At 42.7% G+C, this 57,671-nt stretch carries 43 protein-coding genes and 5 pseudogenes (2 of these 48 cut by a window edge); 20 read left to right on the forward strand and 28 right to left on the reverse strand.

Annotated elements, in window-relative coordinates:
• Window positions 1-143: the final stretch of an isochorismatase family protein gene (locus tag J5O05_RS19080; protein WP_208845196.1), read on the forward strand. 385 nt of this gene lie to the left of the window's left edge; 143 of the gene's 528 nt are visible here — the last part of the coding sequence; its start codon lies beyond the left edge, outside the window; it ends in the stop codon at window positions 141-143.
• A 7-nt stretch (window positions 144-150) separates the two neighbouring features.
• Complete coding sequence (locus J5O05_RS19085) at window positions 151-546, forward strand: DUF1294 domain-containing protein (RefSeq protein WP_208845197.1); 396 nt, start codon at window positions 151-153, stop codon at window positions 544-546.
• 63 nt (window positions 547-609) lie between these two features.
• On the opposite strand, the gene J5O05_RS19090 is transcribed toward J5O05_RS19085, so the two are convergent.
• From J5O05_RS19090 to J5O05_RS19140, 11 genes are all read right to left on the reverse strand, one after another.
• Window positions 610-2,763, reverse strand: a complete 2,154-nt coding sequence (locus J5O05_RS19090) for a cation:dicarboxylate symporter family transporter (RefSeq protein ID WP_244370170.1) — start codon at window positions 2,761-2,763, stop codon at window positions 610-612.
• Window positions 2,764-3,162: 399 nt separating this feature from the next.
• Window positions 3,163-3,597 carry a hypothetical protein gene (locus J5O05_RS19095; protein WP_244370171.1) on the reverse strand — a complete coding sequence of 145 codons (435 nt, stop codon included), beginning with the start codon at window positions 3,595-3,597 and terminating at the stop codon, window positions 3,163-3,165.
• Between the two features lie 454 nt (window positions 3,598-4,051).
• The gene (locus J5O05_RS19100) at window positions 4,052-5,035 is read right to left on the reverse strand and encodes a Gfo/Idh/MocA family protein (RefSeq protein WP_341874738.1); all 984 of its coding nucleotides are present in this window, start codon (window positions 5,033-5,035) and stop codon (window positions 4,052-4,054) included.
• Between the two features lie 340 nt (window positions 5,036-5,375).
• Window positions 5,376-6,425 (reverse strand): linear amide C-N hydrolase, encoded by a 1,050-nt coding sequence (locus tag J5O05_RS19105; RefSeq protein ID WP_208845198.1) that lies wholly within the window; start codon window positions 6,423-6,425, stop codon window positions 5,376-5,378.
• A gap of 163 nt (window positions 6,426-6,588) precedes the next feature.
• Window positions 6,589-7,395, reverse strand: a complete 807-nt coding sequence (locus J5O05_RS19110; RefSeq protein WP_208845199.1) for a DUF4785 family immunoglobulin-like domain-containing protein — start codon at window positions 7,393-7,395, stop codon at window positions 6,589-6,591.
• On the reverse strand, window positions 7,364-7,687 hold the full coding sequence (locus J5O05_RS19115; protein ID WP_208845200.1) for a DUF4785 domain-containing protein: 324 nt from the start codon (window positions 7,685-7,687) through the stop codon (window positions 7,364-7,366). The genes J5O05_RS19110 and J5O05_RS19115 overlap by 32 nt, the downstream gene beginning before the upstream one ends.
• A 9-nt stretch (window positions 7,688-7,696) precedes the next feature.
• Window positions 7,697-8,554: a hypothetical protein gene (locus J5O05_RS19120; protein ID WP_208845201.1), complete on the reverse strand. Its 858-nt coding sequence runs from the start codon at window positions 8,552-8,554 to the stop codon at window positions 7,697-7,699.
• Window positions 8,555-8,873: 319 nt separating this feature from the next.
• Complete coding sequence (locus J5O05_RS19125) at window positions 8,874-9,314, reverse strand: hypothetical protein (protein ID WP_208845202.1); 441 nt, start codon at window positions 9,312-9,314, stop codon at window positions 8,874-8,876.
• Between the two features lie 16 nt (window positions 9,315-9,330).
• Window positions 9,331-9,468 (reverse strand): hypothetical protein, encoded by a 138-nt coding sequence (locus tag J5O05_RS19130; protein WP_208845203.1) that lies wholly within the window; start codon window positions 9,466-9,468, stop codon window positions 9,331-9,333.
• A 215-nt stretch (window positions 9,469-9,683) separates the two neighbouring features.
• Window positions 9,684-10,001 (reverse strand): hypothetical protein, encoded by a 318-nt coding sequence (locus J5O05_RS19135; RefSeq protein WP_208845204.1) that lies wholly within the window; start codon window positions 9,999-10,001, stop codon window positions 9,684-9,686.
• A 133-nt stretch (window positions 10,002-10,134) separates the two neighbouring features.
• Entirely contained in the window at window positions 10,135-10,623 is a 489-nt protein-coding gene (locus J5O05_RS19140) for an aldolase/citrate lyase/malate synthase family protein (protein ID WP_208845205.1), read from the reverse strand.
• Window positions 10,624-10,750: 127 nt separating this feature from the next.
• On the opposite strand from J5O05_RS19140, the gene J5O05_RS19145 reads away from it, so the two are divergent.
• A complete protein-coding gene (locus tag J5O05_RS19145) occupies window positions 10,751-12,262 on the forward strand; it encodes a DUF3612 domain-containing protein (protein ID WP_208845206.1) in 1,512 nt (503 codons plus the stop codon).
• 98 nt (window positions 12,263-12,360) lie between these two features.
• Window positions 12,361-12,828, forward strand: a complete 468-nt coding sequence (locus tag J5O05_RS19150) for a hypothetical protein (protein ID WP_208845207.1) — start codon at window positions 12,361-12,363, stop codon at window positions 12,826-12,828.
• Between the two features lie 170 nt (window positions 12,829-12,998).
• Here J5O05_RS19150 and J5O05_RS22775 read toward each other — a convergent pair whose 3' ends face one another.
• From J5O05_RS22775 to J5O05_RS19160, 3 genes are all read right to left on the reverse strand, one after another.
• A complete protein-coding gene (locus J5O05_RS22775) occupies window positions 12,999-13,817 on the reverse strand; it encodes a cyanophycinase (protein WP_341874739.1) in 819 nt (272 codons plus the stop codon).
• Window positions 13,709-14,371, reverse strand: a complete 663-nt coding sequence (locus tag J5O05_RS22780; protein ID WP_341874740.1) for a PPC domain-containing protein — start codon at window positions 14,369-14,371, stop codon at window positions 13,709-13,711. The genes J5O05_RS22775 and J5O05_RS22780 overlap by 109 nt, the downstream gene beginning before the upstream one ends.
• A 359-nt stretch (window positions 14,372-14,730) precedes the next feature.
• A complete protein-coding gene (locus tag J5O05_RS19160; protein WP_208845208.1) occupies window positions 14,731-16,419 on the reverse strand; it encodes a cyanophycinase in 1,689 nt (562 codons plus the stop codon).
• 518 nt (window positions 16,420-16,937) lie between these two features.
• On the opposite strand from J5O05_RS19160, the pseudogene J5O05_RS19165 reads away from it, so the two are divergent.
• The 3 genes and pseudogenes from J5O05_RS19165 to iadA all read left to right on the forward strand — a co-directional run bounded on the left by J5O05_RS19165 (window position 16,938) and on the right by iadA (window position 22,608).
• Window positions 16,938-19,854, forward strand: a pseudogene (locus J5O05_RS19165) (TonB-dependent receptor domain-containing protein).
• Window positions 19,855-20,022: 168 nt separating this feature from the next.
• Window positions 20,023-21,429, forward strand: a complete 1,407-nt coding sequence (yfcC, locus tag J5O05_RS19170; RefSeq protein WP_244370173.1) for a putative basic amino acid antiporter YfcC — start codon at window positions 20,023-20,025, stop codon at window positions 21,427-21,429.
• Between the two features lie 6 nt (window positions 21,430-21,435).
• The gene (iadA, locus tag J5O05_RS19175; protein ID WP_208845209.1) at window positions 21,436-22,608 is read left to right on the forward strand and encodes a beta-aspartyl-peptidase; all 1,173 of its coding nucleotides are present in this window, start codon (window positions 21,436-21,438) and stop codon (window positions 22,606-22,608) included.
• Between the two features lie 169 nt (window positions 22,609-22,777).
• Here the strand turns inward: iadA and J5O05_RS19180 are convergent, their stop codons facing one another.
• The 6 genes and pseudogenes from J5O05_RS19180 to soxR all read right to left on the reverse strand — a co-directional run bounded on the left by J5O05_RS19180 (window position 22,778) and on the right by soxR (window position 28,931).
• On the reverse strand, window positions 22,778-23,203 hold the full coding sequence (locus J5O05_RS19180) for a hypothetical protein (protein ID WP_208845381.1): 426 nt from the start codon (window positions 23,201-23,203) through the stop codon (window positions 22,778-22,780).
• Between the two features lie 91 nt (window positions 23,204-23,294).
• The gene (locus tag J5O05_RS19185; protein ID WP_208845210.1) at window positions 23,295-23,993 is read right to left on the reverse strand and encodes a hypothetical protein; all 699 of its coding nucleotides are present in this window, start codon (window positions 23,991-23,993) and stop codon (window positions 23,295-23,297) included.
• A gap of 4 nt (window positions 23,994-23,997) precedes the next feature.
• Window positions 23,998-24,336 carry a DMT family transporter gene (locus J5O05_RS19190; RefSeq protein ID WP_208845211.1) on the reverse strand — a complete coding sequence of 113 codons (339 nt, stop codon included), beginning with the start codon at window positions 24,334-24,336 and terminating at the stop codon, window positions 23,998-24,000.
• Window positions 24,337-24,570: 234 nt separating this feature from the next.
• On the reverse strand, window positions 24,571-26,349 hold the full coding sequence (locus J5O05_RS19195) for an ATP-binding protein (protein WP_208845212.1): 1,779 nt from the start codon (window positions 26,347-26,349) through the stop codon (window positions 24,571-24,573).
• A 292-nt stretch (window positions 26,350-26,641) separates the two neighbouring features.
• Window positions 26,642-28,416: pseudogene (locus J5O05_RS19200) on the reverse strand (DUF885 domain-containing protein).
• On the reverse strand, window positions 28,413-28,931 hold the full coding sequence (gene soxR / locus J5O05_RS19205) for a redox-sensitive transcriptional activator SoxR (RefSeq protein ID WP_208845213.1): 519 nt from the start codon (window positions 28,929-28,931) through the stop codon (window positions 28,413-28,415). The pseudogene J5O05_RS19200 and the gene soxR overlap by 4 nt, the downstream one beginning before the upstream one ends.
• 176 nt (window positions 28,932-29,107) lie before the next feature.
• Between soxR and J5O05_RS19210 the strand changes: the two genes are divergently transcribed.
• Entirely contained in the window at window positions 29,108-29,557 is a 450-nt protein-coding gene (locus J5O05_RS19210) for a flavodoxin family protein (RefSeq protein ID WP_208845214.1), read from the forward strand.
• A 22-nt stretch (window positions 29,558-29,579) separates the two neighbouring features.
• Here J5O05_RS19210 and J5O05_RS19215 read toward each other — a convergent pair whose 3' ends face one another.
• The 3 genes and pseudogenes from J5O05_RS19215 to J5O05_RS19225 form a co-directional block, all read right to left on the reverse strand.
• On the reverse strand, window positions 29,580-29,786 hold the full coding sequence (locus tag J5O05_RS19215) for a zinc ribbon domain-containing protein (RefSeq protein ID WP_208845215.1): 207 nt from the start codon (window positions 29,784-29,786) through the stop codon (window positions 29,580-29,582).
• Window positions 29,787-29,965: 179 nt separating this feature from the next.
• Window positions 29,966-31,465, reverse strand: a pseudogene (locus J5O05_RS19220) (dipeptidase).
• A 199-nt stretch (window positions 31,466-31,664) separates the two neighbouring features.
• A complete protein-coding gene (locus J5O05_RS19225) occupies window positions 31,665-33,527 on the reverse strand; it encodes a DUF885 domain-containing protein (protein ID WP_208845216.1) in 1,863 nt (620 codons plus the stop codon).
• A 492-nt stretch (window positions 33,528-34,019) separates the two neighbouring features.
• Here J5O05_RS19225 and J5O05_RS19230 point away from each other — a divergent pair, with 492 nt between their 5' ends.
• From J5O05_RS19230 to J5O05_RS22130, 6 genes are all read left to right on the forward strand, one after another.
• A complete protein-coding gene (locus J5O05_RS19230) occupies window positions 34,020-35,219 on the forward strand; it encodes an EAL domain-containing response regulator (RefSeq protein ID WP_208845217.1) in 1,200 nt (399 codons plus the stop codon).
• Between the two features lie 247 nt (window positions 35,220-35,466).
• Window positions 35,467-39,477 carry a PAS domain S-box protein gene (locus J5O05_RS19235; protein ID WP_244370174.1) on the forward strand — a complete coding sequence of 1,337 codons (4,011 nt, stop codon included), beginning with the start codon at window positions 35,467-35,469 and terminating at the stop codon, window positions 39,475-39,477.
• A gap of 59 nt (window positions 39,478-39,536) precedes the next feature.
• A complete protein-coding gene (locus J5O05_RS22125; protein WP_244370175.1) occupies window positions 39,537-40,007 on the forward strand; it encodes an Hpt domain-containing protein in 471 nt (156 codons plus the stop codon).
• A 40-nt stretch (window positions 40,008-40,047) separates the two neighbouring features.
• Complete coding sequence (locus J5O05_RS19240; RefSeq protein ID WP_208845218.1) at window positions 40,048-41,223, forward strand: response regulator; 1,176 nt, start codon at window positions 40,048-40,050, stop codon at window positions 41,221-41,223.
• A 206-nt stretch (window positions 41,224-41,429) separates the two neighbouring features.
• The gene (locus J5O05_RS19245) at window positions 41,430-41,876 is read left to right on the forward strand and encodes a DUF6841 family protein (RefSeq protein WP_208845219.1); all 447 of its coding nucleotides are present in this window, start codon (window positions 41,430-41,432) and stop codon (window positions 41,874-41,876) included.
• A 298-nt stretch (window positions 41,877-42,174) separates the two neighbouring features.
• Window positions 42,175-42,318 (forward strand): hypothetical protein, encoded by a 144-nt coding sequence (locus J5O05_RS22130; RefSeq protein ID WP_244370176.1) that lies wholly within the window; start codon window positions 42,175-42,177, stop codon window positions 42,316-42,318.
• Between the two features lie 373 nt (window positions 42,319-42,691).
• Here J5O05_RS22130 and J5O05_RS19255 read toward each other — a convergent pair whose 3' ends face one another.
• Together J5O05_RS19255 and J5O05_RS19260 are read right to left on the reverse strand one after the other, a co-directional pair.
• Window positions 42,692-43,204, reverse strand: coding sequence for an MgtC/SapB family protein (locus J5O05_RS19255; RefSeq protein WP_208845221.1), 513 nt, complete (start codon window positions 43,202-43,204; stop codon window positions 42,692-42,694).
• A gap of 208 nt (window positions 43,205-43,412) precedes the next feature.
• A pseudogene (locus tag J5O05_RS19260) lies at window positions 43,413-45,657 on the reverse strand (TonB-dependent receptor).
• Window positions 45,658-45,919: 262 nt separating this feature from the next.
• Here J5O05_RS19260 and J5O05_RS19265 point away from each other — a divergent pair.
• The 4 genes and pseudogenes from J5O05_RS19265 to J5O05_RS19280 all read left to right on the forward strand — a co-directional run bounded on the left by J5O05_RS19265 (window position 45,920) and on the right by J5O05_RS19280 (window position 50,769).
• On the forward strand, window positions 45,920-46,924 hold the full coding sequence (locus J5O05_RS19265) for a LacI family DNA-binding transcriptional regulator (RefSeq protein ID WP_208845223.1): 1,005 nt from the start codon (window positions 45,920-45,922) through the stop codon (window positions 46,922-46,924).
• 196 nt (window positions 46,925-47,120) lie between these two features.
• On the forward strand, window positions 47,121-48,359 hold the full coding sequence (locus J5O05_RS19270; protein ID WP_208845225.1) for an MFS transporter: 1,239 nt from the start codon (window positions 47,121-47,123) through the stop codon (window positions 48,357-48,359).
• 2 nt (window positions 48,360-48,361) lie between these two features.
• Window positions 48,362-49,852: pseudogene (locus tag J5O05_RS19275) on the forward strand (trehalase family glycosidase).
• A gap of 443 nt (window positions 49,853-50,295) precedes the next feature.
• Window positions 50,296-50,769, forward strand: coding sequence for a DUF1203 domain-containing protein (locus J5O05_RS19280; protein WP_208845227.1), 474 nt, complete (start codon window positions 50,296-50,298; stop codon window positions 50,767-50,769).
• A gap of 59 nt (window positions 50,770-50,828) precedes the next feature.
• Here the strand turns inward: J5O05_RS19280 and J5O05_RS19285 are convergent, their stop codons facing one another.
• From J5O05_RS19285 to J5O05_RS19295, 3 genes are all read right to left on the reverse strand, one after another.
• The gene (locus J5O05_RS19285) at window positions 50,829-52,163 is read right to left on the reverse strand and encodes a GGDEF domain-containing protein (RefSeq protein ID WP_208845229.1); all 1,335 of its coding nucleotides are present in this window, start codon (window positions 52,161-52,163) and stop codon (window positions 50,829-50,831) included.
• A complete protein-coding gene (locus J5O05_RS19290; protein ID WP_244370177.1) occupies window positions 52,160-53,158 on the reverse strand; it encodes an ABC transporter substrate-binding protein in 999 nt (332 codons plus the stop codon). Before J5O05_RS19290 ends, J5O05_RS19285 begins: the two co-directional genes overlap by 4 nt.
• Before the next feature lie 274 nt (window positions 53,159-53,432).
• The gene (locus tag J5O05_RS19295) at window positions 53,433-55,256 is read right to left on the reverse strand and encodes a DUF885 domain-containing protein (RefSeq protein ID WP_208845231.1); all 1,824 of its coding nucleotides are present in this window, start codon (window positions 55,254-55,256) and stop codon (window positions 53,433-53,435) included.
• 196 nt (window positions 55,257-55,452) lie between these two features.
• Between J5O05_RS19295 and J5O05_RS19300 the strand changes: the two genes are divergently transcribed.
• Together J5O05_RS19300 and J5O05_RS19305 are read left to right on the forward strand one after the other, a co-directional pair.
• Window positions 55,453-56,223 (forward strand): tetratricopeptide repeat protein, encoded by a 771-nt coding sequence (locus J5O05_RS19300; RefSeq protein WP_208845233.1) that lies wholly within the window; start codon window positions 55,453-55,455, stop codon window positions 56,221-56,223.
• Window positions 56,224-57,671: the 5' portion of an FG-GAP repeat domain-containing protein gene (locus J5O05_RS19305; protein WP_208845235.1), read on the forward strand. Its footprint extends 103 nt past the window's final position; the window shows 1,448 of its 1,551 coding nt (coding positions 1-1,448); the start codon lies at window positions 56,224-56,226; its stop codon lies off the right edge, out of view.

Consider the following 57,671-nt stretch of genomic DNA (forward strand, 5'->3'; position numbering starts at 1 on the left):
GTGACAGCGGACATCGGCAGCAAGCACTCAATCAACTCCACGCGCTAGGTGCTTGGGTTTTGCCCTTGGAGAGCGTCGCCTTTATGTGGTTGGAAAACTGCCATCATCCAGAATTTAAATCTATTCTAGCATTAATTAAGTGAGTTTATTTTGAGCGCCGTAATCTACCCAAAGACATTGAAATTCATCAAAGGGTTGCAGCTAATTACGACAATTTGGATTGTGTTGTTTTTTACGCTTAAGAGTGTATCTGTTTGGCAACCCTATTTAGTCTATTTAATGCTGATAAACTTTGTTGTTATTACCTTGTTTTGGCTCGATAAACGCCGTGCAGTCAGCAAGCCTCAAGCCCGTATTTCAGAGCGAATGCTCGTGGCTGTCAGTTCATTTGGGCTTTTTATTGGTACTTTGGTCGCAAGAAAGCTGTTTAAACACAAGTCGATTTCTTTGAAGTTTAATATGAAGCTTCTTGCTGCTCAGTTAGCTGTAACGCTGTTCACGGTCGGTCTGGTCTATTTCAGACTTGTTGAGTTGCCATCGCTTTAGGACATCTTGAGTGCGATGCATTATCGGACTCAAGATGATTTCCTGTCCCAATTTTGATGTGGACTACTCACGCCACTCATCAATTAATGACCAACGTTTTACTCTGGTTTGGCTATTTTGACCAAGGATCCAGTAATTGTAAGTGTTTGAAACCGTGCCATTGGCTTTTTGAATTTCCAGCCACCCATTGATGTAACTCAGCAAATCTTGATTGTATCGTGCTACAGCAAGTCCAATAGGATAATGACGTTCAGCACCTTTAGGCACAATGACGCCAAACTCTGGATAGAACATACTCCAAGCAAATCCGGCTTCAGCACTGACTACGAGGGCATCATACTTTTCAGGATGATCAAAGTACGCTTTGATGTTGGGGATGCTCACAGGCTTGACTTGCGGGTAGCTGTTTTTAATTTTACTGAGTAAGGCTCCATATTCTACATGTGCGAGTTTTAACTCTTTGTGATTTAGTACATCATCGCGCTTTGCAAATCGCTTTAATTCATGATCTTTCGCAACGAGGGCGAGTTGTAAGGTCATAACTTGATTTGAGAAACGTACTCTTGCTAGATCTTTGACGTTTATCTCCAACCCAGACATTGCTACGTCGAAATACCCTTTGTTCAAGTATTCTGTCAAATCCGGTTTTTTGAATGGAATAAACTCAACCTTTACACCTAAATCTGCGGCAAGTTTATGTGCCAAGGCAATATCAAATCCAACCAACTCGCCTTTTTGATTAAAGTATGAAAAGGGAACGTTATCAGTGAGATACCCAATACGTAGAAGTCCTCGCTTTTGGATAACATCCACATTGGTCAGCGCCATATCGCCAAATTGATAAGATTTTGGTACATGATTCAATACAGCTGCGGGGACAGTATCGGCAACCACCATGTTGGCAATAACTTCATCTGCAGCCTGTGTATTTTTTGCCAACCACTGATTTGCTGTAAAACTGGCAAACATACATGCAGGTAAAAGAGCAGCCAATAGACTGAGATAATAAAAAGAGCGAATGCGTTTTAAGTGTAATTGTTTACGCACATAAAAAATGGTCATAAAGACGAATGCGAAGATGTATACCACCGTAGTTGGTGAAACGACTTTTGCGCTCAAGACAGACATAGAAAGATAAAGTTGGTAGCTGTCAGCTGGGATTTTAAGCACATCGAGCAAATAGGGAATGGCTATATGGACGTTAGCAAAATAGCTCAGCATTGCACTTAAGGTAATGTTGGGAATTTGTTCAACTCCGACAGGGTTGCCAGTTAACCACGCGGCAAATGTAACAAACAACAACGTTGTGAGTTTTCCTAGACTCGGAAAGGTGTAAGCAATCGGAACTAATACTTCTGCGATATGATCCGATGTTTCGTCACTTTGCTTGATTTTACGCAAATGACTTTTAATGCCTTCAGTTATGACCGGCAACACGATAAACACATTACCTGTACTAAACGCGGTGATCCAAGCGTTGCGTAAAACAAAGATAAAATCGCGATACTTTACTGGGGTAATGGCTGCAACTAACATGGGCAGCAGCACTAACATTAAATAGATCCCAAGGCAGATAACCATCACCCAGTAAACTTGTAAATTGGCGAGTTCAGCCTGACTGATGGTCCCAGCCGTACTCGCAGTCATTGCAAAGATACCAATAGGGAAAAGAGCGATGATCTTCTTTGAAATGACGCTAAGCCCTTGACCTACCACATCTAGCACATCAAGTAGAACATGTTTACTTTGATTTGGAATAAGCGCCATACCGAGCGCTATACAGAAAATGACAAGGGCAGGTACATTTCCTTCAGCCATCGACGCAAAAGGGTTGGCGGGAATGTACTGAGAAATAAAGTCGATTTGAGTTGCTGGTGCAACCAAGGCGGGCGAGAAAAATGTACCAGCATCATGTTTTGGTAACGTGAGTGTAAAGGCCCATATGGCAGCAAGCCCGACAGCCCAAAGAAGTAACATCACTAAGGTCGCCTTGCCAAGAACTTGTTTCACTTGTGCTTGGCTAAATTTACCAAGGCCGACAATAAGACTGACCACAATGTAAGGGAAAATGGTAATTTGCATTAATTTCACAAAGCCAGTGCCGAGAGGCTGTAAAGCCGCCATTCGCTCACCGAAAAGTAAACCGGCCGCGATACCAAGGATCAAAGACCAGAGCATCCAATTAATGTTTTTAAAAAACGCAAGAAACGAAGACATAGGAACAAACTGAGAAAAAGAGCGGGATTATACTCAGTTTAGCTGAAAACAAGATGAATCATGTACTCGCAATCAGATAGATACGTGATATGACCTTAAATTTCACTATTAATATTGTTGTTGTACATACTAGTTGTGTTTATGCGTGGTCGAGATAGCGGTAAAAGTCTGTAAATGATTATCGTGGTGTAACTCTGAGAATAGTAAAAATAAAACAGTAATTAATGAGACGATATTGAAAGGCTGTATGTGAATGGAATTACGGTTTGATTTTGAACAAGCGGATGTTTCAGGGTTCTAGGTGTACGCGGTAGCATCTACACATTTAATAGTTTTTGTACTTAGGTAAGTCAGTAACAACGGTACTGACTTACCCAAAACTAATAGCAATGTAATGAATTACAGGCCGATTTTGTGATCTACAGTGACTTCACATGGTGCAGAGTTTGTAGAGAACGCTGATTGAATGAACAAGCGATCACCTTGTTTAAGGTTTAGCAGGATGTCACGTGTGTTGTTGTAACGACGTTTAGCTGTTTGATCATCAAAGTTAGTCGAAGCGTCTTTATTTACATCATAGTAAATATGACAACCGCCTGTAGCGCCTTCGTTTGTTGTCCAGTTAAAGTTTACAGAGTAGTTAGAGATATTGTAGCTAAACTTTGCAACTTGGTTTTGAGAGAAACTATCTATGATGTCAACGTAAGTCCAACGAGCCTGAGGTAAACCCGGACGAGGTTGTTCAGTGATGCTAGTGCCCAAAGATGATTGTGCTAGTGATCCAAACGAAGCCGCAGTCATTGAAAGAGCTAGTAATAGCATTGATTTTTTCATTTTAAAATTTCCTTATTGAATTTAGTTTGTTAAAGGCGACACCCAATAACAGGTACAATTGTTTATTTTTATCTTCTAAATGTAAACATTAAATTTACCTTTAATTAAAATTTAATTTTGAGGCAAGCGTGTATTTACGATTGTTTGATGTGGATAGCAGTACTTGCTTAAACGTATTAAGTTATTGAAAAAAATATAAATAATTAAATCGGCTGGCTTCGTTTGATGTAATTGTTTAAACGACAGGATTGCTGGAGTAAGTTAGGGGAAAGATCGATTAGAGCGTAACATGGCTAAGTTGCTTTAAAATTTTCAGTCTAGTGATAACTGTTTCTGTGTAGAAATTTAGAATGGCATTGTTGCTGAGTGTTTATGCTGCTGTGACCAATTCTCATAGCGAGGAAATACGAATTGGCCACAACACCGAATTAATACGCGCCGATATCGCTCATGACTAGGCAATCTTATTCAATATTTTATCCATAACCCATGACGTATGCAGAGCGGTTAGACCTGTCGATGGGTGTGATTTCTTGTCTAAAAGCGCTGATTGCATATTCTCTACATGAAATTTTTGGATGTGTTTGGGGTAGGGGTGTTGTAGTTCAAATACGTCAGTTGGCGTAATAACCTGCGCATCTTGGTCTCTAAAAATGGAAAATCGAATTTCACCTTCGCTACCATACACTATGACTTCGTCGACGCGAGTGTAGCTGCCAAAATTCCATACCCCAGTTCCAGTTACGCCTGACTTATGTTGCCACGTTGCAGAAACCGAATCGTAAGAGGAATAAAGTCCGAGCTGGTTACAGCCTATCCCTTTTGCATCAGAATAGTCGCCAAACAAGTAAGCGAAGATGTCTAACCCGTGACTGGCCAGGTCGTCAAAATAACCGCCTGTTGCGATATTTTTGTCTGTGCGCCAATTATATTCTTTTGACCGGTCGAGTTCAGAGGCAGGTCGACAATAGTGCCAAGCAACATGCCTAACCTTGCCTATTTTCCCGGTGTCGACAACCTCCTTTATCGCGTTAAATAAGGGAAGAGAACGGCGATAATACGCAACAAAAAGCGGAATTTTCCTTTTTTCAAATGCATCATAGATTTGTTGGCTTTCTTCAAAACTGGGGGACAATGGCTTTTCAATGCAACAGATTTTTCCAACGTTTGCGACGGCAAGCGCATACTCTAGATGAGTATCTGGTGGTGTTGCGATGTAAACAGCATCAATGTTCGGATCGGAAATTAGCGCTTCAGCTGATTTGTGGACATGAGATACGTTGTGGCGTTTTGCGTAGTCAAGTGCGAGTTCGTGGTTCCTACGCATAACGGCATATACTTCGAATCCATCCGTTTGCTGATAGGCCGGTACACTTTTTACTTCCGTTACACTACCGCAACCAATCACACCCCATCGTAAAACGTTATCCTGCATCATTTAGTCCTTATTGATTTAAAAACTCGAACGTTATTACCGCTCTAGTGTTTGTCGAATACACACTTTGCAAAATGCAGCTTCAATAACTGCAAATTAAAAGACACCGCTGTCATATATAATTCCTTTTTTCCATGATGAGTCGTTCATGATTAGGAAAAATAAGAGAATACAAAGACGTTGCCGTGGTGATTATCAGGAAAAATACGGGTTATGTAAATAATGAGATTAAATATTACTCAAAACATAATGCTTTGGAATAAAAAGAAATTGTAGCTGACGCTAGGTTGTGCCAGCTACAAAAATGGGTGTTGTCTAGTTTCAACTGCAGGTTTGAATGCGTTTATGCTTTATAAGGGTCCCGTGTGGGTTCAAAAGCATCATTAATGTTTCCTTGAAGTGGACTCTCCGTTGCTTTTGATTTGTCGTCTAAGGTTATTAAATCTACTTTTGACGACGAGCTTGAAAACGCAAAACAACTCAGGTCCGTCCATACAATGTTGGGGGTACGAATATTTTGGAAGAAATACTTCAAGGTCTTATGGGTTGCGATTGTTGTCCACAAGGTGTTCGAAATATTAGGGCTTTTGGTGTCCGTAAAATTATAGCCAATAGGGACGGACGCATTTGCCGCTACGGTGCGGGCTTGGGCAATTGACTCAGACTCTGTTTCAGGACTATCGACATGGCTAATGTAAAAATTTGCCCGTTCAAAGCGGTCAGCGGAATAGGCTCCACCGGGAATGGTGTGGCTTGGATGTGGGTTTTCGGTGCTCCATTGCCACTGCCAGTAATCATCGAGCTTGAGCTGAGCGCCGTAATTCGGGTCATTTGTGACTATCTTAAATTTAGGGTTTTCATGAATGTCGAATCGACCTTTGTAGACTTCAATAATTGCAGAGTTTCCCGTTGCATCGGATACACATAGATGAATTGAAGCGGATTTATCTTCACTATTTGGTACTTTATCGCCAATGAGTTGTATGTCGCCGGTACTAAATGCTTTTACTACGTCTTTAACAAAAACGAAATTGTCCAGCACGTACTGAACCCAGCGCAGTACACTCAGTTGGTTGGTTGCGCAACCGGAATTTGGACCTTCATAAGATGCGTTTGTATCGTACAGCGCGTTGGCAACAAGGCCCATTTCGTTCATGCCATCAGACGACGCCCAACCATTGCAATCGTCGCCTACCATCGCAACTACACTTCTGTAGCTTGACTGCCATTTTAGTGCTTTTGCGCGTTCTTCCGGTTTGGTTGAAGAAATACCTATTTTCTTTAAGCCTTTTTCAAAAACAAATAAGCTGGTTGGTAAAACAAACATCCAATCCATGTTTCTTGCTGTAGTTAGATATTGAAAATTAATATTGTTAAATACTCGTGTACACATAATCGACCTCGATAGTGATGAATTTCCTTTTAGGGACGGTTTTAGAATGCCGTCTGTACCGAATTAAATACTAGGGAGATTCGATTAAAGTGGTTATTACATAGAATTACAGATGAGTTTTCTGGTGTAAAAGAGGTCACAAAGTGACCTCAGCGAAGTTTACCTATTGAGTTACTAATTCGTTTTGAACAAAACGTTGTAAGCGCGTTTGGTCTTTCAACTCAAGAATGTTTACTTGATAAGGACCTGTAGCACCCTTTGGCAACGTGAATCGTATTGGTAGCGTTTCGGATGTTGAAAAATCTTGTGCGGCTTCAGACGTCGCAAGCGCGATTTGTTTGCCATCACGGTAGCCCATCAACGTCGCAACAACACCATATCGACCTTCTTGCGAGACGTTCAATGAAACGTTTGCTGTCACGTGTTTTGCCGTTTGTTCTGACAAGGAGTATGTATTGACTGAGGCACTTTCACGTTGATGTACGAACGGCAAACGAACACTTCGTTTTACTTCAAGCCCGTTCACCATCGAATGACTGTGTACAACAACGTTGTACATTCCCTCACGTGCACCTACGTGTTCAAGTGGAGCATCAAACGCCAATTTATCGTTTGTAAAGTGGTATGGTATCGATTGGCCATCGGGTGCGCTAACTTGAATCGCTAACTTCGGTTTAATGTTCTTCGCACCTGTAACGTCAGCGTGTAAAACAAGAGCAGCTTCCTCTTGGACCATTACATTGCTTTCAACATGCAGTTGATAGGGAGAATCGCTCTCTTTAACGTGGAGTAGATACAGATCGTCATCACTGATTTTTTGATTCAGTCTGAGCGTTGCATTTTGGCCCGCAAGTTTGTTCGCTTGTACTGCAGCACTTCCAGGGGCAAAACCATAACCACTCATTTCATCGCGATTGTAGGTTGCGGACAAAGAGGCTTTACCTTGTAATGTATGGAGTCTCAATGGCATTTTCTGCGACTGCTGGCGCTCGTTTTTGTCCATTCATATCGTGAGAGTATTGAGGAGACAGTAAAACAACACTTTTGTTACTGGTAAATGAAATGGCGACGCCTGTTTTTAGCTCATCCCCGCGCACAACTTCCCAGTATTCTGTGCTTGAAAGTGTTTGGGTATTAGCCGAAGGAGTTGCTGAAATGACCGTTGGATAAGGAAAATTAACGTAACCGTTGTTCGCAAGTACTCCCGTACTTGTAAGCATAACAAACGCAGGCAAAGCTTGGATCAGTTTCTTGATTTTCATAGTTATTCCTTAAATGCGGTCACGGACAAGGCTGTCTAAATTAAAGCAAGCGCGGCGACTTTGTTGATGGCTTAAGGGTTCACTGCCCTTTGTTTTTTGTTTATCTTTGAACCAAACAGTGCCTGCGGCGGACTGTGATGAACAATTGAGAAAGCCATCAGAACAGCTGTCCAACCAGTTTTGGGTAAATTCGAGCGCGACTTGGTTTTGGTAGCCAGCACAGTAACTATCGCCATCCCAAATCGCGGAATCTACATCCGAACCCACTACAGATTCAAACGTTTTCCCAAGAGATGGACGACCTGCCGTACCGTACAGCCAATTTGCGTTGTAATAGGCCATGTCAGCAACTTGTTGTTGTTTTACGGCGTTGTTACCAAAACCTAAGATCCAACCTAATGTTTGCTCGAATGAGTTTCCTGCAATAACGGCATCCGCAAGTGGCGTGCCACCACTTGAAGGAGCTAGTGCAATAATGTGTGTCGTTTTATTGATGATTGACGGATAACGACCGTCCGAGGTTGGATTTGATAGAATCCATCTGACGACATTGCCCCCATTGGAATGCGTGATGATTTTTAAATTAGTAATAGCGTTTTGGTCTATGAACTGGGTTAATTGCTGTGCTAAACAGCCGGCCGCGCCGTCGTCCCACATGTATTGTTCAAAATCGCAGTTTACCACCGTATAAAGCGCACTATTGGGCAGTCCAGAACGTACTGAGTTAACAAATTCTTTTGTCCAATAGTCATTAAGTGCATCAGTTTGTTTGCCCGTACCGTGAACAAACGCCAGTCCCGTATTGCATAGTGCTGCAGTGCTAAATAGCCCAAGCAGCAATGCCGTACATTGGATCAATCTCTTCATCTTGTGTTCCTATATTGTTGTCATAACTGGTATGAGGTACGAGGTGTGACCTCGAAATAAACTGTACTTTATTTAACCAGTCTGTCAAATAATATTCACAAAATAATAACGTTGTGATGCGGCTTTGGTCACATAGATATGATTGGTACGCTGAAGGGTATTAATGATGTGTGGACTAACTGAAGTTGAGACTTAAATAGTGGTCTTGGGGAGGAATAGTGGTCTTCGCCAGAGGAAATCGGGCTGTTAACTTTGTTAGAACACCGGGAGCATGTCACCTAACTGTGGTCGCTTGACTTGGTAAGCTTTTCTCAACCGTTCAACGAGTCTCAAGGTCTGTACTCAAACTTGCCGCCACGTATAACGGCATGGACAATGAAATGGTTTCAAGTGTTTTGAAATCTTCTTCTTTTAGATGTGCTTCTTCAATAATCCCCTGATAGGGTTTATGCGCAATAGTAAAATCGGCTCTTTTTAACTTGAGCATGGTCCAAACGGCGAGATAGTCTTTTACTACAATCAGATTTCGAGATTCGTGAAACCCCTTTTGCTTCAGTAGATCGGCCTCGGCGCTGTCTCGCACCGCAACGGCGATGTAATCATCAAGATCATTGTTTACCAAATCGACAATCGACCCATCGCTTGTGGTATAAACATAAAATGGGATAGCCCCGAGAGGCCCAATCCAATGAAAATTGCTTTCCCGTTTGCTCGTTCTAAATAACGAATAAATAACCGTGTTTTTGTTCTCATTTGCCATTTTATAAGCGCGAGTCTCAAGGCAATGCTAAGGTGTGATGAAGTATCTTGGCTTCTCTAAATACGGATTCCATAAATTCATAGGAACTACCACCAATCACTTCGCCATTTTTAACTATTTGGTACGGGGGCAAATGCTCCGTCACCGCCGTCACGTCGATTGCGTGTACACAAACGGATAAAATGCAAAAAAGAGAGGGAACCAAGAATCTACGCATGAGCAAGCAAATGGTTTGAAAGGTCATTTCAGTGTAGCAGACGATATTGGAAACGCGGCTCAGTAACCAAGAACTGCTTTAAATAGACTAAGTTTTTTCAAAGGTTTTTGGGTAATTGTAATTTTGAAGTTACGAGTTTGGAGCTCACAATTTTAAAACTTGCCTTTCATATAGTCGCCAACGGCATCAGCAATCATGTGTTCAATTTCTTCTTCCAAGGTATGCTGATCCACTTTAAATGAGGACAAAACAGCCTCAATTTGCTTTTCCGTTAAGCGCTTTTCTTTGTGGAGATACTCCCACTCGGGTAACGATTTATCAAAACGAGGAACCACAAGTAGCGTCGCGAAGGGTGTATTCCAAGGAGATTGGTTTTGTTGTGCGCAAAATGCTTCGATGTGCAACTTACCATCGAGTACCATGCACCCGGGTTCGAGGCGAAGTTGTATGGTTAATTTTGTGGTCGGCATGTATCAATAAATTTGGACTAACACTTGGTACAGTGTAGTGCTTTGACGGTTAAAAATTAACTACTATTTTGGTTTGTCTGGAATAAATCATTCAAAAAAGAGCTAGGCGAGTGCTTACCTAGCTCACGGAGAATTAAAGTACATAGTCCGAACCGTCTTTTGCCGTAAAGCATTTGCAACCAGTGTATGCAGAATTCAGAGTTTGAATCCCATTCACAAAGCTTAGCCAAATACGCTGACGCTCCGAATTTTGCATCGCAGCAAGTGGTGTTTCAATTTGCACGTCGTCAAGGTGGGCAAGGTCTTGTTCGCCAAGTCGACCTTTACGGTTGATGGTTAATTCAATATGCAACCCATCTTGTTTTTTTAGCAGTAAAGTATCGGGTTGTTCTTTGTGTCCACATAGGGCGACAAATTGCGCGCTATTGTCCAGTCCGCAATGCGTTCCGTCTGCAAAGAACGCTAAAAGATGGCGGTAGTAAACTACGTAGTGCGCAACATCTTGGTGAGAGCCAAATTCTAGTGGACAGTGATCGTCCAAATATTGTTTCGCAAGAGTCAGTTGATCATTGGTTGAAAGTAAGTGATGTAAGTCCGATTTTAACTGGGTATGTGTTGTCATTTTGCTCACCTTAGCTACATGAATTTTGTTGTTAAGATGAATGTAGAATATTCAGGCAGAAAATTTCACAAAAAGAATTTCACATTGTAAATTTTACAAAATGGTGAAATTTCACACAGGGTGTGCAATGAAAAAAGAACCCAGTTTGATCCGCAAGTCGCATTTTCTTGGCACAAAAGTTCGCAACTTACGAAAGCGCAACCACTTAACACTGGAAGACCTGTCCGCTCGATGCATTCGCATCGACCCATCTAGTGCACCTTCAGTATCTTACCTATCAATGATTGAGCAGGGTAAACGTACGCCAAGTATGAATATGCTCGAAAATCTATCAACCGTATTTCAAAAGCCCGTCGAATGGTTTTTGGATAACGAGCCTGAACCGACAGAGATCATTCCAACGAAAGGGAATTCGGGTGGGATCAGTGGCATGGCACTTGAGCCTAACTTTTTATTTTCAAAAGACATTTTGCAAATTGCTATTCCTGAGATGCTTTCACAAGCAGGAATAAGCGGTCGCCAATTTGCACACCTTCTTATTCGCGCCCATCAAGAGCATCACCAGAATCATTTCCCCGATTTAGAGCGTGCTGCCGAAGAAATTGGAGGAAAAGATCTTCATTTGCAACCCGAATCGTTGCTCGTGTTGTTGAAGCAACAGGGCTATCAATATCGATGGTTTGGAAACGGCGAGGTAAGGTTGGATGGCATAGTTTTAAAACCAGGTAGTGTTGTAACGTCTTATTTCGTTCCGCCAAACCAAGTCTTTATCAACGAGAAATTAAAAGCATTTCCAGCAAGGCTAAAGTACGACATTGCAGTACATATTGGGCATGCCGTACTTCACCACAGTGATGGTGTTCAGTGCGTATTGACCACAGGTGGTCTTGGCATGGAAACCGACCAAGAAGATCACCATGAACCAAACGCGCAAGATATTCTAAACGCGTGGCGCGACTTCGAATCGAGCTTTTTTGCAGGCGCATTGCTGTGCCCCAAAGTCCCCTATCGGCAGGTATTAGAGCGTCACGGTTATGATATTGGTGTACACGAAAAATTGGGGATTTCGGCGTCGGTTGCGATGCGCCGAATGACCGTGGTATCGCCTTACCCACATTGGCATTATTTTGACGCTTATCAACCAGGAAAACTTAAAGCAGTGTACCGTGGTAATGGTATTCCGCTGCCATGGGGAAACATGCGAGAAGTGCCGGATCCATGCCAGCATTGGGCCGTATTTAGGAAGTTTGCCTCGACGAACCAAGCCGCAACCTCACAACTTTCCATATTGAACGTGAACAACAAACCTCGCCTTTATTGTTGTGAATCGGTGAGTATTACCGATTTGGCCGAACAACCTCATATCTTATGTGCGGGCATTGATTTAAATCCTGCGATTGCAGCACAAGGATTGGATGCTGATAGTGTTGTTGGTGAGTTACAGCAGCTCTGTATTCAACATGGTGGTAGCAGCCAAGTACCTTACGCACTGGCAAAACAATTGGAACGCGTCGCTAAAATTTTAAACATAAACTGGATTGAAAAAGGACTTGAAAGTGATGTGCGAGTGATATGCACGCGTGGAAGTAGTTGTCCAAGGAAACCAACGTGCTATGAAGCAGGTCAATGTGAGGGATGAATTGGGGGGAAGAAACAAACTCAACATGAAACCCTAAAGCGGATTGAACGCGTGCCGATAAAGGTATCACCCTTACCGGTACATTCAAGGAGCTGAATATGAGTATCGACCCGGTCAAACACGTTGTCACTGTAACGAATACGCGCCAAACACAAGCAAATAACCAACCTTCGCTAAAGACTCACGCTAATGAAGTTGATGTCGAAGCTGTTCAATCTGAACGACGAGCATCGACAGTGCACTTAAGGCCTAATTCAGATAAAGAAACTAGCGGAGCACCTCTGTCCGTTTTAGATGACGAAGCCAATAGCTACAAGAAGCAAAATCGTTCTTTCAAACGGGCCTATGAAAAGCTTGAGCAAACGTTGATTGCGGTGCGCGAACAACTCAATCGTCAACACGAAGAATTAACCAAGTTGAAACAGTCTAAATCCAGTAGAGCCTTAACAGTCCATGAAGGTTCAGAAGCACACAAGCCCGAGATTGTAGCCCAGACAAATGGACATTCGATAAAAGTTTATCTGCAAAACGAACCACAAGATGAAATTGAAGCGCTCGAGTCATAAATCGCAGCAAACAAATCATTGGAAGGGGAACTGATGATGGCGATGGCAGATATGGTGTTTGAAGAAAGTACTCGAATCAAGGAAGAAGAAGAGCGTAAAGCGCGGTTAAGTCGGTTAAAATAAAAGGCGAGCACATGGCTCGCGCTTTAACGTTAGGTCACATATCAAACCTAATAGGGATTGGTTGGGCTGTAAAACTGTGCTTTGTTGCCATCAATACTTAATCGACTCGGTAGAACATTTGTCGCACCCGTTGATAGGTTGAATTGGTCGCCAGATTGTAATCGGTAGTTAAGTAAATCTCTTATGATGAGCGGTTTTCCGCAGGCTGTTTGTTGAAACTGGGTTTGCGCATCTTTTGCAAGTACATAAACGTGACCAGTGCCATCGATTACAGAATCCCCATTTTCCACTGCGAACATCGCGGTGTGCTCAGAAACGCCGATAGCGTACTTTTGAGAACTGATGTGTGCAAAGAATGAGGCCATTCTGCCCATTCTGTCGCGTTCGCTAAAATGGGTGTCGGTGATTACACCTTGCAGGATTGGCGTTGCTAAAAAGTTGCTGGAAAGATGAATTGTTTCGTGGCAAAAATCGGTGACGACTTCTTCGCTTATTGCACCCAATAAACCATCGGGGTCATAGATATATTGGCCTTGGATTGCATTTCCTGCCGAAGTCCCACCGATGATCCCATGCTTCTCATAAACATGTGAAAGCGCACTTTGTACTTTTGTGCCTAGCCATTGATTGAGGTAATCGGATTGATCACCACCTGCGATAAAAACGAATTCTGCAGAGCGAATTGCCCAATCAACGTAATCAGAATTTGCTTTACTGATTGTATCAACAATAAGCGTTTCAACTGAATCAGCACCAGTCAAAGGCAATAGATAGTCGTTATAAGCATCTGTACCTGACGTGCGTAGCACGACAACATCACCTCCATTGATGTGTGGTTTGACTCGATTTGAAAAGGACTCATCCACATCCGTCCCCCCCCCATTAGAAGCACGCCAGCGCTGCTACTAAGAGTCGGACACACATCATTATCGGAACCAACGATAAAAGATTTTAATGCCCCCGGTTTAGTTGGCCTTGCTCCATATTCACACAATGCTGGTGGTGTGGTGCGGTCTTCTGGATAATCGATCGTTAAATCATACCAACCTGTGCCACTGTACCTAGTTACCTTGACAAAGTATTCACCGCTTTCGCCCTGATAGTTGCCTATTTCTGGATTGGCACTTGTTGCGCCAGAAAGTACTGCACTACCCGTTGTTCTGAACAGACTCCAATCAAAGTCGTCTGACTGAGCATGAGAAAGTGAAAGCGTAATGTTGCCATTACTCGTCGCGTTAAAGGTATACCAATCAACGTCTTGGCGTGAGTTAATTGAACCTTGAACTAAAACGCCGGAGCACAAGCCTTGGTTGGCTGTAGATTCAATATCATTGTTTTCGATTTCTGCGGTTAAACAGGCATAAGTTGGTACAGACGCAAGCATTGCGCACAGCGATGCCGCGAAAACAGTTGTTTTCATGGAAACTCCCATTGATGTTGTTTAGCTATTTATCGTGTTTTACTTTTTTTGGTATTAACGCAGAGCACAAGATTAATATGTGCTCAGTTAATTTGATGGAATTTGAATAATGTGGCTACTCATCGAACCATTCAGACAGATGGTAATCGTTAGAACAGTAGAAAAGTGGTGAGACATTAACGTTAGAAATAGAAAAGTAACAGGTAAATACCAAAACCTGTTTTTTGTTCGCTTTTCTGATTTCTAAGTTTTTATTCATGTTTTTATTTGTTGTGTTTGCTAGTTAAATCTTTCACAAAATATCAATTTGATCAATATTTATTCGCTGATATTTTTCCTTAAAATATGAATGTGGATTTTTATTCAAAATATTCGCCTTGAAATTCACGTGTTATTTGTTTATCTAAATCGAAAATCATATTCTTTATGGAGTAAAAACCATTAGGAGCAGAAATACATTTGCTATCCGTTTTTTTCAATATGCTAAGCTGCTTTTTCTCTTTTAGTGATAATGGATAGACAAGTTTTGATTCCATACTGCGACAGCTATTTTGAACTACGTTTTTGAACCCATTTTTTGAAAAAATCGCATTAATATCGGCGTTAAACTCACTGTGTGCTTTTGCATCATTCACAGCTTTCGCAAGGGTAACATTCAATTCGCCTTGTTTATTGAGTATCGCTTTATCGTGGGGTTGTAAGTAATGATATCGGAAGCGATTAGGTGTGAGTTGTTCAAGGAGCACAACACCATGTTCGCCCAGAACGTCGAAGGACACAGCATCATTCAGTTTCTTTGTAATCAAGGCTGTTGTTTCATCGACGCCGAAACCGAGTTTTTGCCCGGTTTTATTCAGTAATGTCGCAAGTCGAAACGTGCGGCTACGCTCGCTAAAGTGCGTGTCCAATATACCGTAGGGAAAAGTGCCAAGACCACCAACGCTGTCGAACGTCAATCGGTTTGCTTTATCATCCTTACATTTATTGAACTCAGCGCAGTCAGAGTCCGGTGGCGCTTGTTCAAACGCCCCGAATTCGAGAGCCGATTGGCTTGTGCCATTGGTGATCATCGGAACTTGACCAAAGTGATTCACGCCACCAGATTGTATTGCGGTACCAGCGCTTGTTCCAATAATCACGGGTCTTGATTGAAGCGCTTCTAGCCAAGGGTATGCCTGCCCAGAAGGGTCATACATTACCTGTTTTGTCAGGGATTGATCGCCTCCGTTAAAGATCACGGTGTCCACTGATTTAATCTTTGCAATCAGAGCACTAATGCCTTTCGAGCACAACAGTTGCTCTTGCCGAGTTCGTTCTGGGTAAACACGTTCTCTAGTTTCACTTTGGGTCATTTGTTTGCGCAGTTCTGGCAGCGAATCACATTTACCGCTGCTTACGGCCCTTGCTAGTGCTGGTGTTAACGCAAGCCATTGGCCAGATAAACCATATTCGTCAAACAAGTTGGCATAGAAATCCGAGGCTTCATAGGGGTCCCTTGACGATGCGGTAATTGCAAGATAGTGCTTGGTAGGTGTTGCACGTATCGTGTTTGATACGTAGTCGAGAATTGCTTTACTGCCAGCGATATCGGTTTGCTTTGCTCGCACGATTTCTTGTTGTCGTTGTCCATTCGCGGCTAAAGGAGAGACCTCCAGCGTGTCCAGTAAGACAGCCCATTCTTTGGAAGACAAAGTCTCTTTTAAATTTAGTGTCTCGGTGTCTAAAAGCCTAACGAGATCGGTATAGCGATAGCGCTTGGCTGAGTCAGCGATTTCCAGTGCTTTCAGTACAGAAAGGAGTTCTGGGCTTCGGTTATCCTGTGGCCAACGCTGTGCGAGTCGGTTGAGTGATTGTTGGTTAATTTCAAATAAGGTTGTTGATCGTGCGTCATTTGGAAAAGTAGTTGATTCGAGGCAATAGTCCGGGCTGAAGCTCGAGCAAGTTTTAAGCGCGCCACCAATTAATATGAGTTCTTGCGCTTGAGAGATACTTGAGTAAAACACAACAAAAAAGCAGGGCGTAATATAACGAAGGGAAAATGTATTCATTTAAATGTTCCACAATTAGGTAATTTAAAATAACGCTTGTCAGTATAAAAAATACTGTGCTATAACAAAAATGAATACAATCAGGAGCAAACTAACATGCTTTAGTTTGCATTGTCAAAGTCCATCTGGAATGTAGAAATGTTAAAAAAGGCACACTCCCTAACACATTACTTCTACACACCTCATTACCTGTCAGAATGGTTCAATGAGTAGATACACGGCTTAGCCGTGGTTAGTCTATTTTTATTAGCCACCTTTTTTATCTAAATAATAACTATCATCGGTGACGTGACTTCGTATTTGCATTTGCGAAACACGCGTGTCGATTTTATTTTAATTTTCAAAATTTAAATCGATTTTAAATGTATTTTGCATTTAAAGGTGTGGTTTTTTGCGCCTGAAATTTGATATTAATATAAAATTGGTAATATATTGCGGTCATTTAGAGTGTTTGAGTCAAACGCTTTGTAATATACGCAAGTCATCCACCGACCAAAATAAACAGGTTAGGTGAAGCAATGTATAACAAAATATCCGTCGCAATAGCACTTGCATTCAGTGTGAATACGCAAGCAAATACAGATTCCGGCAACTTGCCAGCGGTACCAGAAAAAATTGAGATAACAGGGTCCCGAATTAAAGGGGTGGATTTAGAGGGAACGCAGCCAATTACGATTCTGGACAGTGACGCGATTAAACGGACAGGTGCAAATACCGTTTATGAACTGCTCCAAACCTTATCGCAGGTTAAAGGCGGCAGCGGTACGTTTTCAACCTCTGAAAGTGGCAGTACCTCTACGTCCACACCCGCTGGGCAAGCAGCAGCAAGTTTGAGAGGAATGGGACCTTCTGCGACTTTAACGCTCATCAATGGTCGTCGTGTAGCACCCAGTTCTTTCGCTGCCGGAACGCAGAACTTTGTCGACATCAATGCGATTCCATTATCTGCGATTGAACGAGTCGAGATTTTGGCAACCGGTGCGTCCGCTATTTATGGTGCTGACGCCGTTGCAGGGGTGATTAATTACATACTTAAAAAAGATTATGATGGGGCAGAATTCGATATTTCCTATGGCGATAGCTTTGCCCAGTCTGATGAGGGGAAAATTCAGCTTAATGCACTTTATGGCACTGAATTAGGGCATGGAAATTTAACGGTATTTGCGGATTATTTTAAGCGTAATCAATTAAATGCCTCCGACCGGTCGCATACACGTCACCCAAGTTTAGTGAACAGCTATTCGTATTTACCTAAGCTCAGTAATACGCCAAACATTTATTATTACAGTAGCCAAGATGGCAATGAACTCGCGGCGCCAAGTTGCAAAAGCGCATTGGTAACAACGGAGTATAGCGAAAATATCTGTGCATACTATCCAAACGAAGACGATGTACTGAGTCCACCATTTGAAAGTGTTTCAGCGGGATTTATGTTCAACCAAACGTTTGGAGAGCATCGCCTTAAAAGTGACTTTTTCTACAGTAAAACTAAGTCTACAGCCTATTCAAGCCCCGCGACGATTAATCAACTGGATGATTCTGAAGGCCCCTTTGTCTCAGAAGAAGCGTTGTTTATTTTCGATGACGAAAATGGCGAAAATCCACTGTTGTCCTCCCTGTATATTGACCCATTTTCAACGTATCTCGGGCAAGAAAGCTGGGGATTCGCATTTGATGCTCGGTTCGATGCTCCACGAACTGTCGAAGTGGAATCGCAGAACCTAAGACTTGTCGTTGCGTTGGAAGGGTATTTGGGTGATTGGAATTACGAAACAGGCTTAACCTATTCTCAATCTAAATCAGAGCAAGAGGCGGTTGCGGGAATTTACAATCGCTATAAATTTCATGCAGCCCTTTCAGGTGAACTGTGTTCAACCGGTGAGATAGCGTCTTTGGTTGATGGAGTCGCATCGTGTAATGGCGGGAATCTATTGCCATTTTACAATCCATTTGCAGTAAACGATGCGCAAAACGACGCCGTTCTTGCATTGACGGCCGCGAACCCTACGCGCAGTGGGAAAAGTGAAGTGTTTGGTGCGGATATAAATATCAGTGGTGAGCTCTTTGAGGTAAATGATATTGATGTTCGCGCAGCATTTGGTCTGGAAGTGCGTAAGGAAAAATTGTCCGATATTCCTTCCTCAGATGCTGTAGCAGATGCAAACAACGGCTATTTAGTGGATGTATTTGGATTTGGTTCAAGTATTGCGAATGCGCAAAGAACACAATTCGGCGCTTATTCTGAGTTTTATATCCCAGTATCAGACGCGCTAGAGCTGCAATTGGCTGGTCGTTTCGATCATTACGACGATTTCGGGTCGACATTCAATCCAAAGATTTCAGCCAGCTATCGCTTGGATGAAACGATGTTAGTCCGAGCTGGGTGGGCAACTTCCTTTCGTGCACCGTCGCTTACCCAAGCGGGTGTAAAGCTGAGAACAACAACCTCAACCTTTGATTGTGGAGCCAATCAGGCAGTAGCTGATTTGTTCTGTGAAGGTGATGGTACGCTTGTAACGGTCAATTCATTGGAGTTAGGTAATAGCCAATTAAATGCGGAAGAATCAGAATCTATTTCGCTTGGATTTGCTTGGAGTCCGACGACTGAAACAACACTCACGGTTGATTATTGGCAATTCGATTATTCAGATGTCATTGATACCAATATGACAGCCGTGCTCGGAAGAGCCATTTCGGATGCAACACTCCGGCATTGTGGTCTTGTGCCCGATGGTGAAATGGGCATTTCATTTGGTGAAGATGTGTGTTCGGTAACGGACAATCAAGGTTTGCGAATTGACCAACAAGGCGCTGAGACTCAATGAAATACTAGCAAGTTACGTTACGCAATTTGACCCGCGTAATCAAAGTTTGCAGCTTTACCGTGACCATGTCATTCAACTAGAGAATACGGGAAGCCAAGATATCAAAGGGATCGATTTGAAATTAGACCAGCGTTGGCGATTCGACCAAAGCTCACTCAAACTCAGCCTAGACATGACACATTATTTGGCTTATCAACGTAACAAGCCGGGCACTGATTCTGAGGAAGAATTGGTGGGGTCGTTTAGATACCCTGAAAACATTGCGCGGGTTGAGATGAATTATGACGTCAACGACTATTATGTCAGCGTATTTGCCAATTACATTGATGGATATGACGATGATATCGAGGGATTGCGTGGGCGAGAAATTGATGAACTAAATAGCTTGGGTTTATTGGATGAACATGACGTCCGTAATGTAGCGAGCTGGACAACCGTAGGGATTAGAGTGGGAGCATCACTTTCAGAGCAGTTGCACATCAACGTTGCAATGGACAACGTGTTCGACAAAGCACCACCAAGAGTTTATGGCAGTGCAAGAGGTTTTGACTCAATAAACCATAATGCGTTTGGTGCGACCTATCGAGTGGGATTGAATTATCGTTTTTAACTTGCCAAAGTAGAGTACCGACCATTTAGTACACTAAATCTAGGGCCTTTATAGGCGATTAGGGCATGTATTGCTTACATAGTAGAAACTTGAACTTCAATAGTATAAGTACATGATAATGTGTGACATTAAATACTCGTTACACTGAATATAAAAAATAAGTCTAAAATGAAAAAAACAATTTCAATGCCAGATGCGTTCGTCATCTTGTTAGGTTTGGCACTACTGACAACGATTGCCTCTTATTTTGTTATTCCAGGGTCGTTTAGTTCGCCAAACACGGAAGGAAGTTTAATACAGCTTTCTGATTTCGTCCGTGCTGAAAACCCAAGTCCAGTCGGCTTGTTTGTCACAGAATCGGGACGCGGCCTATTCAATATTCTTTTTGAAGGATTAGTCAGTGGCGACCGATATGGTGCAGCTATTGGCGTGGTTGCGTTTATTCTCATCACTGGCGGTGCATTCGGTGTCGTGATGAAGACCAACGCTATCGAAAATGGCATGATGGCACTTATTGATAAGACCAAAACGTTGGATTGGGTATTTCTGCCTGCGCTTTTTCTGGTTTTTAGCCTAGGAGGCGCGATTTTTGGCATGGGTGAGGAGGCCATTGCATTTTGTATTGTGCTTTTTCCTATTCTCCGACAGTTAGGTTATGACGCCGCAGTTACCGTGTTGGTTACCTATGTTGCAACTCAAATTGGGTTTGCGACTTCACCCATTAACCCATTTAGTATCGCGATTGCACAAGGTATTGCTGACCTCCCGCTGTTCTCAGGCGCATGGCTGAGAGTCGTGTCGTTTGTTGTGCTCAATACGATTGCTCTGTGGTTTAGCTTGAGTTACGCCAAGCGAATTAGGCAAGTTCATCGTGACGTATCAACTGCTGCATCGACTGTTCAAATGCAAAGATTGGATACCGTGATATTAAGTGTATTTGCACTGTGTCTTGTCTGGGTTGTATATGGTGTAACGGTCAAGGGCTATTATATTCCCGAAATTGCAACTCAATTCTTCGTTCTCGGTCTGCTAGTGGCGTTTGTGGCAAAATTGGGTGGGCGATTGACAGTTCAAAACTCGGTCGATGCATTTAAGCATGGTAGCGCGGAATTACTGCCCGCGGCGCTCTTAGTTGGGTTAGCCAAAGGGTTAGTTATTTTGCTTGGCGGCACAGATCTCCATTCGCCTTCTATGCTGAATACCTTTTTGTACGATTGTGCGTCGTTAATTACATTAGTCCCTGACTATGTAGCCGCTGTCGCGATGTACGTTTTCCAATCGGCATTTAACTTTTTTGTTTCCTCGGGGTCGGGTCAAGCGGCCATTACAATGCCGCTTATGTCACCACTATCTGACTTGATTGGTGTTTCTAGACAAACGGCGGTCTTAGCATTTCAATTAGGTGATGGACTTACGAATATCATCATCCCCACATCGGCAAGCTTGATTGGGTGTCTTGGTGTCACCAATCTTGCGTGGGGCGACTGGTTCAAGGTTATTTGGCGCTTAATGTTGATGCTATTTATTGCGTCAATTGCGTTTATGGTTTTTGCTCAGTTTATACAATATCAATAGAGAATTATGCTTACAATTATTCGAGGTGCAACGGTATTTGCACCAGCTCCACTTGGGGTAAAAGAGGTGTTGCTTGCGGGTGGAAAAGTGATTGCGATTGAAGACTCAATTACGCTTGACACTAACGTTGACGTCGAAGTAGTCAACGCGCAGGGTAATTATTTGTTTCCAGGGCTTGTCGATTCCTTAGTGCACATAAGTGGTGGAGGCGGAGAGGCAGGATTTGCTTCACGCACACCTGAAATGAATGTAGCAGACGCGTTTTCTGCAGGGATCACTACCGTCGTTGGAGCATTAGGTACTGATGATATTAGTCGTACACATGCCGATTTAGTGGCGAAAGCGAAAGGCCTAAAACAAGAGGGACTCAACGCATTCGTGCACACTGGTTCATATCACGTGCCAATAAAAACACTAAGCCAATCTATAAGCCACGACATTATGTTTATTGAGGAATGCATAGGCGTGGGAGAAGTCGCTATTGCTGATCATCGAGGTCGTCAGCCGACCATTGAGGAATTGACTAAAATTGCCGCTGAGGCGCGCACTGCGGGCTTACTTTCTAAAAAACGAGGAACGGTAAGTGTGCATGTAGGTTCGGGTGTTGGCCACTTGTCATTATTGCTTGAGGTGGCGAAAACAAGTGAGCTTCCTCTTGACCAATTTTACCCTACGCACATTAATCGTAATTCAGACCTGTTGCTTGCAGGGATTGAATTTGCGAAACGTGGTGGAACTATTGATTTTACGGCGAGTACAACGGATTACGATTTAGCCAATGGTGAACTCGCTGCGGCAGAAGCATTAGCGTATTGCCTTGAGAAAGGAGTTCCGGTGGATAAGCTAACGATGAGTTCGGATGGTCATGCGAGTTTACCCATTTACGATAATCGTAATCAGTTGGTCGGATTTGAGGTGGGTGACGAACAGGCGTTATTTCAATCGTTGCGACAAGCTATCATCGAATTTAAGGTGCCCGTTGAAATTGCAATTCGAAGTGTGACACAAAACCCTGCTCACATATTGGGATTGCCAAAAGGACACGTCGCCAAAGGGAGTGATGCAGACTTGATTTTAGTAGACATGGCCACGTTCGAATTAACCGATGTATGGTGCTTAGGTAAACGCGTTATGAAAGAAGGTCAGGTACTAAACCGAGGATTTTTCTCTAAGGCTTAAACCTGAAACTAGCGTAGTTTCACTATGATGAAACAACTCAAAGCCCACAATCGTGGGCTTTTTTCGGACTGAAAAGAGGCGCTTGCTATTCGATTTTTACGCTTTATTGCGGCTTGTGCGAACGCGCTTTCATGCAACGAGAGCTCTGTAATTGGCAACCATGAAAACGTTAATCCTCACCGATACTGACCTTTAGGAGAGGCGTTTGCTGTAACAACACGATTTGTGATTTTTCTTCTTCAGTGAGTGCTTTGTACAAACGTGGGTAAGACCAACCATAACCCCATCGAAATGAAGTAGGGAGATAAGGACTGCCGCCGACGCGCACACCAGCCAGCATAAGAGTTGCTATTTCTGGCTCGCCGACGTGTGCCACACAGGACTCTAATGCTTCGTCTGCTTGTAGTCGCTCATCGTATGTACCACCTTGCCAATAAGCGAAATCATGCGCGGTACAGCAAGAAAGCCAAAGCTGTTTGTGAGCAAGCGTACCGTCTGGAAAAATACTACAACCATCGGATGTAAAGGGTTTCAATGTGTCGGCATGAGCCGAATTGAATAGGGCGGATAATACAATGAATAAAAAGGCTCTCATCATGTAATGTCCTTCAAAGAAGAGCCTCTATTTAAGCGGAATTCTGAAATACTGGCAAGCTAAACTCGACGCGAGCCTGTGTTTGTGATGCTTATTTCAAATCGCCAGTTTCAAAATAAACAAGCCGTATAGCGTCTTTTGGTATCGCTAACGTGTTTGCAAGTTCTTGACGCGTTACAAAATCCTGTCGCTTCGGCATGTCAAACTCCGTAGGGATCATTCGCTTTTCAAACGCAGCGTGTTGTATTGCGACTAATGCGTCAAAGTCAGGTCGACCTTCAATCGCATGAAAGTAATACAACGTTGATCGTTCTTTTTGATTAACTAGAAAAAAAGCAGCTTTGTTTGCTGGTTGTTCAGATAATGTTTGTCGGAAAACCGTTTTGGTAACAATAAGTTGCTTTCCTTCATACGCTTTCGTACCCCCACGTTCGAAATGGTTTGCATAGACGTCTGCGGTAAAAGAGTGGATAGCATCTGGTAGGCTCGTGCCAAGTTTTGAAAGGTCAAACCGCTCAGGTTCTAAAGTCCAATAATTTCCCGTTGCAAGTTGCGAGACGAGTTGTGAATTTAGCGCTTGGTCTGCGAAATTTACAGCCATAACAATCTGAACATCATGCGGCTTATGGAACATCGGCAAATGTGAAGCATAAAGCTGTTCGCCATCCGAAAAGAGCAACATACCATGAATGCCATGTCGACGCTGATTTTCGTCGACGTTCGTCGTTTCGGCATTGCCTATGTTCAGCCAAAACATACTGAAAAGCAGAAATAATGTGTGTTTACGCATTGTATTAATCCAAGGTAGTGGGTGTGGATTGGCTCATCTGTAATCCAATGAGGCCAATGGTTATTACGAGTAAACAAACCCAACCAAGCGGTTTAAGTTGTTGGTCTTGAATAAAGTGTTGCACAAGAGCGGTTCCTAAAATGCCCAAGCCTACCCAAATCGCATAGGCAAATGCCATGCTCAAAGTTTTAGTTGCCTGTGCTAACAGCAACAAACTGAGTGCCATACAGAAAAGAGCCACGAGTGCGGGTGAAATACGTGCAAAACCATCGGATTTACCTAGAAAGAAAACCCAAAGTACTTCAAAGAGTGATGCAAGAAAAAGATAGATATAACTAGACAAGTCGGCCTCCAAAATAAACTGGTTGGGGCCGTCCCCTATGAGGTTGAGCGGTAAGGTCGTCCTTACTTCTGTGTGCACGATAACAAAATGGCATTGAAACCACAATATTGCCAATCAAATTCGCAATCGTTGAAGGGTTTTAAGTTGAAAAGACACGCCAAATTTGTTGGAACTTTGATAAAGCGCAAAATTGTTGAGAGACAAGAAAAGGACCAATGAGCGATGATTCTTTGGTTACGATTTTAGCTCTGCAGGTTCTGTTTTGATAAATCGTTCAATAGTGCCAAGCAAGAGAGTCAGTTCAAGCGGTTTGCCAACATGGTCATCGAAGCCTTCTTGTTCATACGTTTCGATGTCTTCCATCATGACGTTAGCTGTTACCGCGATGATTGGTACTGCGGCATTTTTCTCTCGAATTCGTCGACAGGCTTCAATGCCATCCATGACAGGCATTTGGATATCCATCAGGATAATGTCAGGGTCTAATGATTCAAATAACGCGACAGCTTCTTGACCATTTTCCGCGACCTGAATAGTCGCTTTAGTCGGAGACAACATAGAGCGATAAATGAGCGCGTTTAAAGGGTTGTCTTCGGCAATTAGAATGACTCGGTCAGTCAAATCGAGATGACATTGCGAAGCGCCTTGAGACATAAGGTTAAGCTCTTCTTCTGATGGGAAAAGTGGAATGGTCACGGTCATTGTCGTGCCATAATTGGGTCTACTTTGAACGTGTATTGTGCCTTTCATCAGATCAACGAGCGATTTGGATATTGCTAATCCAAGTCCAGAACCTCCATATCGGCGAGTTGTTGAGCTATCAGCTTGTGTAAATCGTTTAAACAGTCGATTTTGCGTCTCAGAATTCATGCCAATGCCTGTATCTTTTATCTCAAAAACGACATCAACATCAGGATTCTCGCTTTTTCGATATACATTAAGTGCAACAGAACCAAATTCAGTAAATTTAATTGCGTTAGACACTAAGTTTAGGAGCACTTGCCTGACGCGCACGGGGTCACCTAAGCGACTGTCGAACAGAGCAGGATCAACATTTACTTCAAATTGAATCGATTTTTCAATGGCGATTGGCAAATAGTCTGATTCAATAGACTCGGTGATACGACGTAACGAAAATGGTACGTGTTCAATGATGAGCTGTTTGTCGGCGAATTTGGTGATGTCGAGAATATCATTGAGAATGGTCACGAGAGACTTGGTGGAATATATCGTACTTTTAATGAGTGGATTATGGTCAGAGTCTGGGAAATCGCGATCCAAAATTTGCAATGTCCCCAATATGGCGTTTATTGGTGTTCGGATCTCATGGCTCATATTGGCTAAAAAATCGGATTTTGCTTTAGATGCCGCCAATGCCTCTTTCGCTAAACGACTTTGCGCAAGGTAGCTGTGCACCACTTTGTAGATGAACACAATGAGAGTAATGATAAAGAGTAAAATGCTGCCAATATGGATGTAAAAAGCGCGTCTGAAGTCATTTTGAAGAAGTTCTTTTTTTTGCGCTAACTTTTGATTCATCTGTTCATTAAATAGATTGAGGGCGGCAGACGCGGCGGTGTCATCCACTTTAACCAATTTGTCGACCTCTGAAATTGGTTTTCCTTGGCGAATCAGTGCTTGTGCTGTTAGTAAATTATGCAAATAGTGGTCTAATGTTTCGGTTAACGACTGCGTATTTTTCTCGTCGTACTCACCTAATTCACGCATCTCATTGATTATCGCGAGCGCATTTTCGATGGCTTTTTGTGCTTTAGGGGCATAGTAGTCTATGTCGTGCCTGAGCACTAAATTCTTGAAATGATGAATGAACCCACCGTAACCTAATTCTTCGATTAGCGTAGCATGGAGTACATATGCTCTAACCGTTTTTTCAGAAAATTCTTGCCAATCTCTGTCTACGGAGTTGTAGTATTTTTGCGAAATGAACGTCGCCGTGCTCGCGAATAAAATCACAAGTAAACCAAACAAGACGAGTTTCCTGAGTTCAGACATTCAATATCGCAGACTAAAGAAGGCTATAGTAGTTAGCCTAGTCGCTATTCTCTGAATGGCAATAGGTCACTTGTAAATCATAAAAATTAACTTTATTAGTTAGTTAACCTAAGTTGAAAAGGGAAAGATTAGGTCGTCATTGCCCTATAACGTAATCGCGTTAGAGGTTTCTTTTTGGCAAACATCAAGTTAGATATTGCACAAATTAGGCATGCAATCTCAACGGCGGCTTAGTTGATACAAGTGGCAGGAAGGAAGTGTGCAAATACAACGATATTTGCACACAAGAAGATTAATGCATCAATTGTTTGATGTACTTAACAGGGGCACTGCCAAAGCTTAAGAATTCTTCATGGAAATTCTTTAGGTTAAATTCAGTACCGAGCTTTTGTTTTTGTGATTCACGGAAATCATAAATTTCACGGTAACCACTGTAATAGCTCGTCAACTGAACTTGGCTAAGTGTGGCACGACGCCATTTACCTTCCGCTTCAGCTTGTTCTTGGAATGCGCCATTCATTAGTAGGTCTAAGCCTTGCTCTTTGGTCATTCCATTGACATGAATGCTGTAATCTAGAATTGTGTTACAGATAACGCGTAAGTTCCACTTGTAATACATGAGCCACATTTCGACTCAAAATCACCATAACCCTCTTCGAGCATCATACGTTCGGTATACACAGCCCAACCTTCAACCATTGCACCGTTACTGAACAAGCTTTTGATAAGCGAAGGAGACTCGTTTGAATACACTAACTGTGTGTAGTGGCCTGGAACCGCTTCGTGAATATTCAGGATCTGTAAAATCCAGTGGTTATATTCACGTAAGTATGATTCGGCTTGTTCGTCGCTCATACCATCCAGAGGCGAAACGTTATAATACGTGTTTTCTTTCTTGTCATATGGACCAGGAGCACTAATTGAAGCGCCTGCGAAACCACGCATGTATTCTGGTGTCTCACGCACTACAAGTGGTTTTTCTGGGTCTAGATTGATTAGATCTTTGTCGATAACGAATTTTTCGAGCGTTGGAATTTGCTTTTTAATTTCGTCAACAAAATCATTACGATTTACGTGTTGTACGGACAAATGCTTAATCAAACTTGAAATAGCTTGTGTATCATTTGCTGGGCGAGCCGTGTTTGGGAAATATTTCGTCCAAAGAGTATCGGTGATTTTAATCATTTCCGCGGTTACTCGCGCTTTATCTGCAAGTGCTTTCTCATACATTTGTTTTGCGGTGTAACCAGATTGGATATCAAACGCGAACTTCTCTTCGTACAGTGCTTCACCAATACGGAAGGAACGTGCATCGCCATTTTTGGCAAGGTTACTTTCGAGTTTTGTCAGAAAATCAATGTAATCATTGATGGCGGCTTTTGCCTCTGCAAATCGCGTCTTAAACAGCGTTTTTTCGTCTGCGCTGAGTTTTGTTTCTGCGAGTTGCGACAACAATTCATCCGTTAGTACGCTGAATGCACCTTGGTTTTGAGCAATAGCCAGTTGAGTGAATTCAAGCGTTGGTTTCTTAATGTTCGCTTTTGCCGCAGCATAATACGCTGGAACATATTGGAGTCTTGCAAGGACTAAATTGAATTTCTCATCGAGAGATTTAAATCGACTATTTAGAATATTTGCAAACCCATATGCTACGTTATATGACGAAGGATCCCACTCATAAGATTTAAATTTTTCGTCTTCCCAAATGCTCTCAAGCAAGCTGTTCTCTATTAAGTGATAGTCGATTTTGTTTGCGTTGCTTAATGTATCTAAATTGAAGGCACGTAATTTGGCTAATTGTGCTTCAACAAATGCACGATTGCTCGCACGTGATGCGTCATCTGGAACGGTAATGATGTCGTCATATTTGCCATAACCTGCCCATGAGGAAGCTTCTGGGTGTTGTTTCCAAAGATCTTCAATGAATTGCGCTGAGAACTGGCTAAAAGCCTGATCTTGAGAAACCGAAGAGACAGAAGTAGTCGTGGCAGTATCGGTTGAAGTAGATTGGCAACCGGCAAGGCCGAGTACCGCGGCAAGCGCCAAACAGAGTGTGGCTTTCTTCATTTGTTGTTTGTTCCTATTTTGTTTTCGCTATCATAGCAAAGTTTTGTGGCTAAGGCTTTGTCCGGAGCTTCTAAATATATCGCCCCGTCACCCGCTGTTGCCATAATGTCATCTGGATTGTACATCGGGCAACTGGTCATCGATAAACAACCACAGCCAATGCAACCATCAACCAAATCACGTACACGTTGCATGTAAGCAATCCGTTCATCGAGTTGAGCTTGCCACTTTGTCGACATAAGTGCCCAGTCTTTTTTGGTTGGCGTACGGTTTTCGGGCAATGTTGAAAGCGTGATTTTAATTTCTTCCAGTGTAATGCCCATTTTTTGTGCGGCTTTTATGACGGCAACACGCCTTAGCACATCGGGTTTGTAGCGGCGTTGATTGCCTGAATTTCGCCAACTGCGAATAAGGCCTTTTTGTTCATAAAAGTGCAAAGCGGATACCGCTACGGCGGCACGTTTTGCGACTTGGCCAACGCTTAAGTTGGCTTCAAGGATGGGTTTATCTGACATGGTAAACGTTCTTCCTATTTATAAACCGCTGCCTGTGAGTTTAACAAAACCTCAAGAGGGTTGAGTGCGTTTGCGTTGTTTCGTTTAAAAATAGCCGCAGAATCACAAATCATCAGTTGACCTAAACTTAAGTTAAGGTTTTACAGTGTACTTCGATTTTACACAAAGGAGTAAACATGAAAACAGTCGTACTCTTCTCAAGCGCCAGAGAGAATGGAAATACCGGCAAGGCCGCAAACCAAATCGCAAAACGATTGAACGCGGAGTTAATCTACCTAGATCAATTCGCTATTGGCAGATATAGCTATACCCATTCTCACCGCGATGATGACTTTCGCCAACTATTAACAAAGCTCATTGCCTTTGACCATATCGTGATTGCATCACCGATTTATTGGTACAGTATGACCGCGACCTTAAAATGTTTCTTTGAGCGTGTCACTGAGTTCATGGATGATGAAACATTACGCCCAATCCTAAGAACATGGCGAGGCAAGGCATTCTCAATTTTATCCACGTCTAGTGGTTCAGATGCGCCTGATTGTTTTGTCGATAGCATTCGTTTGACGATGGAATATTTGGGGCTACATCTGCAAAGCGTTGAACATGTAAATTGCGGTCAATGAGCTTGTGCTTCCATGCAGCAATCTACTGAGTAAAAAAATCAAAAATATTACCAAGCTTTGATGTACTGCCTTTATAAAACTCGGTATACGTGCATTGTGCACAAGTCACAGCAGTAAATTTTCGGTTTTGCATGTCAAAGATTTTTGACCAGCCGCTACCGGTTGTTGCAATTGTATCGACTTCATATTCTTTGCATTGGCACTTTGGGCACTGCCATTTCGACGACATAATGAGCCTCTTTTGAATTTTTAATGGTTGTTCACGGCTAGAGCAGGCCCTACTATGGTGGGAATGCGTTAACCGTGATTTGACATTCAATACCTTAATGCAATACGAATCGTAGCCCAATCTGGAAATTGTAAGAAAGTATGCTTGTGCCAGCACAGAGCTGGCAACAAAGTCGTTGATTACATGTTACCTAATTCAATCATCATAGCGGTGTACATGCGTAAGTTGAGCTCTAACTGTTTCACGGTTATAAACTCATGTTCCGAATGCCCAGTATATTTGGCGTTAGGCATAGACGGGCCAAAACTAACGGCATTGTCAAACAACTTGGCATTTGTACCACCGCCAATCGAGATAAATCCTGCACTTTGGTCATTGGTATAGTGCTTAAAGATATCCAATAACTTTTCTGCATGCGGTGCGCCATCTAAAAGCATTGGGTCACCTAGTTCTACTTCAAGGTGAGCAAGTGAAACCTGATAATGGTTTTGCCAAGCGTCTATCGCGGTGTGGATTTCCGTGTCTAGTCGTTCTGCGGTTTTACCGGCTGGGCGACGAAGATTAATCGACAGCGTAATACTATTATCTTTGGCCGCAAGTAGTGTTGGAGCCACAGTCATAGAGACCCATAAAGTCGTGGGAGTAGGCGATGTTGCCAAACTGTTCACCATGAATATCAGTGCCAAGTAAATCCGCAATAAACTTAAGTGCTTGTCCTTCACTATTCAAACCAAGATCAACACCATGAAACAATGCACCTAAATGTGCAATTGCGTTTACGCCATTTTCAGGTTCAGAAGAATGAGCGGAAACCCCCTTTACACTAATTAAAGTGCCCGAATCTAAAGGCTTGAACTGGATTTTAACCTTGTTAAATTGGTTTGCCTTCTGTTCCAGTTGCTGGAGCAAATCAGCATCCGCATTGTGCAAAACTACACTTGCGTCTTCCGGTATCTGGCTCTTAAATGATCCACCTTTTAACTGGGAAACGAAAATTCCATTGGTCTGTTTTTCGCCGATAAACGTGGACTCAATTAAACTCCAACCTTTCTCTGCCACAACAACTGGGTAGCTTGCATCAATCGTGACGGCATATTTGGGTTGATCATAGGATTTCAAAAACGCTTTTATTGGGTCCCAATCTGACTCTTCAGCGAGATAGATCATGAGTTCCAATTTGTTATTAAGCACAAGGCCTTTGTCTTTAATCGCTTTCATAGCGTAAAGCGCTGTTGCAATAGCCCCTTTATCATCTTCGGTTCCCGCGCGATTAGTTTACCCGGTTCAGAGGTTGCATCGAGGTAAAAAGGACTCTTTTTCCATTTGCTGGCATCTGCTGGTTGCACATCTCCGTGTGTGACAACGGTTACTTTATCAGTTTGGTTGCCATAACTGATGAGCAAAACATGTCCATGATCTTCATAATGAAATCCAAGCTCAGCCGCCTTAAGTTTGACTAGCGATTTAAAGCCAATGAAATCAGGGTTTTGCGTTGTATCTATGCCTTCTTTATTTACCGTCGGGAAAGATACTAAGTTCGCAAGGGTATGGATTTGTGTTGATTGATATTGCTGTACCGCATATTCGGCGATCGTTGTACTTTGCTTTGAGAGGTTAGCAAACGAACTTGCGCAGAATAAACCAGCCATGACAACAGACAGAGTTGATAATTTTTTCATCTTTAATCCCTAAACCCAAATGGCGAATGTGTAGGTGCGCCCCCACATTGTGTGTAAACCAGACCTGCAAATGGTGATGATTATTTAACTTGCACCTATTTGCTTTCGAACATAAATAAGAAAGTCAGGAGAATTCCTGACTTAAACTAATATCAAACGACCTACTTTTTATAGGTCGTTATCGCTGCGTTATATTTGATTACTTAGTTGCTGCAATCCATTGATTTACATCGTCTTCAACGATTGACATCGGTCTTGCACCTTTCAACAAAATTAAATCATGGAACGCTTTGATATCAAATTTATCGCCAAGAGCATTTTGTGCTTTCGCTCTTAGTTCTAAGAATTTCAACATCCCAAGTTTATAACCAAGCGCTTGTCCTGGCCACGCAATATAACGGTCAATTGCTGCGGTAACATCGCTCATCGCAGAACCCGTTGCTTCTGCAAAATAATCAATAGCTTGCTGGCGAGTCCATTTTTTAAAGTGAAGGCCAGTGTCAACAACAAGGCGTGCTGCACGGTAAGCCTCAGCTTGCAGACGACCAAGATCGCCAAATGGGTCGTTTTCATACATACCCATCTCGTACGCAACTAATTCTGAGTAGAGCGCCCAACCTTCAATGAACGCGTTAAACGAGGCATTTTGGCGCATTAGGCCGATTTCCGTTTGGAGCATGTTTAGCGCAATCTGGAAGTGATGTCCTGGCACTGCTTCGTGATATGTAAGCGTCTTCAGCGTAAAGCTTGGTACCGCATTCATGTCTTTTAAGTTGATAGCAAATACGCCAGGACGTGAACCATCAAGTGAAGGGCCGTTGTAGTAGCCTCCTGGAGCACCAGCCTCTACAGCTTTAGGAATACGACGAACTTCAACTTGCTGAGTAGGTAACGTAGAGAAAAAGTTAGGTGCTTTTTTGTTTACTGTTTCAATTTCGCCACGCAAGAAGGTAAGTAGTTTTTCTCGACCTTCGTCATTGTCTTCATAGATAAAACGAGGATCGTAGTTCAGTTTTTGCATGCGCTCACTGACAGAGCCTTCCGTTAAACCGTTGGCTTTAAGAATTTCATCCATTCGTTTGTTGATTCGCGTAACCTCGTCTAAACCAATTTGATGGATTTCTTCCGCTGTCATCGTTGAATCAGCTAAGTACGTAATTTCATGCTGATAAAACTCTGCGCCATTTGGTTGCGCCCAAATTCCGACATCTTCAGGTGCTTTTGTTTCAAGCACTTGCATATCAGCAATCACCTTCTCAAATGCAGGGTATATTTTATCTTGCACCAGTTTCGCGGCTTGGCTGACAAACGCAGCACGCTCTTCAGGGCTAACGCCTTCAACACCCTCTAAACGACTTGCAAATGAGGTCACAAGTGGGTGCTCTTGAGAAGACGGCGCTTTAAAATTATTTAAATACCCGAGAGTATTACCAAACAACACCTTTGGTAAAACAATGCCGTGTTTCGCATCATCAGCAACCTTTTCTCTGACTTGCTCGATTAAGAGTGCAAAGCCATCAAGACGCGTTAAATAATCTTTGGCATCTTTAATAGACGAAATTTCATGTTGATCTTTCAACACGGTAGGGATGTCAACGAGTGGGCCTGCAAGCTGATTTACTATGTAAGGCAAATGACCACCCCAAGTGTCAATATAACCGCCAGAGAACTTAGCATCACCGGCGTAGTAGCGAGCGATGACCTCATTGACGCTTACGTGCATACGTTGCTCAGGTGTTAGGTTTTGAGACAGCAGATTACTTAATTGTTCCGCAGAACGATTCATATCGTTTTGTAGCGCTTGCATGCCTGCAACGGAGTAATCAGGCAGCCGATTGGCATACTCACCATACTGAGCGGGATCTAATTTTAGCGAGGTTGCCAAAGCTGGTTCGTGTTGAATAAAAGTTTTGGTGTATTGTTCGACTACTTGGTCAACAGATAAAGTCTGGTCTTGTGCTAATTGCTCAACCTTTTTTTCTTGATTTTGATTCGGTTGTTGAGGGGTACATCCAGCAAGTGTGGCGACAACAGCGAGAGCGACGAGGCTATAGCGTTTCATTTATTTACTCCGAGAGTCTTTTTTAGTGCGAGCGAAGCAATACCAATAGCATTTTTTGAATGCAATATACAGTGAATGCGTTCAGTTTTTTTGTTTATATCACCATGAAAATACTCCCAGGTTAAAAGTAGTACAAAATCATTAGTTTCTTGTGAGATTGATTGCTATTAACATACATAAAATGGGAACTTTAAATTAAGTATGATTAATTTACTTTGTGAGTGTTCTTCACCGTTATCTCTGAAAACAAAATGAAATTTATAGACTTAGAAATTACATTCTAAAAACGCTTAGTAAATCCGACAAAAAATCGATTAAGTTGTACCTTGACCAAACGCATGCCCAAAACTAAACCTATGAGTAGTAGCCTTTAGCTCATAATATAACCAAGTAATGCGATGAGGGTTGTTGAGCGCTTTTGTACCATTGTTTGCAATGTCACACGCATTACGTTTAGTGCAACAGGATCGGAGCTGTTGTCTGAGGTGCGCCGTGCAAAATGCGATAAACTCAATTTTGGTCGTTGATGACCAACAAGTGGTCAGGCACACGCTTTGTTTGTGTCTTCGAAACATTGGCTACAGTGACGTAGCGCAGGCAGAAAATGGCAGTGAAGCAAAGGCGTGTTTGAACAAACACGCCTTTGATCTCATTTTCTTAGACTTGAATATGCCCGTAGAAGACGGCTTTTCGGTCTTGAAATATCTTGCTGCAGTCGACTTTAAAGGTTTAATCGTTCTCCTTAGTAGTGAGGATGAAGCGTTACTGGAATCGACAACAAATCTAGCACGTCAGTACAAGCTTGAGATTTTGGGCTGTGTGCAAAAGCCAATAGGGATTGGCGTTCTTAAAGACTTATTAGCCAGAGGCAGTGAGCATATACAGCTCAAGCACAATCGATTTGTTGATGAAATAACAAAAGAACAAATCGTCAATCTACTGGACAATAATCATCACTGTGCTTTCTTTCAGCCGCAAATTGACCTCACTAAGCATCAGCTGAAGGGTCTTGAAGTTTTGGCTCGTTTCAAAAACGTAAATGGACAGCTCCTATTTCCAGATAGTTTTATACCCACTATCGAACGAGATGCGGGGCTTATGATGCGTTTTACGAGAGCCATAATCTGCGATGCTTTCGAACAGATGACGCGGTTCGGGCATTTAATGGATGAACTGACAATAGCATTAAACATTTCTGGAAAAGTGTTGAATGATGATTCGTTCCCAGCTTGGCTAAAAGAGCAGGCTGAAATGGCAGGATTAGCCCCGAACCGCGTTATTTGTGAGCTGACGGAAACGGCACTAAATGATGATCCTAACGCGCTTTCAACACAAATGTTAAGACTTCGCATGATGGGGTTTCGATTATCTATAGATGATTTTGGCACTGGCTATTCGTCAATGGAACAGCTTCACCGACTCCCATTTCACGAACTCAAGATAGACAAACAATTTGTTTTTAACTGCTTGAATAACCCTAAGTCGGCGGCAATTGTTGAGCAAAGTATTAAACTGGCCACGGCCATGAAAATGGAAGTTGTTGCGGAAGGGATAGAATGCTTGAATACAGAAATGTATTTAAAATCAATTGGTTGTCATATTGGTCAAGGCTTCTACTATTCGAAAGCGGTTGAAATGGACGAGCTACTAGCTCAATGGAAGCCCACTCAAATGATATGTAGCGAAGTTTAATATGCGTTTTTCTATAAAATTACCTATCATTTTTCTGGTGTTTGGCACGTCGTTGTTGCTCGGCGAATTATTTCTCTCTTAGCAAGGTAAAAACGCAATACAAAGCACCACATCGAATAATGTTCAACGTGAAGCGTCATTGCTTGTTCGCCTGATAGACCGAAACTTATTTGAGCGGTATCACGATGCTCAGGCGTTTACTTTATCTCTTGGTAGTCGCGAAAGGCCAAATTTTAACGATGCACAAGTGAGCGCTCGAATAGTTAAAAACCTAAATGCTTTTGTGGATAATTACAAAGTATATCGGCGCATTGCTGTGATTGATTTGAACGGTAACGTCCTAGCGATTAATTCGACCAATATGCTTGGTAAACCGTTACCGAATATTGAAGCAACGAAAGTCGACTTTTTAAAAACACAGTGGTTTAACGGGATATCAGCCGGTCAAACGCTTAACCCTCATCGAATAGAAAGCACGTATGTGTACGGCCCCACGCAAGATCTATTTGAATCAAATACTGATAGCTACGACATGATTTTTGGCGTGCGCTTGCTAGACGAACAGGGGGAACCATGGGGAATGTGGGTGAATATCGTCGATTTCTCGATGGTCGAAAACATCGTTGGTGAAACCTACGCACTGTTGTCATCTAGAGGCATGGAAAATACAGAAATCACGTTAATTGACGAAGAAGGGAAGATTCTTATTGATTACGATCCAATTGGCCAACAATCAGCAAAGTACAAGCGTAACTTTGATGTTGTAGGCGTGCTCAACTTAGTTGATGCGGGGTTAGTGAGCGCGCGTCTTGCTGTATCTGGGCTTACCGGATCGTCAATCTCTGAACACACTCGTAAAAAAGTGGAACAAATTTCTGGTTTTTCCCATTCACAAGGCGCATATGATTTCCCTGGACTTGGCTGGTCTGTGCTTATTCGAATTCCGACTGACGAAGCCTTTGCTGCGTCTAATCAACTTGTGCGCGAGTCAGCCTATTTGGCTGGGCTACTGCTGGTCGCGATAGCGCTGATTTCTTTTTACCTTTCACGGAAAATTGCTGGACCGCTGACAAGTCTGTCTAAGGCGGTGAATGGACTTGCCTCGGGAGATCTCGCGATAGCCATTCCCGAACACAAATCTGAAGATGAAATTGGTTCAATGGTGGGGGCACTGCAAAATCTGAAAGCGATGGTGATTGAGCGAGACAAACTGAGCAAAGTGAATGACGAGCAACAGTTTCAAATTGACATTCAAAACCGCGCAATTGAGAGTTCAGAAACAGGCATTATCGTCGCAAGCGCGAATGAGAAAGATTTTCCGATTACCTACGTTAATAAAGCATTTGAGCTCCTTACTGGCTATCGCGCCGAAGAAGTTGTTGGGCGCAATTGTCGATTTTTGCAAGGGGAAGACACAGAGCAACCCGAGGTACAGCAACTAAGGCATGCTATTAAAAACAAACTAGCGTGCTCAGTTGTGCTAAAAAACTTTAAAAAGGACGGTACGCTTTTTTACAACAGTCTGCATATCGACCCTGTTTTTTCGGAAAGCGGTCAGCTAACTCATTACATTGGCGTACAAGTTGACGTGACAGAAATTAAACTTCAAGAACGAGCTATTCGTCGTCAGTTAGAAAAAGAAATTGAAGTTCGGGTTCAAGAGACGAGGGATTCTGAATCAAGATTGCGTGGCGTGTTTGATACATCGCTCGATGGCACTGTAGTAATTGACGAATCCGGTACGATGCTCGATGTAAATCGAGCGCTTGAGTTGATTTTTGGCCGTTCTAGAGAGGAATTGATTGGAGAAAATATCTCAATTTTAATGCCGGCGTCCTACGAAGAAGTTCACGATAGCTATATCCATCGATACATGACTACGGGAACAAAGCGTCTAATCGGAAAGCCCAGAAAAGTGGTCGGCTTACACAAGTCAGGTCGTAATTTTCCAATCGAAATATCGGTTGGCGATATCCAATTAGGAAACAGCACCGCGTTTGTGGGTTTTGTGAAAGACATTACCGAGCAAGAAAACACGAAAGCGCGAGAAATAACGCTTCGGAAAGAATTGCAGGAAAAAGAAATCGTCTATCGTGCTGCATTCTCTCAAGCGGCGGTTGGGATGGCACGGGTGAGCTTGGCAGGTCAAATCTTAGAGTCTAACGATATGATGAGTGAGCTCTTTGGTTATTCTGAGGCCGATCTCTTGACGTTATCCTATCAGGATTTAGCTGTACATTCGGAAGACGACGAAGACTCTCCATTTGACTTACTCATACAAGAGAGCCGCAAATTCTATTCAGTAGACAAACAGTTCTATCGAAAAGACGGCACTGATTTTTGGGCATTTCTGTCTATCTCTTTAGTGAGACAAGACAACGGCGAACCAAAGTATTTTATTGTAATTATTGAAGATATTTCAGACCGAAAAGAATTTGAGGCTGAGCTGAATCATGCAAAAGCAGTACGGGATGATTTGCTTATGGGAATGCGACTAGCTTCAGATGCTGGTGGCATTTGCAATTGGTCCTACAACATCGGAAGCGGTGAAATTAAGTGGGATGAGGGGATGTACGGTTTATATGGTGTTGAGCTTGCAACGTCGGTGAGCGACCAAGACTGGCAAGCGATGATCCATGATGACGACAGAGCTTTGGTGCGCTCAACACTCACTAAAGCAATAGACCAAGGAACGTCCTATAACTGTGAGTTCCGTATCGTTAATCAATTTACAAACCGTGTCCACTGGGTGAAATCAGCGGCAAGTTTAGTATACGACGAAGATGGCATGCCTGAAATGGTGCATGGAATAACGCTGGATATTACGGATGAACGGCTCATACAAGCGGTACTCGAAAAGGAATCTGCCGCAGCGCGTCAAGCTAGCGAAGCAAAATCGCGATTTTTAGCCACAATGAGTCATGAAATCCGAACACCGATGAATGGTGTAATAGGCATTATCGATTTGCTTAGGGAAACGACGTTGTCGAAAGACCAAATGAGGATGGTGAGTACAATTCGCGATTCCTCGTTTTCCTTACTTGAGGTCATCAACGACATTCTCGATTTTTCAAAAATTGAATCAGGGCAAATGGAATTGGAGATGACCGACTGCAATGTGCTCACGCTTATCGAAAAAACGATGGATGCGCTTTGGGTGAATGCACGAAACAAACAGGTTGAGTTGTTTTTCAAGCATGATTTTAATGTGCCAGAGACGATGGTGGCGGACGCTGTTCGAATTAGACAAGTGCTACTTAATCTTCTAGGAAATGCGATTAAGTTTACGCATAGACCGGATTGTGAAGGGTCAGTGAAAGTCGCTACGCTTTATTTACCCGCAGAAAAAGCGTGGCAAGTGTCAATTACGGATACTGGTGTCGGAATGTCCGATGAACAAATGGATAAGCTCTTTAAACCATTCACACAAGCCGATAGTTCCACTACGCGAAAATATGGTGGCACTGGTTTAGGGTTAAGTATTTCCCAATCGTTTATTAATCTCATGGGAGGCGAAATCAAGGTCTCTAGCGCGCTTGGTAAGGGAAGTACCTTTTCATTTAGATTGCCAATTCAAGCAAATCACATTGTACCGAATGCGAAAAAAGTGCAGTACAACCTACGAAACCATCGGTTTGTTTTGGATATTGTAAACGTGGATATAAAAGACATTTGCGTTGATTTGTTAGTCCAGTTTGGAGCAGATGACATCGTACATGATGTTCATTCGATTGTAGACGCCGATGAAAAGTTGGTTGTTTTATCGGTTGGAGAGTCAACTTTCGCCAACGCTCATCGTTGTAAAAACTTAATTTTAGAAACGGATCCAGCCGGCCAAAAAGGGTATTGCCATCCAAGGTCTTATTCTGTAGCGACTCATCCACTTCGCCCGAGTGAGTTAATCCTTGGCGTTGCCATTCTTTGTGGTCTAGAAAGCCCTGAGTTCGATTGGAATTATATACTTAAAAAGGAAATGGATGAGGTAAGGTTAAGCAGCCATGACACCGCGTCAGTCGGTCAGGGAGTGGTACTTTGTGCGGAAGATCAGCCAACAAATCAACTTGTTTTATCCGGACAACTTAGTCGTCTTGGGTACCGCTATGAAATGACCTCGGATGGTGTAGAGGCGTTGGACAAGTGGAAAAGTGGTCACTATTCACTCGTTCTGACGGATTGTCATATGCCGCATATGGACGGTATTGAGTTAACCAGAGAGATAAGGAGAATAGAAGTTGAAAAGGTACCGAGAAAACTTTAATTATCGCGGTTACGGCGAATGCTGTCGTTGGGGAAGCGGAGCGATGCTTAGCTGCAGGTATGGATGACTACATTACAAAACCTGTGGAGCTGGCTACTCTTCAAAAAGTGTTGGCGTTACGTTTAAAAGGCAAGCAAATTCGTTCTACCTCGAGTGGTACGAAAAGTGATAACAAAGACGTTGTTCAGGATGAACTTATCGACTTTGGCCATCTCAAAAACATCATCGGGACCGATGATTTAGATATGACTCGTGCTGTGCTTGCGATGTTTTGGGAAAGTGTTTCAGAGGATATGGTTAAACTGGAAGACGCACTTAAACAACAAAATATAGATAAAGTACGAAGCTTAGCGCACGGGGCCAAAGGTTCAGCAGCATCTTCGGGGGCCATCAAATTAAGTGTGTTGTTGAAAGAAATTGAATCAAATCACAGTAACCTTGATATAGCGAAAGCACGATTTGAAGAAACCCAACAAATGATGTTTAGCATTAAGCAGAAACTCATCAATGAGCAAATTATTCCAAATTAATGCGGAATAAGATAAATAGGTAAAGCGTGAAGGGGAGTGTATGTTTGACTGTTGTCCTACTATTATTGTGCTTTATGAGGCGAAAAATACGGTCGATCAAATCGCAGACGTGTTCAATAGCCGTTATCGGAATCGACTTTTTATAAACATCAATAAAGAGCAAAGTAAATTCGCTAAAATTCTCAAAGAACAACATGAAGCGATTCTTTACGTTTATGTTTTTGATCACCCTGAAGAGGCGCGGAAAATCAGAGATTTTCTGGCATCTCACCCGTTGCTAGACCAACAAGTTGAACTACCACAGCTTTCGCTTTTATTTTGTGAAAAGCAGCACCGCGAACTTGCACTCAATATGTGTAACGATGATATTTTCTATCACTATGAAACATTGAAACCAATTTATGACTTGAATCATTTATCGCTGACCGTTCACAGAGCTGTCGAACTGCTACAGTGTCATTTATTAAAAATAAAGTTAGAAAAAGAAGTTAAAAATTTATCTGAAAAGCTTGTTTCAACTCATTCAACACTCGATGGGATCAAAGATTCGCTCACTGACCATCAGAGTGCGCAAAGTGAACGATTGAATAAAGTGACGAAACCCATAGGGCAACTATTGGAAAATGTCACGTTACTCGAATGGCGTAGAGCTTACGACAACACCACGAAGTCATTGTCGAGTAAGGAACTGGATTGTTTGGCTGATCAGTTTCCTGTAGAAGAAATTAGAGAAAGTATGAATGGGCTTAACCATGAAAACAGCAAAGCCCTTGATACAATTGTTAAAGCGATTGAAACAGCAAAACCCAAAATTGAACATTCGATGCCGCTGATTTTGCTTGCGGATGACCAGTTACTCATTCAGAAAATCGTAACGACCATTATTGAGCTCAGGGGGATGCGTATAGAGAGTGCGATGAACGGCGTAGAGGCATTACTAAAAGCGAAGGTGATGATGCCTGATATTGTCTTGCTCGACATTGATATGCCAACCATGGACGGATTTACTACTTTGCAGGCGTTCCAAAGTGATGAACAATTGCGTGACATACCCGTTATTATGCTTACCAGTGAGTCCGATAAAGAAATGATCAAGACGTGCATTGAATATGGTGCGACAGATTACATATTAAAACCAACACAAGCGGAAACGTTGATTAGAAAAGTCAAAAGAGCGATTCAGCAAAAACGCAAACAAATTATTAAAACAGCATAACAAACATCAACAATATCACAGTGTTTAAGTTCGTTTTCTGGGTTAACCAAAAGCGACGTTAAAGAGCAGAATGTTGAAATGCATTGGATGCGAAAAATCGAGCATTTTTAATTAATTGGAATTAGTATAAGTCCTGATTTGGGATTGGATGGTGTATAAGCCATTTAAAGCTGTCGACACAATAATAACAATACCAGGACTTCACCGTGAAATACCTTCTTACTTCGGCTGCGCTGATTTTAAGCCAAACTGCGACCGCTCAAACCTCAAATGAATTTCTTCAGGACTTTTTAACCGATTTTGCTGTTGGTAAAGATTTGTCCCATTTCTATGTTGAACAGCCACAATTCATCTTTGGCAAACACATTTTAACGCCGAGTTCATCGGTTGAAGCTAATGGGGTAATGCACGATATTCGAGAAAAGCTAATCGCTGCCCAATACCTGAAATCTCGTGTTTTAAGTTCAAAAACATTAGTTAACATCGATAGCTATAGTTTAGTTACTGTTGCACTTAGTCGTATTAAAGTGGATGGCTCAGAACTTGATAAAATATGCAGTACGTATGGCGTGATAAGGCAGGATAACGATTACAAAATTATCAGTTGGCAGCCATCTAATTCAAATGCTGCGGGTGATTGCAAAAGCCTATAATGCGGTTAGTTTTAAAGTTTAAGCGCGGTAAGATGTCGAATAACGTAAGTCGAATCGGCAGCTTAGGTTGTTGAGTGTTGATTCAATCTGTACTTGGTAAGACATGATAGACATTTCGGTACTCCCGCTTTTTTGGTCAGCGTATTTTTTCTCGTTATTTCACCTGGTCCAGACTTGTTATTGATCTCAAGCTATTCAACGGCCAGAGGGTTTAAGTCAGGATTAGCGATTTCATTAGCTATATTTGGTGCCGGATTGCCGCAAACAGGCCTTGTAGCTTTTGGCTTGGGTGAAAATCATGCAAACGATGCCGAAAGTAGCACTTGCCGTTAAAGTGATAGGCGCGTGTTATTTGTTGTGGCTCGGGGGGAATCTCATTCGCACTTGGTATAAACATACACAAAGTATTATCAATGCCCAAGCTAACCAATTGAAACCGTAAACTTATCGTCGTTTAGTTTATCGCGGTTGTATGAATAACGTGATTAACCCAAAGGCACTCTTGTTCTTTCGTTTTTTCTTGCCGCAATTTACACATACTTCATCAAATATAACGGCGCAATTACTCATACTCAGGTTCTTGTAAAGTGGTATTGCGTTGATAATGAACGTGGTATTTTCGATTGCGTTTAGCGCTGCAGGTCGGTGCTTTAAGGGAGTGTTGAGCTTTGGACGTCATGCAGATGGATTGCTAGGGCTAGTATTTGTTGGACTTGCAGCTCGGTTAGCGACGACTAGGTAACGAGTTTAGACCTGCGATCTTTTCGTGTTAAGTCAAAGACCGCAAGTGATTTTAATGAGCTACCAACAACAATTTATTTTAGAAAATGGTCATCCTGTTTACGTTTAGATTTTTTGCTAAGCCAATCATTGTATTTTGCATGAACGCCTCGGGTCAGCGAGGTAAAGGTTTCTTCTAAAAGATCGACACCGTATAAAATACCCACTACAACAATGGATATTTTGATAGCAACCCATTCTCCAGCAACAGGAATACAAATTCCAATCGCGGCGAGCATCCAAATTGCAGCGGCAGAAGTGACACCGACCACGATACCATCGCGTGCAAGCATCACACCTGCACCTAAAAAGCCAATTCCAGTAACGATTTGTCCTATGATCCTCGAAGCATCAACATTTTCGTTGGTAACGGCAGTGGCCATCGCCACAAATACGTAAGTGCCGAGCACAATTAAAGATGAAGTGCGAATACCGACGGGTTTTCCACGTAACTGTCTTTCTAGACCAATGATTGAACCACACAAGATTGCTGCAAAAATACTAGACCAAGAAAGGGGATAAATCGTGAAAAGAGATAATAGGTCCATAGCTGCCACCAAATAAATCGAGCTGCAAGTATATATAGTTGCTAAAGAATAAAAAGCCCAGCAAGAAAAAAATCAGGCTGGGCTTTGAGAGCCAAGGAGATTGTGTCCGGCTCGTGTCGCAATAATCAAAGTTGCTTCAAGGGAACTGCTTTAGTCTCACCGGATGTGGCGATGCTTTGTATTTCCACATCCGATTTACTCAGACTATTTAAAAACTATACGCCACGCTAAATTTAACACTTCTTGGCATGATATAGCGTCCGTTTGGAGCGTCCGCATTACGTGGATCGCCTTCGGTGATACCTTGTTTGTCAGTGAGGTTATCGATGGCGACTTGTAGACGGATACCTTCGGATGGTTCTAAAGTAAAGCCAAGGTCAATTTTTTCATATCCTTCAAGAACCACGGTGTTTTCATTGTCGCCGTAACGGTCATCAACCGCACTCAGTGTGCCGTATACAGTTGCAAACATGCCATCGACCTCGAACTCGTAACTAGGTGTTACACGTAGTTGCCAAGCGGGTTGACGTTGAGCTTCATTGCCTTCATTGGTCGGGCTATCTGTAATTTCAGTTGTTTGCCACGTTGCATTCAAATTAACCGACAATCCTGATTCATGATTGTAGTTGTAGTCGAACTCCACACCCGTCGCTTCGTTTGTTAAAATTTCTGCGGGGTCACCTGGTTTACGTACAAATGTGTCGCCTTTTACTTCATTCGTAAACAAGGTTGCGAAGAAGTCTGAACTGTCACCCATGTATTTGTAACCCACTTCAGCCTGTGTTACTTCTTTGATTAGACTTTCTCCACCTTGGTAGGCGCCGAAGTTATCTCGAAAATCATCAAAGTAAGGCATTTTGTAGCCCTTATTGACTCGCGCAAATAAACCACTGTGTTCATCTAGTTTGTAGTTACCGCCAAATGTCCACGATGTTTTACGAGCATCGTAGTTAACGGCTTTATCAATCGTGCCGTTTAAATCTTCGTCTACTGAGTAATCGACTTCATGTTTTTCACTTCGTAAACCAAGATCAAGCGTAAGTTGGTCCGTCACTACGTAGCTATGTGTCATGTAAAATGCGAGTGTTTTTGCATCGCCTGTCGAGTTAATATCGTAGTTGAAATCACATCCTGCCACATCGCTGTTACACGCAATGCCGTTAAGCATTTCTTTGTTACCGCCAAGCACATGGTATGCTGCATTTCCTAAACTCCACCAATCCTTCGCAGAGGTCGTTGCGGTATACATACCAAACGAGCTGCTCAAATCACCGAATGTTTTTGAAAAGGCCAAATCATTTGTAAATGCCTCGATGTCTTTTAAAACGACCCAACGACCGAATTTTTGTACGTTGGTGTTACCATCGTATTCAAGGCCAGAGACCGAGTCTCGTTACGGGTCCATCAATACCTTCAACCATACTAAGCTTTGATGCCGCTCCCGCAGGCACTAGGCCGTAGGTGTTCGCATTACCTTGGGTGAGGTTGAAGCGATCGACAAACTCCCAGTCGTTTGCTAGCGTCAACTTGATGCTTCCCCCAGTGACATGACCATCCCAACCACGGCCATTGCCCAAGTCAACTTCCATCGCTTCATTACCTGACCCAAAGTAAATCGTTGCTTGACGATTAGCCCCACTCAGTTGGGTATATCCAGTATCGACACCTTCAATGTTTAGAGGTGTAGGAAGGTACCATGCGCCAGTATCGTCTGTTTGACGGGTATAAACGTTAATTTCACCGTTATCGAGTACTTTTGTCAGATTAATTGTAAATTGATTGCCTTTTTCCGATGTAAATCCGGCATCACGGATCCCCGGTGAACGCTTTACATAACCGCCAATCATAAAGTAAAGGTCTTTGCTTAACTCTCCACTCAAGACAGCGTCAACGCGCTGTAATCCGTAGTCCGATGTGGTGTATTTGAAGGTGCCTTCTGTTTCTTCACTACCACGCTTTAGTTGGAAATTTGTAGTGAGGCCTGGTTGGCCATTTGACACAACTGGATTTGGACCACCTCGTAAGCCTTCCATCATGGCGATAGTTTCATCCAGACGGAAAATGGATGAGTTTTCCAAGAAGGATAAGGTCGGGGCAGGGTAAATGGGGGAACCTTGAAGACTGAGTGTTAAAAACGGGGCATCACCACCGCCTGGAAAACCACGAACAAACACGTTTGCGCCCGACTCACCGCCAGAACTTTCGACCCAAACACCAGGGATCGCTTTCAATAGATCGGCTGTGCTTTTTGGTGCAAGTCTGTCTATTTTCACCGCGTCAAGATTAGTCACGGCGAAAGGTGCATCAACTTTGCGGATCCCTCGACCGCCAGGTGTACCTGAGACGACGATAGTTTCAACTTCGTTATTCTTGTTCTCTTCTGCGACAGCAGGGTTGCACAAAGCGACCGTAATTGCTGACGCAAGCAAAGTGTAGGCGTAACGTTTGCTCACTGGATTTCTCCCCTTTTGTTGTCATAGTGTTCTCGCCTGAAATCACCGCCTTGTGGAGGATTTCAAGGGAAGCCATTGCTCATTTTTTGAGGTGTTGCACTTGGCTTAAATTTAAAATAGAACTTTATGCAAACGTTTGCAAACAATTTTTTGCGCATAAAAGCACAAAAATGAAACAATTCGTTTTAATGATTGCCATCTGTCACCAACCCACTAAAATGAAGCTGTTTTATTCCAAGTAGTTAAGGTCAAAAGGAGTGGTATGTCAGGAAATAAAGTAACGTTGGCAAGTCTTGCTAAGTTGGCTGGCGTATCGACCTCTACCGCCTCTCGGGCATTAAATAACAATCCTTTGATCAAACAAGAAACTCGCGAAAAAATTCAAAAACTGGCTAAAGATCATAATTTTAGCTTGAACGCAGCAGCCTCTCGGTTGCGCTTGCAAAAAACCAATGTCATTGCGGTTATCATTAATTTAGAAAAAGAAACCGAGCAGTCGATAGATGATCCTTTTTTGCTCAAAGTGGTGAGTGACATCAATCTTGCCGTTAATAAGCAAGGCTATGAACTGCTTTTGTCTAATTCGTATATGGCTGGAGATGATTGGCATGGTTACTTTATTTCTGGTCGAAGGGCAGACGGCTTGATTGTTGTTGGGCAAGGGAAGCAGCAGCAAAAAATTGAAAGAGCCGCAATACAAGGGACGCCATTGGTAGTTTGGGGGGATCCTAAAACACAAAGCAATTACCCTATTGTTGGTAGTGATAACTTTCTTGGAGGTAAAACCGCCACGGAGCACTTACTCAATAAAGGTGCATCTAAGTTGTTGTTTCTTGGCGAACCTGCGCATGCAGAACTGGGTGAGCGGTATCGTGGTTTTCTTGCTGCCCTCGAAACAGCACACCACGCGAAGGCGGAGCTAGTTCGAATTGATATTACCAGTGACGCCGCATATGGAATTATAAATCAAAAGCTTAGAGAATCAGGTCTAACTTTTGATGGGATCTTTGCCTGTTCAGATATGGTTGCGCTCGGTGCGATGAAAGCGTTAAAAGAAAGGTATGTCAGTGTGCCCAATGATGTGCGTATTGTTGGATTTGACAATATTGCGATGGCCGACATTAGCCATCCTTCACTTTCGACGATTGCACAAAATACCAAAGTAGCGGCAGAACTTTTGGTGCAAAAATTATTGCAGCAATTGGCCGGCGAAAGTCCTCAGTCAGAACAAGTTGATATTACTCTTATCCAGCGACAGTCAAGCTAAGTCATTAAAAATAAACTAGAAATAATAAGGACGAGTGGTTTCACCTTTGTCTTAGCTTTCTCACTATTTTTTATTTAACCATTGAATCCAGATAACGAAATGAAATAGCTGCCGATTTCTAAAATTAAATGCAAACGTTTGCATTGAGTTAAAAGTCTGGCTAGACTGAGTGAAGTAACTGTTCATGAGATAGACAATGAAAAGAATAAGAATCATCTTTGCCATTGCGATGTGTTACTTCCTGTTTGCTATTTTGCTAAACAGCGTAGGGACCGTAATATTGCAATCCATTCAGACTTTTGGCGTAACAAAAACACAAGCCGCAACGCTGGAAGGATTTAAAGACATACCCATTGCTATCGTGTCTTTTCTAGTCGCCTCGTTTATACCAAGGGTTGGTTACAAGTTTGCGCTACTGTGCGCACTTAGTTTAGTTGGCTTGGTTGCGACGTTTATTCCAAATATCGGACATTTTTGGGCAATTAAGTTGATGTTTGCTGCGATTGGCAGTGCGTTTGCAGTGGTCAAAGTCGCGGTATACGCGTTAATTGGCCAGATCACGGATGATAAAAAAGCGCATTCAAGTTTACTGAACACCATCGAAGGGATATTCATGGTTGGAGTGCTTTCAGGTTACTGGATTTTCGCCGCATTTTTCGAAACACAAGGTGAGCAGACTAGTTGGTTAAATGTCTATTATCTGCTTGCTGCGATGATTGGCGTCGTGGCATTAACAGTGTTCACGACCTCAATTGAATCACCCAAATTGCCAAAGAACGTCTCTAATAAAGACGCTTTTTTTAATATGTTGCAACTGACGTTTAAGCCGCTAGTGCTTGTCTTTATTTTAAGTGCATTTTTATATGTGCTTATCGAGCAAGGCGTGGGTTCTTGGTTACCGACATTTAACAATGAAATTCTTCACTTACCAGTCGATGTGAGTGTCCAACTCACGAGTCTATTTGCTGCCAGTTTGGCGCTTGGGCGCTTGTGCGCAGGGCAAATCCTAAAAAAGGTGAGTTGGTATCCTTTTTTAAATTGCGCTTTGTTCGGCATGGCAATCCTCATTTTGCTGACGTTGCCACTGACGCATTCGATTGAACCGCGTGTGATTCATTCAGTATTTGATGCCCCACTAGCTGCGTACTTAATGCCAATGATCGGCTTTTTAATGGCCCCTATTTACCCGCTAATTAATTCGGTCATGTTGAGTAGTCTAGAAAAACATCAACATGCTGCTATGACAGGGCTTATTGTGGTTTTTTCAGCGTTAGGTGGCGCGACGGGTTCAATGTTAACAGGTGTTGTGTTTGAAAAATTTGGTGGTCAACAGGCATTCTATGGTGCACTTATTCCTATAATCGGTATCCTTATTACGCTGTTTTTTTTCAACCGTCAAACCACTCGATATGAACGTTACACAGAGGAAGTTTGAGAATGAAATTTGAACACAGCGAGTTGTTTATAGCGGTTCAACGCTCGAATATCTTTAAAGACTGCAAAACGTTTGCGGATGCAATTCCGAAAGTAAGCTGGCAACACGCCATTGAGGCGTTCGAACACCAAAAACCAACGGATTTACAACAATTTGTTGAAAATCACTTTGGTTTTCCGCAATCGCCTGAACTTGAAGAACTCCCACAATTTAGCACGGTTAAAGACTATATTTCAGAACTTTGGACGCGATTAGAAAGACCTCAACGAACGCAGGGCGAGGGGAGTCTTTTACCTTTACCTCATCCTTACATCGTGCCTGGCGGACGTTTCAATGAAATCTACTATTGGGACAGCTACTTTACGGCGCTAGGATTGATGGATGCGGGAAGGTCTGAGCTTGTGGCGGCAATGCTTGATAACTTCATCGCACTTATCAATACATTTGGGCACGTGCCGAACGGCAATCGCAGCTATTATTTGTCTCGTTCTCAGCCGCCTGTTACCGCGCTCATGGTGCAGCTGTTGTGGCCTGTTTATTCTCAAGATAAAACGTGGCTAGACAAGGTAACGAAGGCGCTTGTCAGTGAGTATCAGTTTTGGATGAATGGCTCTCAAGAAGTGTCTGAATTGAGGCCAGCGGTAAATCGGGTGGTACGAATGCCATCTGGTACGCTATTGAATCGGTATTGGGATGACGAAACAACGCCTCGGCCAGAATCATTTCGTGAGGACATGGAATTGGCAAGTGGACTTCCCGATGAACAAAAGGCGGAATTTTTCCGAGAAGTACGTGCTGCTTGTGAATCTGGATGGGACTTTAGCTCTCGCTGGTTTGACGATGAACACTCGCTTTCGACCATTGCGACGACCAAACGCGTGCCAGTTGATTTAAATGGTTTGCTCTACATGTTAGAGAAGCAAATCAGCCACTGTTTGAACGCTCTGCATCGTCACGCTGAAGCCATACATTTTGATGAATTGGCCATACAGCGAGCGAACGCATTACAAGAGTTTTGCTGGGATGCTGAGCAAAAGTGGTTCATGGATTTTGACTTCAAAAATACGAGGCGTACGCCGGTATTGTCGCTTGCTGCGGTGGTGATGTTATTTACCGAAATTGCGGATGAAACACAGGCGCATGACATGTCTTTGCGAATAGAGCGCGATTTCTTAAAGCAAGGCGGCCTCGTGACCACACTTAATCGTACCCATGAACAGTGGGATAGCCCAAATGGTTGAGCTCCTCTACAGTGGTTTGCAGTGAGTGGTCTTGTTCGATTCGGTAAAGTGCCACTTGCTAGAATCGTGATGCATCGATGGCTTTCGATGATCGAACTGGATTTTAAGCGTCATGGATGTTTGCTCGAAAAATACAATGTATGTGAACTTGGCATACGGGCAAGTGGCGGGGAATATTTAGTTCAGCAAGGTTTCGGTTGGACAAATGGGGTTACGCAGACGTTTCTATCGATTAAGCGAATCGGCATCTGACACGTGGCTGGATAAACTTTAATTCAACGCTCTTGCAATGCGTGTGTGGTCATTGGAACACATGCGCATTGACCCGCATTACCCGTTAGCCTTCCACAAGCGGCTTCAGCTATCAGTATTCATCCGAATTAATACAAACTTAAGTCACAACACCTTTGGGATCTAGATCAAGGTATGTCCATCATTTTTAATTTGTCATTTAAAGTTCATACACCATTCACTTTTTACTGCTAAAACAGCTCCGAATAGTTGGAATTACCCTAAAACTGATACAGGTCAACGAGCTGATAAAAATTAAAGGCATGATTATCGTTGATGGTTTTTCGCCTGTATCAACGAATATGTGATTGTCAGCTAGGCCCATGTCGTTGGAATTATCAAATAATAATAGTGCTCGTCTCACCGTTTAACTCGGTGTAAAAGGACAGGATAAGGATCAAATTATGAGTGTGAACTTTCGTATAAAGTCGCTGCCTTCAGAAGAATTTCTACCATTGATGCAAATGACAGATCGCGAGTTGAGTTTACTGGATGCAAAATGGATTGACGTTGAGGAAGAGCCGGGCTATCCATGTCGTGTCACACTTTCTGATGCGAAAAAAGGCGAACGAGTGCTATTTCTTCCTTATTGGCATCATAACGTGAAGTCGCCTTATAAAGCGATGGGGACAATTTTAGTGCGTGAAGGTGCAGAGTCGACCCATTTTGAGGTAAACCAAATTCCGAGTATGTTGCAAAGTCGCTTACTATCAGTTCGGGCTTACAATACAAAAAATATCATGGTCAACCACTCGGTTACGGAAGGGACTCAGTTGTCAGAAGAAATCCAAAAGCAGCTTGGTCAAACAGATGCATCTTATTTACAACTTCACTTTGCGGGACCTGGATGTTTCTGCTGTACTGTTGAACGAGCATAATTGAGCCGATGTTTAGATTGCTAATGGCGCTGTTTTTATTTGCGCCATTGGTTTTATTTTTACTGAACTTTACGCTTAGGTGATGGGGATAGTGCTTTGCAAAAACAGTGTGTGCCTTCGACCTCTTTTGCTTGATACATCGCTTCATCAGCAAGTTTTATAAGTGTTTCAGGGTCTTGTGCTTCTTTGGGATAGAGACTTATGCCAATGCTCACGTCAACGCGAATTAGCTCATTGCAGTAGTGGATCGGCTGTGACAACGCTTCGACCAACTCTTGGGATTTAGTCAGAACACCACTGTAATCTTTCTCGAGGTTTAAACACACGATAAATTCGTCCCCGCCAAAACGACCGCAAAAGTCGGAACGACGAATGTTGTTTTGCAGTCGTTTAGCGATCTGCACCAGAATTTCATCGCCAGCTTGGTGACCCTTGTTGTCATTGATTTCTTTAAATTTATCGAGGTCAAAAAACAGCACAGCAAGGGAAAGTTCAGCGCGACTCGCGCGAGCAACCGTTTGGTCAAGTTGAGCGTTAAAAGCCCTGCGATTGTAGATCCCTGTGAGGGGGTCTCGTTCAGATAAAAATCGCAATCGCTCTTTTTGTTCTTGAAGCAAAGCCGTTTGCTTTTGCACCTCGCGTTCTAGTTCTTCTTTGGTCACGGTCGACTTTTGGAGAGACGCTTTCATTTGGTTAAAAACATCAATCAATTCAACGAATTCTTCATCACGATTTGGTGAGGACAAACGGCTAACGAGATCGCCCTTCGCAAGCTTCTCAATGCCATCAGAAATGACTGCAAACCCATGTCTAAAACGTTTCAAAATGATCAGTGCGATAAGACTGAGTACCAAGGTGAAGGTCACAAGCAGCAAACTGGTTTTCCATAGACTTCGATTCTGTTCCTGTGCGCTGACACGCACCAGTTGTCGCTGTTCATAAATCAGCGTTTCTGCCATTTCTTCCATTAAAATATTGTATCTGGCGTGAAGTAATAAGCGCGCGTCGACGAACAACTTGGAGCTTTGACTATCAATGACGTCTTTGATGATAAGTGACTGCTCATGGTTTACCAATTGTGCAAGATTTTCATTCAACCGTCTTAGTGTTTTCAGGTTCGAGGTCGACAACGAATACTTTTGTAATAATTGTTCTAAATCGAGTTGTGCGGTTTTAACTCGTTGCAAACTTTTACGATCACCAAACTGCAAGAATGTCCAAAGCTGGCTTCTGAGTAAATCGACTCCTTTGTGGATGTTGGTTATGTTTTCAAACTGCTGTTTTGCACTGGTTTGCTCAAAGCCAATGTTCCATAAAGCAATACTGGTAACGGTGACAAGTAAAGCACAACAGATAAATAATGCGGTCAGCTTTTTTGAAATGGAATTAATCATGGTCCGGCATGCTCCATTTCAGCTAACTGTTTGAGGAATGAGTTATCAATCAAGTTCCTAAATTTTGGTGCAGGCCCCTTTACCAACCCTTCATCTTTTGCCCAGCGTGCTTGTAGTTGGAGTTCTGACAGTAACGAGTTGCTTAGCGATAAACGGAACGCGTAGCTTTCCCACATTTCGGCAAGTTCCATGGATTCAACATTTAATCGTTTAGCAATAAGGATCTTGGCCATGTCCGGATGGTCAGTCATCCAGTTAATGCTCATTTCCAATGCGCTGAGTACGCGCAAATAACCCTTTCTATGTTTTTCGACGGACTCCGTCAGTGTACTTAAATTGAACGATAAACTGTAAATACCTTTAAGGCTTAGATCAGCGACATTTTGGCTGGCTTTCACTTCAAGTTGGTGGCCCCAAGGTTCCCAAACGGAGATAGCATCAACCAGTCCTGACTGTAGTGCATTACCTAGCTGATCCGGTTTTAAGTACACTTTGTGAATACGACTTTTATCTATTGCATGAGAGATACGCATTGAGTCGATGTAAAATTCACTCGCGCTGGCTTTGACGACTCCGACTTTTTTATCGGCGAGTTGGGCAACTGAAGCTATGTCATTCTTTTTCAATGTTAGGAGACGCAAATCACTGTCAGTCCTCACAAAGGTCGTGAGCACCGAAAACACGGGCGATTTAAAACCTTGAAACATAACAACCGAATCGGAGAATGTTGCTAAGTCCGCTCGTTGGTTAAAGAGCATTTCGGCGCAGGCCACACCCCCTTGACAAGGAAGCAGTTTTACATTGACGTTTTGTTGTGTAAAAAAGCCGAGTTCTTCCGCTATAAAAAAGGGTGATGAGAGAGGGGTTAATGAAACGGCCACAGAAATGCCCGGCACAGGATCTGAAGGATTGTACCCCGAGGTTTCAATTTGTTCACGACCAAAAGCTTGGTTTAAGAACAATGCCAATAATACGAACATGCGCATATACAACATCAAGCCAATCATCCTGAAAATTTATCCATTACGTCTCCTTTACTATAGCGCTTATTTTCGAAACAGAAAGGTAGATTGGGCGAGTAGCGGAACGGGCTTATGGTCGTTAGGTGACTAAAAGGTGTCGTTGTAGGGCTTCGATGGAATTACGCGGAGTAACACATTGAATCTCGGTTGAGCGTTGGCAATGATGGTGGGAAAGAAAAGTAGGAAACCACCTTGGGAGAGCGACATGTGAAGCAACATACACAAGGTGGTCATTTAACTAAGAGATTTAACTTTGTTGTTTTTCAGCAATATAGTCGTTAACTAACTCTTCAAGTACCGCCAAAGGCACTGCACCATTTTTTAGTACGACATCGTGGAAGTCTCTTAAATCAAATTTCTCTCCTAGCGCCATTTTCGCCTTTTCGCGGAGACTTAAGATTTTCATCATGCCCACTTTGTACGAGGTAGCCTGACCTGGCATCACGATGTAACGTTCAATTTCCGCTGTCACGTCAGAAAGTGCCATACCAGTATTGTTCGCCATATAATCAATGGCTTCTTCCCTTGTCCAGCGCTTAGCATGAATTCCGGTATCAACAACCAAGCGCACTGCTCTAAATAGCTCCGCTTGTAAACGGCCTAAATTATCAAGCGAGTTACTTTGGTAACCCATTTCCCAAGCGAGTCGTTCGGCGTAAAGCGCCCAACCTTCAATATACGCTGTAAAAGGTGAAATGCGTCGGATTAAAGGCATGCCTTCTAGTTCCATTGCCACCGCAATTTGAAAATGGTGGCCCGGAATACCTTCATGATAAGCAAGGGTTCGCATGCTGTACTTAGGTGTAGCCTTAATATCATAAAGATTAGCGTAAAAACGACCAGGTCTTGATCCATCTATTGCTGGTGGCTCGTAGTATGCACCAGGCGCCGTTTTCTCTTTAAACTCAGGGATACGGACAACTTCCATACCGGCTTTCGGCCGAATGCGAAATGCCTCATCCATGCCTTTGTTGATTTCGTCTAAAATTGCCTGATAATCCGCTAGAATTTGCGCTCGACCTACTTTGCTGTCTTCATAGTAGTTATTCGGATCTGCAACAAGTTGGTCCATTGCAGCCTTGAATCCCAATGAGGTGTCATAGCCTTGCGAAGATAAAATTTCTAACATTTGATTTTGAATTCGGTCGACTTCTGACAAACCCATTTGATGGATTTCATCTGCCGTCAAATCCGTTGTCGTGAAGAATCTAAGCGCGTTGGCGTAAACCTTGTCACCATTCGGAAGATGCCAAAAACCATCGTCCGTACCAGCCTTCTCTTCAAGTGTTGTGAAATAGCTAATTAACGATTGGTACGCCCGTGTGACATCATCTTCAATGCGCGTTTGAGCTTCAGATAACAGCCGTTCCTTCTCGCTTGGATCAAGGCCATCTATTTTTGAAAGCTTTTCTTCAAATGAACTGTATAGAATGTTTTCTTTTGTCGGCTGTGAAATGAAGTTATTCATTTCTTCCAATACTCGCACAATCACAAACCTTGGCGGAATAATGCCTTTTTCTTCACGTATTTTGAGGCCTTCTAACACTTGCGCGAATTTTTCGTCGACAAGACTTAAACGAGATATATAGTTTTCAGCGTCTTGCTTGTCAGTAATTTGATGTTGACCTTGCATGAAACTAGGGTAACCGTTTTGTACACCAAATAACTGATTGACCGGGTAATCATGGTATTGGTATGGCTCTGTATCGTTTAGATAATTCAGAAGATAAAGCGTAATACGTTTTGATAAGCGTTCATCTTTGGAAAGTTCTACGTCATCATACTGATCAATCGCGGCTTTTAATTTCTTCGCTTTTTGAAAAAGTGCATGACCATTTTCCACGCTCGCATCATCAAGCAGTGCATTGTGACCTTTAATGCCAATAGATTCCAAAAATCCCAGAGATGTAAGCGTCTCGGGGCTTTCAAACGCAATTTTAATCGTCTCTCTATTTAGTAGGTTGTTAAAATAAAAAGGCTTTTTTGCATACCACTCGTGGGCCGCGAAACTCCCACCTAATACGACAGCAGCACCGACTGTGCCACCTATCCATTTAACTACACGATTCATTTTTTTATTCTCTTCTTTCCGTTGTCAAATATTTAACAAATCTAACGTGAAGAACATATCAAGCCTATTCGCATTTTGTAAGTAAAAATTACATTTTTAAAAATGCAATATAAAACAATGAATTAAGTAAATTTAAGGGATTTGAGCCAGCCATGTTAATTCGGTAAGCTTTAACAAAAGGCAGTGTGGATTTGAAATGAACGTGTTATTTGTAGCCCATGATTGGCTAACGGAAGGTATGTCAAAATACAAACGAGGGATTGGCGTTATCTGCGTCCTCGTTTTCATTGGATGGATAGTTCAAAAACAATCTGATGCCAGAAAACAGGAGTTAGATGTCATCGACTCACCTATGGTACACGATGTGTACATAGTGGATGCAGGTAAACTGACACCGGATGTTAACTACCAGCAACAGTTCAAAATCTATCAGGTCACCGAGGTTAAGGATGACAGGGTCACGTTCAAAGTCGGTCGCTATAGCTACAACAAATATCGAGACATTAAGCGCGGGATACAATTAAACCAATTGATGATAGATGGCTATTTTTCAGCGATGCCTGAGACATGGACCACGAAGGAACTACTAGCCAACTTTGACTCAGGTGCGCTATACGAGGCACATCGGCCTGTCGATATTTTTGTCATGGGCGGAATAGTTCGGCAACGACCGAGGCTCGCATTGAGTTATCACACTGACAAACCAAATCAAAATAACCAACGCGCCATTCGTTTTTATCAAACAGGGGAGCTGGAACAGGCTCGGCTTGAATTTGAAGAGGCTGCGAACGAAGGTGACAGCTGGGGGCAATTTAATTTAGCCGAGATGCTAAGGGACAGTTCCGGTGGCAAGCAAGATGTTGAGCGGGCGCTTTATTGGTTTAACAAGGCAAGGCAACAAGGATTAGAGCGAGCGAACACAGCCTATGAAAATTTATGCGCAGCCACAGTAGGTTGCTCAAACTAAATGATGTTGAACTTATTCAATCACTTGTGGTTCTTAAAACACATTAACCGCACATGGAGCAAAAAAGTGTCTATCGCACGTATTTTGACTTTGTTAACCAGTGGCTTTGTCGCAAACAGCGTTTTTGCAGCCGAGTCGCCATTTTTCAAAGAGCTAGAACTCTCACTACCTTACGCCGTCAGTCAACCGCCGTTACTCGCCGATGTTGCGCCTAATCCTGGCAAGGAATTGATTATTGTGGGCAGCGGACTAAGCAACGCACATCAAGTAAGTGTTGTGGGGATCGTGGAGGGAAAACTTGCTGTACTGGACTCATTCGCGATTGGTAAAGAGTATTTCGCCATTGATACGTTGGATTCAAGTACGGAAAAAACAAAAAGTTTGTTCTTTTTGAGCCGTGAGCACGTAGCCTCCTATGAGTTTCCCGCAGACAAAAAGCCGAATCGCTTGCATCTGTATCAAGAGGTCGATTCATTTTACCGAGTACAAAAAAGTAATTTTCTAAGTCGAATTGATTTCATTGATGACTTGAATGAGGATGGTATTGCAGATATTACTTTGCCTAATCTCGACTATTTGACTGTTTGGTTAAGTAAGAAGGATGCTGAGCTTAAACGCCATCGCCTAAACATTCCGAGTATGGTCTCAATTGTTCGTCGCGACTTAGAGGTACAACAAGCATCTACGTCGAAGGTCAACGGGGAACAACCTTTTATTTTTTACACAGAACAAGGCCACGTTAACCAATTTACAATCGAAAAAAATCACATTCGGGAGCACCGAATTAAAGTGAATGAAACCATTTATGGCGTAAATTGGTGGGATTTATTGGACGACTCTGGAAATTCACAAGACCAGAGTAATTTAAGTCATCGTGTTGTGGAAAAAATCACAGATGTTAATGGTGATGACATTCCGGATATGGTCGTCCGGTTTACTCGAAGCAGAGGTGCACTCGACAGACAAAATGACTATGAGTTTTACTACGGTAAACTAGATGACAGCGTACTGTCATTTTCAGACAAGCCTGATACGACGATTGCTTCAGAAGGAACATTAACAGGACTAATCTTGGAAGACATTGACGGCGATAAGAAAAAAGAAGTCATTGTATCGAGTTTTGAGATAGGCGTTTCACAGATAGTGTCTGCGCTTCTGTCTGGTAGTATTGATCAAGATGTGCTGGTTTATCGCCTAAACAAAAATCAAGGCTTTGATAAAAAACCAAACAGCAGTTATGAAACACAGATGCATTTTAGTTTGAGCAAAGGTCGAGCTGGAGAGCCTCTCGTTGCAGTCGCTGACATTAATGGTGATGGCTACAAAGATCTTTTGCTTACCGCAAATAACGAAGAGATCCGTATTCGATTTGGCATGAAAGATGGTAAATTCAGTCGCAGTGAACGTGTTAAAACGACCGTGCCTCAGGCGGGTGGCAATATCCAAGC

The organism is Pseudoalteromonas xiamenensis (assembly GCF_017638925.1).
Lineage (GTDB): Bacteria > Pseudomonadota > Gammaproteobacteria > Enterobacterales > Alteromonadaceae > Pseudoalteromonas > Pseudoalteromonas xiamenensis.

Coding starts and splice junctions, on each gene's coding strand:
- J5O05_RS19090 (WP_244370170.1), bottom strand. CDS start 2,763: ATGTCTTCGTTTCTTGCGTTTTTTAAAAACATTAATTGGATGCTCTGG.
- J5O05_RS19095 (WP_244370171.1), bottom strand. CDS start 3,597: ATGAAAAAATCAATGCTATTACTAGCTCTTTCAATGACTGCGGCTTCG.
- J5O05_RS19100 (WP_341874738.1), bottom strand. CDS start 5,035: ATGATGCAGGATAACGTTTTACGATGGGGTGTGATTGGTTGCGGTAGT.
- J5O05_RS19105 (WP_208845198.1), bottom strand. CDS start 6,425: ATGTGTACACGAGTATTTAACAATATTAATTTTCAATATCTAACTACA.
- J5O05_RS19110 (WP_208845199.1), bottom strand. CDS start 7,395: ATGCCATTGAGACTCCATACATTACAAGGTAAAGCCTCTTTGTCCGCA.
- J5O05_RS19115 (WP_208845200.1), bottom strand. CDS start 7,687: ATGAAAATCAAGAAACTGATCCAAGCTTTGCCTGCGTTTGTTATGCTT.
- J5O05_RS19120 (WP_208845201.1), bottom strand. CDS start 8,554: ATGAAGAGATTGATCCAATGTACGGCATTGCTGCTTGGGCTATTTAGC.
- J5O05_RS19125 (WP_208845202.1), bottom strand. CDS start 9,314: ATGGCAAATGAGAACAAAAACACGGTTATTTATTCGTTATTTAGAACG.
- J5O05_RS19135 (WP_208845204.1), bottom strand. CDS start 10,001: ATGCCGACCACAAAATTAACCATACAACTTCGCCTCGAACCCGGGTGC.
- J5O05_RS19140 (WP_208845205.1), bottom strand. CDS start 10,623: ATGACAACACATACCCAGTTAAAATCGGACTTACATCACTTACTTTCA.
- J5O05_RS19145 (WP_208845206.1), top strand. CDS start 10,751: ATGAAAAAAGAACCCAGTTTGATCCGCAAGTCGCATTTTCTTGGCACA.
- J5O05_RS19150 (WP_208845207.1), top strand. CDS start 12,361: ATGAGTATCGACCCGGTCAAACACGTTGTCACTGTAACGAATACGCGC.
- J5O05_RS22780 (WP_341874740.1), bottom strand. CDS start 14,371: ATGAAAACAACTGTTTTCGCGGCATCGCTGTGCGCAATGCTTGCGTCT.
- J5O05_RS19160 (WP_208845208.1), bottom strand. CDS start 16,419: ATGAATACATTTTCCCTTCGTTATATTACGCCCTGCTTTTTTGTTGTG.
- yfcC (WP_244370173.1), top strand. CDS start 20,023: ATGAAAAAAACAATTTCAATGCCAGATGCGTTCGTCATCTTGTTAGGT.
- iadA (WP_208845209.1), top strand. CDS start 21,436: ATGCTTACAATTATTCGAGGTGCAACGGTATTTGCACCAGCTCCACTT.
- J5O05_RS19180 (WP_208845381.1), bottom strand. CDS start 23,203: ATGAGAGCCTTTTTATTCATTGTATTATCCGCCCTATTCAATTCGGCT.
- J5O05_RS19185 (WP_208845210.1), bottom strand. CDS start 23,993: ATGCGTAAACACACATTATTTCTGCTTTTCAGTATGTTTTGGCTGAAC.
- J5O05_RS19195 (WP_208845212.1), bottom strand. CDS start 26,349: ATGTCTGAACTCAGGAAACTCGTCTTGTTTGGTTTACTTGTGATTTTA.
- soxR (WP_208845213.1), bottom strand. CDS start 28,931: ATGTCAGATAAACCCATCCTTGAAGCCAACTTAAGCGTTGGCCAAGTC.
- J5O05_RS19210 (WP_208845214.1), top strand. CDS start 29,108: ATGAAAACAGTCGTACTCTTCTCAAGCGCCAGAGAGAATGGAAATACC.
- J5O05_RS19215 (WP_208845215.1), bottom strand. CDS start 29,786: ATGTCGTCGAAATGGCAGTGCCCAAAGTGCCAATGCAAAGAATATGAA.
- J5O05_RS19225 (WP_208845216.1), bottom strand. CDS start 33,527: ATGAAACGCTATAGCCTCGTCGCTCTCGCTGTTGTCGCCACACTTGCT.
- J5O05_RS22125 (WP_244370175.1), top strand. CDS start 39,537: ATGGATGACTACATTACAAAACCTGTGGAGCTGGCTACTCTTCAAAAA.
- J5O05_RS19240 (WP_208845218.1), top strand. CDS start 40,048: ATGTTTGACTGTTGTCCTACTATTATTGTGCTTTATGAGGCGAAAAAT.
- J5O05_RS22130 (WP_244370176.1), top strand. CDS start 42,175: ATGCAAACGATGCCGAAAGTAGCACTTGCCGTTAAAGTGATAGGCGCG.
- J5O05_RS19255 (WP_208845221.1), bottom strand. CDS start 43,204: ATGGACCTATTATCTCTTTTCACGATTTATCCCCTTTCTTGGTCTAGT.
- J5O05_RS19265 (WP_208845223.1), top strand. CDS start 45,920: ATGTCAGGAAATAAAGTAACGTTGGCAAGTCTTGCTAAGTTGGCTGGC.
- J5O05_RS19270 (WP_208845225.1), top strand. CDS start 47,121: ATGAAAAGAATAAGAATCATCTTTGCCATTGCGATGTGTTACTTCCTG.
- J5O05_RS19280 (WP_208845227.1), top strand. CDS start 50,296: ATGAGTGTGAACTTTCGTATAAAGTCGCTGCCTTCAGAAGAATTTCTA.
- J5O05_RS19285 (WP_208845229.1), bottom strand. CDS start 52,163: ATGATTAATTCCATTTCAAAAAAGCTGACCGCATTATTTATCTGTTGT.
- J5O05_RS19290 (WP_244370177.1), bottom strand. CDS start 53,158: ATGTTGTATATGCGCATGTTCGTATTATTGGCATTGTTCTTAAACCAA.
- J5O05_RS19295 (WP_208845231.1), bottom strand. CDS start 55,256: ATGAATCGTGTAGTTAAATGGATAGGTGGCACAGTCGGTGCTGCTGTC.
- J5O05_RS19300 (WP_208845233.1), top strand. CDS start 55,453: ATGAACGTGTTATTTGTAGCCCATGATTGGCTAACGGAAGGTATGTCA.